This window comes from Konateibacter massiliensis (assembly GCF_900184995.1).
GTDB lineage: Bacteria > Bacillota > Clostridia > Lachnospirales > Lachnospiraceae > Lachnotalea > Lachnotalea massiliensis.
Map to the genome: position 1 here is coordinate 747,515 of NZ_LT860099.1, position 57,671 is coordinate 805,185.

Below are 57,671 nucleotides of genomic sequence, written 5' to 3' on the forward strand. Positions count from 1 at the left end.
TTACGCGAAGCAACAGCAGAAAAGCTGCCAGCCCGATTCCGATTGCACTGATTAAAAATCCTGTAATCTTTGTTTTTGTCAGATTGATGCCCGTCTGTCTTGCGGCATCAAAGCTTCCACCCAACATCTTGGTTCTCACCCCAACGCCCGTGTAGTTAAAAAGAACAAGGCAAAGGATAAAATAGCCTGCCAGTACTCCTACGTTAATTGCTGTCATCTGACTAAAACTAAACGTCGGTATCTCTGTCACCGCATCCTTTAGGTATATGGTTGTTTCATTTCCAAGAATTACAAGTACAACCGCCGACATAACAAAGGAAAGCACAATTGTAAAGATAAAAAACGGAACCTCGACATAAGATGCAAAAATACCCTTTAGCAGTCCCATTAAAAGAGGCGCCGCCATACAAACCAAAAAAGTTAAAAACATATTTCCGGTGGCGATTGCGACCATGCCCCCAAGCACAGAACCCATCAACACACCGCTTCCCAATGACATATCAAAACAATTCATACCAAATACAAAGACAGCTCCGATTGTCACAAGTGCGACAATAATTACCTGATTGCTAAGACTTTGCAGATTGCTCACGGTCAAAAGCTTTCCACCCGTCAGTATCTGAAATATGATAACAACCAATACAAGACCGATGTAAGCTGCCATATCGCTTAAGATTGCGGCATAATTTTTTGTGGACGGCGTTTTCTTTTTTTCCATTTTCATTTCCACTGTGTTTGACATTTTTCCTTCCTCCTAAATCATTACCTCAATCAGCATCGTTTCATTCAAATCCTGAATGCGTGAAAATTCTCCCGAGGCTTTTCCGTCTTTTAAAATCAAAAGTCTGTCACTCATGCCGATTAATTCCGGAAGTTCCTCTGAAATCATAATAATGGTCTTTCCCTGCTTTTTCATTTTGTATATGAGCTGATACATAGCAGCCTTTACGCCGATATCCACACCTCTTGTCGGACAGTCCAAAATCAAAATATCGCAGTCTCTTCCAATCCATTTTCCAAATACAACCTTCTGCTTATTTCCACCCGACAAATATTGTACATTCTGTTTTACCGAGGCACATTTGATGCTCAAATCTTTCACCTGACGGTTTACATATTCTTTTCTTGCCTTCTGTGTGATAATGCCGAAGCGATTACAAATTCGATCTATTCCCGCCGATAAGATATTGTCTCTTATACTCGCAGTCAGCACGAGTGCTTCCTTATCTCTGTCCTTTGATACATAGCCAAAGCCAAGCATCAACGCCTCTCTGGCATTATGAACTGTCTTTCCTGTCGGTACATGCAAAACCTGTCCTCTTAAAATCTTCTCTTCTCCAAATATTGCCTTTCCAAGCTCATGCATACCGCAGTGGGAAAGTCCGCCGATCCCAAGAATTTCTCCCTTGTGAACATCCATTGAAAAGTTCATCAGCATACCGCTTCCGGTTGTCACGTTGTCAACCTTGAGCACAACCTCCTTTCTCACCTCTTGACCATAGTCACTTCGGTAGTAATCACCCTTCATCTCCCTGCCTACCATTTGACGCTTGATGGTCTCTTCTTCCATCTCGTCCTTATCAAGCGTTGTGATAAGCTTTCCGTCACGAAGCACGGTCAGTGTATCACACGTCTCCATCAGCTCCGCCAGGTCGTGGGAAATAAATACAACTGCTTTATTTTCCTCTTTCATCTTACGCATAATCGTATAGATGATTTCCCGTCCCTTCTGGGAAAGTGCTGTCGTCGTCTCATCCACAACAAGCATCTGCGGCTGATTATAAACAACCTTCGCTATTTCTACGAGCTTTCTGTCCTGCATATCAAGCCGGTCAATCGGCATGGACGGCTCCATGTTATGTAATCCTATCTCCTCCAATACCCTCTTTGCCGCACGATTCATCTTAGACTTGCTCACCACACCCAACGTCGAAAAATCCTTTTCCTCCCCAAGAAAAATATTTTCCGCCACAGTACGCCCCGATACGGTTCCTTGCTCCTGCACAATCATACCGATGCCTACCTTCGCTCCTTCAATCATGGAAGAAGGCTTGTGTGGCTTTCCCAAGAAAAACATTTCACCGCTTGTCGCCGCCTGCATTCCCGCTGCAATTGAAGTGATGGTTGATTTACCTGACCCATTTTCTCCAATCAAACCGGTAATCTCTCCGCGATATACTTTAAAATCCACCTCATCCAATGCTACCGTCGGACCGAAGTGCTTTGTCAGCTTTCTGGCTTCAAATAGTAACTCTTTTTCCTTTTCCATATTTCTCACCTCTTTCTCTGAACCCTATTATAGCCCTTTTATACGCTGTTTTCTTCCCCTATCGTATGGTGTTTCCTTTGTTTTCAAGATACATTTTAACATTTTTAAACTTTTCATTTTTTTAATCTTATTATTTTTCCCTAATTTCAAATATTTTTCTTATTATTTAAGACTTTTTGTCTTTTCATTCAATAGAATTCATAGTATGATAGGACTAAGGTGCCCTATCTTGTGTCAAAATTCCAGACAACGCACCTCCTGATACATGAATCAGCACCGTAAACAGGGAGGACTTAGTATGAACCAGACTATCGATACACAAAATCTAACAGATATCCCGTTTGAGCAGCTCTTAATCAAAAGCTTTTCCTATGAAGTACAGCTGCGCCCGGAATTTGTTATTTTCTTTTTACTTGAGGGCAGCATGACGATTCATATTTATGAAAAGAAATATGAGCTTCACACACATGATATTGTATTTATCAAGCCCTATGAAATCCATTCTGTCATGGAGACTTCCCCGGATATCAGTGTTCTGGCACTGTTTATCCATACCGATTATCTAAAGACCTTTTGTCCTGACCTGTCACATATCCAATTTACGAAACATTATTTGCGATACTCGGAGACAGATGTTCTCTATATCGATCTGTGCACAGCGATTGCCGATATTATCACCTATACCATAAAGGCTACCTCCACCTCACGTTTAAAGCAGCTCTCTGCCATCTCCTTTATTTTGATTCGTATCTTGGAGACCTATGGGATTAAAAACATTGATTCAAAGGGACATTCTGAATATGTACAGCAGCGGATTGCCATGCTGTTAGACTACTTGGCTGAGAATTATTCAGAGAAAATCACTCTTGCCTCTGCCGCAGAGGTACTTGGCTTTCATCCGCAGTATTTTTCCGCCTTCTTTAAAAAGTATTTTCGCCTTACCTTCATCGAGTATCTGACTGCCTTGCGCGTTAATAAAACACTTGTGGTACTTGCAAATACTAATTTAAGCATCACCGAAATTGCCCTAAGCCACGGCTTTTCAAACCATAAAACATATAGCGCCGCCTTCCATAAGCTTCATGGCATTACGCCAAGCACTTACCGAAAAGAGCGTACCCTCTTAAACCAGAATTCTCTTCTAAAGGATCAGAGACTTGATTATTTCTCCTTTTTTCAGAAATACTGGAAGTCCGACCAGTTTTCAAAGGAGGATACGAAAAACATTGAAAACCATATGACACTCTCCTTTAAAATAAAGGACAAGAAAAACAGTTATGCCAATACCCAAAAGCACTGTTTTTCTGTCGGCCGTGCCTCTGCGCTTCTTAGAAGTGATATTCAAAATCAGATACGGGAAATGAAGAACGATATGGACGTTTATGCCCTCAGACTCAGGGATATTTTTTCAGATGATTTGTTTGTTTATTATGAAGATGAAGATAAAAAACCGATTATCAACTGGAAATATATTGATATTATTTTTGATTTTCTCCTCTCCCTAAATATCAGACCGTTTCCTGAAATCGGCTTTATGCCGCGTATGCTTGCCTCCAAAAAGCAGTATGCCGGTTGGCTGTACAGTCCCAACGTCAGTCTGCCAAAGTCCTTTAAAAAGTGGTCTGTTCTTGTTGAAAGCTTTATCGAGCATCTGCTTGCCCGCTACGGAAAGGAAGAGGTGAAACATTGGAATTTTGACTTTTGGACGGCTCCGAATTTAAAGATTAAGGATGGCTACTGGAACGAAAACCAGCAGGACTTCTTTATGTTTTACCGTGTTACTTATCTCTCTGTTAAAAACGTGGATAACGACATCCGGTTAGGTTCGCCTAACTTTTCGGTTCCTTCCGGGCTTTCCTGGTATGAAGACTTTTTTGCGTATTGCAGAGAATATGAGCTGAATCCGGCTTATGTATCCTGCCATTTGTATAATTCAAATGATGAAACCTATCCGGATGGGGAAAAGCTGTCAAGATATTCCAACCTATGGGATGACTACGGCATCGCCGCCTCTTCCAAAAATATTCTTCTTGATAATTTAAGCGGACTTGAGAGAATTTTAAAGGAGTATCATCTGGAGCATTTGGACTTGATAGCTTCTAACTGGAATCTTTCTTATCTTCCAAGAGATTTGGTGCGGGATACCTGTTTTATGGCTCCCTATATATTATACACCTGTATAAAGACGTTAGGCAGAGTAAACACGCTCTGTTTTCGCTCGGTCAGCGATATCCACGAGGATTTCTATATGGATCAGAAACCCTTCCACGGCGGTCCAGGCTTAATGGATATGAACGGATTAAAAAAGGCATCCTATTACTCCTTTTATCTGCTTTCCAAAATAGGCTCCGATATAATTGAGCAGGGGGAAAGCTATTTACTGACACAAAACGAAAAGGGCTACCAGCTTTTGCTCTTCCATTATGTCTACTATGACACTCTCTATGCCTTGGACGACCATTCCAGCCTTTCCTACACACAGCGCTACACCATTTATGAGACATCGGAAAAGCTTATGGTGCACTCCATCCTCTCTCTCCCGGAGGGCACTTACCGCGTGAAAGAGACTGTTATCAACCGCTCTTGCGGCTCTGCCTATGACCTGTGGCTGGATACCGGTGCGGCGGAGGATATGTCAGAGGATATGATTGCTTATATTAAAAATAAGAGCGTACCGGATATTCGTTATTATGAAAGGGAGTCAAACGGCAATCTCTTGCTTGATACACTTTTGCTTCCGCATGGCGTGGCGTTGTTGGAGATTACGCCTTCTGTTTAGAAAATAGCAAAGGAGTGTGAGAATAGAATTCTATTTCTCACACTCCTTTGCTCACTTCTTAGATTAATCATTCCGCCCCATACAAGATAAGTTCCATGAGCTCTAAGCTCTCTGCTTCCAAAAACCGCAATGTCAATTCATATTCCCCGCCTGGCATATGAATTTCATCTCTTGTTTGAACTCCATCTTTTATTTTAACAATTCCGACAGCTTGACCGTTCATCAGTACCTCGATTGTACCGCTTCCGGACGCTGTAATCTTTATTTTTCCAAATGGTTTCGCACTTCTTACATAACGAAACACCGCTTCATCTCCATCACTTATATTCGTCAGCTTCTCTTCGTATTCCTCGTCCGCATCAATATAAACCGTTCCTGCCAATTCACATGCCTGATAGCCCATAATCTTTTCACCGGGTTCAAACGGCTCTCCGATTCCCTGCGATGTCATTTTGACCTCGCCAATACTGCCGTCCGCATTAATCGTGATTGGCTCAATGCAGAGTCTCCGATATTGCTGCACGCCTCTGCTGCACCGGTGATAAAAGACATACCACTGTCCATTCACACATTCAATTGAGCCATGATTGTTCCAGCTTGCCGGGTCACATGCCGCATTGTCAATTATGATTCCTCTGTACTCAAACGGACCAAGCGGCGATTTGCTCGTGGAATAACCGAGAGCAGTCGGTTTTCCTCTCTCCATATCCGCATAGACATAGTAATAAGTATTCCCGATTTTTCGCATCGAAGAACCTTCATGAAAAAAATGCTCCTCCTCCGTCACAAGATTATGCACAACAGCCTTCTCATCAAAGGAAATCATGTCATCATTCAGCTTCACACCATGCGAAAATAGCTGCCCCCAGTAAAAATAAGACTGTCCATCCTCATCCGTAAAAATCGCCGGATCAATTCCGCCGCACGGAAGCTGAATCGGATTTTCAAACGGACCTTCGGGAGACGCTGAAACAGCTACCCCCTCGCTGTCGTCCGACATGCAAAAATAGAGATAATATGTTCCGTTTTTATATATGGCATCCGGCGCAAACAAAAGTGCTGGTTTTTCTCCCTCCGGCTGCTTCTCAAACTTTTCCTTTTCCCCTGAATGTTCAGCGTTTTCAAACATTTTTCGGATAAATGGGGTCGGATTGCTCCAGTCGATTCCCGGGTATTTCGGTGCCGTCTCATCCCCAAACCACGGAATATCCTGCCCTCTCAGCGCTACCTCATGAATGGTCCAATTCTCCATATCCGCCGTTGACACCACATGATATTTTTCACTGCAAAACATATCACTTCTGTCGTCATAGCTGCCATACACGTACAGTCTGTTATCCGGCATCACATGTGCCTCGCTGTCCGGAATATGAATGTCCAGCGGTAAAACAGGGTTTCTTTTATTTTTAAACTCTCTCATTGCATTGCCTCCTATCAGCCTTCCTAAAAAGGTGTTCTTAATATAGACTATAAAATATTTTAGGCGGTATGTCTTTTGCCGGACAGGACCTATTTCTTTTGTATTTTATGACATGTTCGAATTTATATGTTATAATGTCGCTAAACATTTCAAAAGGGAGGCGATAAAATGGAGCACTTTAATAAACCCAAAACACAACCTGCGTATTTGGATTCCGATGAAGGCATTGCTATTTTTAAGCATGTCTGTTGTCTGCCGCCCCTTTGTCATGATTGTGATTTTTTTGAGCTGTTCTATGTGATGGAGGGAAGCTGCGAAAATTTTGCCTTGCCGCTTACACAAAGCACTGCTTCCAATATCATTTCGCCGCAGGGCTTACAAAAAGGAGATTTCTGCATCCTATCTCCCCAAACCGCTCTTGACATTGATTCTTTTTCAAACGATTTCGTTCTTTATCGCTTCTTAATCCGAACAAGCCTTTTTGATATTACTTTTCTTGGAATTTTATCTGAAAATGCTGTTTTATCTAATTTTTTTACCCATGCCCTGTATTCTGAGAGGCAAAACCCCTATTTGTTATTCCATACGGGCGAAAACAGCTCTTTAAGAGATTTTATTGACTATATCTATGGAGAATTTACGGAGCCAAAGAAGTATAGGCGCCTTATGATGAATAATCTGCTGCATGCAATTTTTGTTATCTTGCTCAGAGACCATGAAAACGATGTGGTGCTGCCGCCAAATCCGGCAGTAAGGGAAGATAATTTAATCCATATCCTGAATCACATTCAGGAAAATTATGCCCGTTTGACTCTCTCTGGGCTGGCGAAGTTTTTTAATTATAGTGAACGGCACATGTCACGCCTTATCAAGGAAAATACCGGTCTTAGCTTCAGCGAACTGATACGAAACTTAAAGCTTCAAAGGTCCGCTGATTTGCTCAAAACTACCAAGCTCACACCCGCGGAGATTGCGGAGTGTGTCGGCTATTTCGATTTAAGCAGCTTCTACCGCACATTTAAGGCGCACTATCACATGACACCGATAGAATATAGAAAATCATAGCCTTTCAGTATCTTTACAATTAAATCTATGATTTTCTCTTGCCTTTTTCATACTCAAATAACAGAGGCTTTTGCAACGATGCCCTGCTTAGGATTTCATCATTTTCAAATATCACAGCGGGTATATCGTCTGCGATAATCTCTCCCTCCGCAAATACGATAACTCTCTCTGCCCATTCCCACACAAAGTTCATATCATGGGTGGAAACAAGCAAGGTTACGCCCTTCTCATGCAGCCTGTCTATCTGTTCACGAAAAAGAGCTATATTTTTGCAGTCCAAACTAGCCGTCGGCTCATCAAACAAAATAATTTCCGGCTCCATCACCAAAACATCAGCTATCGTGATACGCTTTTTCTCCCCGCCGCTTAAGAAATGGGGCGGTCTCTTTGCGTACTCCGTCAGATTCATCTCCTGCATCACACTGTCTACTTTCGTGCGCACCTCCTCCTGCTTCATTCCGATATTAAAAAGTCCGAAGGATATCTCGCCCTCAACCGTCGAAGCAATAATCTGGTCATCAGGGTTTTGAAATACCATCCCGACGCTTTTACGAAGCTTCAGCAGGTTCTTTCTTGTATAGTCCAGCTTCTCTCCGTGAAAATATAAATCCCCCTCGGAAAGCTTCACAACACCGTTTAATGCGAGAAAAAAGGTGGATTTTCCGGCACCGTTACTTCCAATTACTGCTATTTTCTCCCCTTCATTTATGTCAACATTGATATTATGGAGTGCGTAGCGTCCTTCCTCGTAAGAATAGTGCGCATGCTCCACCTTCAAAACATTTTTTGTCATACTCATATGAATATCCTTTCCGCGGTAAGCAGGCTGATTATCACCACAAAATATACCCCGCATATTCCCAGCTGTTTTTTTGTGACAGGCTTTTCGCTCTCCAAAAACCTGAGATTTCCGTCATATCCTCTCGCCTCCATCGCATCAAAATTTTTGGATGCTTTTTGAAAGGCAATGACAAATAAATTTGTACAAATACCGAAGAATGACTGATAAGACCTTCGCCAGTTGATGTACCCAAGCCTCGTATCCGCGGCAGTTTTCATGTTGCTGTAAGCCTCAAGCAGTACGAAAATAAAACGGTAAATTAAAAACATCAATTCAATCATAATTTCCGGCAACTTGCATTTTCGAAGCACCTTGATAATCTCATACATCGGAGTAGACAAACTAATCATATAGAGACAGGTGACGCTGCACATCGCCTTTACACTGATTCGAACTGCCGTAAAAAGTGACTCCCACGTAATAACAAGATATCTATGTAAAATTGGGATGGAGACAATGCCCATTTCCACCTTAGACAAATCAACTAAAAGCACGATTCCGCTCAGCAAAATAAAGGTAAACGGAATCAGCAACAAATGCCAATATTCCTCTGCATTTACCTTGCCAAAGTATAAAATAACGCCTATCATAGCTACAGCAATGACGATCGAAGTGAAGCCACGGGAAAACAGGCAGAGAATTAGTGAAATTACTCCCGCCCACAATTTTAAATCAGGATTAACATAAGCTAATCCTGATCTAACTGCATAATTATCCATATCAAGCGTCCTGTTGCCGTGGCTGTGGTGCTTTTTGTTGTGATGATGGTGATGATTATGCATCTCTATCTTATCCTTCTTTCGAATATTTTTTTCTGGCTACCAGATATCCAAAACCATAAAATAATATACCTGATCCGATTGCTGCCTGAAGGCAGAACAATAAGCTCTCTGTCTCACCCGGAAGCTCTCCGCCTAATATTGTCTCCAGAACCGGAGCCGCCCAAGGCTCATATCCCGGTGAAAGCTCTTCCACAACGGAACCTGCCGCATCGTCCGCTCCGCCAAACTCTGAGCCTGATGAAATAACAAACGGTATCACCGTCAGCACAATACATAACGCAATTAAAGCGACAATTATTTTCGTATTTTTACTCATCTTACTTTGCCTCCTTTAAGAATCCGATTTCAGAAAGCTCCGGTTTTGCATAAGTTTCAAGTCCCATAAATACCGCAACCGTCAACAGACCTTCTATGATTGCAAGCGGAACCTGAGTCAAAGCAAAAATTCCTAAAAATTCAACAATGGCACCGCCGGCTCCTCCTGTCGCACTTGGGTGAGCAATACCAAGCTGTACACTTGTGACACAGTAGGTAAATAAATCACCGAGGGCAGCAGCCAAAAATACAGTTACCTTTCTGTTCCACTTCAGCTTTGTACCTAACTTATAAATACCGTAGCTCACAAACGGACCTGCAATCGCCATACTGAATGTATTCGCCCCAAGTGTTGTGAGCCCGCCATGTGCCAGCAGAATTGCCTGAAATAAAAGTACGATAATTCCGATTACCGCCATCACATTCGGTCCGAATATCATCGCACCAAGTCCGGTTCCCGTCGGGTGGCTGGAAGATCCGGTCACACTAGGGAATTTCAATGATGACAGCACAAAGGTGTAAGCACCTACCATGGCAAGTATCAATAAAGCCTTTCTATGTTCCCCTACCACTTTTTTAATCTTGATGATTCCCAATGCCAAAAACGGAATGCATAATGCCCCCCAAGCCACACAGTAACCCGGCTGTAAATAGCCTTCCATAATATGCATGGCATTTGCCGTAGGAACAATACAAAACGCAAGAGCAAGGCCCAAAAGAGCCATAAATAATTTGTTTTCTTTTTTTCTCATTTCTTCCTCCTTAAACATATGTAATAATCCCTGTAAAACATGAAATAGACAAAGAATGTGCAAAGCACATTCTCCGCGCCCGAGCAGGTTGCGTAGCAACTACTTCCACTCTGCGAGGTGCGCATAATTTTTTATATGATAGGAATTTCCTATCATATAAAAAAAAATCTATTTACCATCCAGACACATTACGCGACAGTAAATAGATTCCTAGCCAAAACAGGGGCACCTTACGGTGCTATCTATTATAAAATGCTGTGCTCCGCAGCTTTTATAATCACGTATCAAAAGGCAGGTCTTCTGACTCAGCTATCATCACCACATTTTGCCTTCCCACGTTATACGCAGTGGCTTATATCAAAATGCAGCTCCTTCTTTACAGCGGCGGGACCGTATGGGATTTTCACCCATTTCCCTATTATCCTAATCCTATAAACTAAGCTTATAGATTAGGCACCTTTTTCATCCAACAAGATGAAGCGCAAGCAGCTTCACTTGTCATAAATTATTCAATTCTATTGTTGAATATAACATGAAAGTATGTAAAAGTCAAACAATTTACGCTGTTTGCAGGACTTTCGAGACATCCTTCATTACCTCACTGATCATGATATGCTGCGGACATTCACTTTCACAATGTCTACATGACAAGCACTCGCTTGCTTTTACTTCCAATTCCTCATACAATTCCTTTGCCTTTTGCTCGCCAAGAACCGCACTCTTATTATATACCTCAAAAATCTCCGGAATATTTAAGCTTGCGGGACAGGGCATACAATACGCACATTTGGTACAGCGCACTAGCGCCTGTGTGTCAAATACGCGCTTCGCCTCATCATACATACGAAGCTCACTTTCGCTAAGCATCCCGACACCGCTTCTTGACGCATAAGTTAAGTTGTCCTCCAACTGCTCCATCGTACTCATTCCGCTGAGCAGCAAAGCTACCTCTGGATAATTCCAGATATAATCAAGTGCCGCTTCCACCGGCTGTTTCTCAGCAGGCAATACCTTTGCCACGTTTTCATACGGATTGGCCAGTCTGCCGCCAAGAAGCGGCTCCATAATGACAACGCCTATGCCCTTTCCTGCTGCATATTTCAAACCTTCTAATCCAGCCTGATAGTCAGTGTTAATATAATTAAACTGTATCTGGCAAAAATCCCATTTATCATAGCAGTCCACAATTTCTTTAAAAACCGGAAGCTCGTCGTGAAATGAAAATCCAATATAAGATATCTTTCCCGCTTTTTTCGCCTCCTCCATGTGCCAAATCAGGTTAAATTTCTTGATTTTATTTTCCAGCCTGTCTTTATCCAGTGCATGAAGCAGATAAAAATCTATTTTCTCCGTCTGAAGCTTTGACAGCTGCTCATCCAAAATACGCTCAAAGTCCTCTTCCTTTTGGATTTCCCATACCGGACATTTGGTTGCAAGATAGGTTTTCTCTCTGTATCCGTCCTGCAATGCTTTTCCCACAACAATCTCACTCTCTCCTGCGTGATACGGATATGCCGTATCAACATAGTTTACTCCAGAATCGATCGCATGGCGTATCATCTTGATTGCTTCCGCCTCATCGATATGCTTGTCCTCCCCTTCTACTGGAAGTCTCATTGCTCCAAATCCCAATGCAGATATTTTATCTGTAATTGTTCCGAATTTTCTATAGTTCATATACGCTCCCTTCTACTGCCCCATCGCAATTAAAGCAGAAATGAATGTAAAGTTTGTATGTTCAGGTCCTTGAATAAAATGGTCTTCCGGTATGACCCGAATCCAATCCTCAATGACCTTTGATTCCTGTGACAAGTCTCTTTTGATGTTGATATCCGTCCTCGGCTCTTCAAAGTAGGAGAACAAAATATTTTCATGCAGGGCGATAGACTGATATTTGTCCCCGTGAAGTAAACCTTCCTCGGTGATTGCCACATGATGATAGACATAACTAAATAGCTTCTCCGGCTTTAAAAAGGCAATACGCCCTCTTTGAAGCTCCGGCTTCCTCGCCCTTTTCCAGTCCTCCTTCCCCTCCGGTATAGCATGGTAGAATACATGATACATTTTCACCCATGTACGTTCGTTTTTCTCTTCCGGCCATTTTGCAAGGCAAGGAGAAAGCGGTGAAAACAGCACCCCCGGCTCCAGCTCTTCACCTATGGTCTCATAGTAAGCAAAAAGCATGTTTTCATACCGGTAAACACAGGCTGTCATAACCCTTTCTTCTCTCATAAGGGAGGCAATATTTTGCCTTGTGGCTTCTATTGCCTCCTCTAAGTTATCGGGATTGTTTGAATTGAGATGCCCTCTATAGTGATAGCGAAAAATTGTGTCACTCATAATGTCCTCCTTTTAGATGTCGCGTTTCTATTGCTCTACCATAGATTCTAAAATATAATCTCAGGAATGTAAAGCCATTTTCCCTATAATATTTTATGTATTATAATATCAGCTTTTCAAATACCTTCCCTAAACACCACCGAAAATCAATTTTTTTCACACCATCCGTGAGTACCACCTGCTCCACCTTTAAAATTTCACCATTCAGTGTATATTGAATCGTTCCCACCTCTTCTCCAACGCTTACCGGAGCCACCAGCTCCTGCTGGATATCATAAGAGACTTTTATCTCCTCATCCTCCCGCAAAAGAAGTCCGTCCTTTCCATCCTCTTTCCCGCTCGTATCCTGGACGCGAAGCCCGCTGTACGCCTTCTGTCCCAAATACTTTGTCTGCCCGTCTTTCACCAGCAGCGGTTCAAACTTTGTTTCGTCTACGACATATTCGTCAAAGCTACGAAAAAAATAATGTTCAATTCCATAATTCATAAGCTTTTTCGTGTCACTCCACTTATAGCTCTTATTGTTTGGCCAGCCACATGCAAGCAACGCAACAACAAAGGTCCTGCCGTCTCGCACAAGTGCCCCCACATAGCAGTACCCCGCATTGTTTGTAAATCCTGTTTTTCCCGACAATGCGCCATCCATCATATTTAAAAAAGAATTATGGTTATTACAGGAAAAAGAACGGGTTCCGCCCTCCAGCGTGCCGTCCTCCTTTGTCACCATATTGTGGAAGCTATAGCTCGCTGTCCTTGTGATTTCCAAAAACTTCTCCTTCTGTGGAGACTCACCGATACAATATGCCATAATTCTCGCCAAATCCTTAGCTGTTGTAGAATGTACCTTGACGCTTCCGTCCTCCATCGTCACCTGCGCATCAAGCCCGTTTGGAGTTATAAAATATGTATTAAAACAACCGATATCCCTTGCCTTCTGATTCATAAGCTTTGCAAAGGCTTTGATGTATTCCTTGCTTTCCTCCGTAGTCCGATCCCTTGGTTCCGCATTTTGAGGGAACGCTCCTCCCCCCACATACTCCGCTATCGCTGCGGCACTGTCGTTATGCGATTCGAGCATAAGCGAATACAACAAATCACCCAGATAAAACTGCTCCCCGGTCACGGCATTTAGCTGTACATCGGGCATGGAAGCTGCATATTTGGAAAAAGTTACAATATCACTTATATTTGAATTTTCCAAGGTCACAATCAATGTCATGATTTTGGTCGTACTCGCCATCGGAAGCTGCTCATCACCGTTTTTCTCGTAAAGAACCCTGCCGGAATCCGCATCCATCAGGACTGCTCCCTTTGCGTAGAGACTGCCGATTTCCTCCTCTGCTGTTGTGTTGCCCTCACTTGCCGTACATATGGTGGTAAGATTGGACACTGCCAAAAATAATGCAAAAATGCATATAAATATTTTCTTCAAGGAGACCTCTGCCATAATACTCATTTCTAATTATTTATGATAAAGGTTGGGAATTTATACTTCAAACTCTTTGAATGCCCCTCTTTAATTCAAGCACCTTTTCCTCAATTCGCTTTATAATCTTGATAAATTCCTCGTCACTCTTACCTGTAGGGTCCTCAAGTCCCCAATCCTCACGGTACTTGCAAGGCAAGGATGGGCAGCTTACATTACATCCCATCGTGACAACAACATCAACAGCCGGAATATCCGACAACAACTTTGAATACTGCGTCTGTTCCATGTCGATATCGTAAAGCTGTTTTACAAGCCTTACAGCGTCGGCATTGATATGTGGTTTGGTCTCTGTTCCTGCCGAATAGCACTCCAGCACATCGCCCGCAAGATGGCGGCAGAGCGCCTCTGCGATTTGGGAACGGCAGGAATTGTGAACACAGATAAATGCAATTTTAATCATATGATTCCTTCTCTCCTGTCAAAATATTTTGTTTTAAATCTAAACGAAAGATTGACAAGTGCAATCATCACAGGCACTTCAATCAATGGTCCAATCACAGCCGCAAATGCCTGATCCGAGGAAATTCCAAAAACAGCTACCGCTACCGCGATGGCAAGCTCAAAATTATTGCTTGCTGCCGTAAAAGAAACCGCAACCGTCTGCTCATAGTTGTTTCCCTGCTTATAGGACATAAAGAAGCTGATAAGAAACATAATTGTAAAATAAATAAGAAGCGGTATTGCAATTCTGACAACATCAAGAGGCAGTTTTACAATAAATTGACCTTTCAGCGTAAACATTACAATAATCGTGTATAGCAGTGCAATCAATGCGACGGGTGAAATTTTCGGTATGAATTTTTGATCATACCATTCTCTTGATTTTGCTCTTATCAGAATAAATCTTGTCAAAAATCCCGCCACAAACGGAACTCCGAGATAAATCAGCACACTTTTCGCCACGCTCCAGATGGATACATTGACAGCCTGACCTCCCCACGAAAGACCAAGCCACCTTGGAAATATCGTAACAAACAGATAGATATAAATTGAATAAAATAAAATCTGAAATACAGAATTAAGCGCAACCAATGCAGCACAATACTCATTATCTCCCTTCGCCAATGTATTCCAAACAATTACCATCGCAATGCAGCGTGCCAATCCGATAATAATAAGACCGATTGCATAGTTTGGCTTATCCTGTAAAAATAGTACTGCAAGAAAGAACATAAGAAGCGGTCCGATAATCCAGTTTTGTATCAACGATAGACCAAGTACTTTCTTATTCCTTGCAACCTTAACGATTTCCTCATACTTGATTTTGCAAAGCGGCGGATACATCATGATAATCAAACCGATTGCTATCGGCCACGAAATTGTGCCCGCACTCATACCTTCCAGCATTTCTGACAAACTCGGTACCAGATAACCTATCAAAACACCAATCCCCATTGCAACAAAAATCCAGACAGTAAGAAACCTGTCTAGAAATGATAACCTTGATTTACTCATCCTTTCCCTCCTTATCCGCTTCCACGTAATTAGAGTCCCTGCAAATGCAATCCTCTGTACCTGTCGTGACAGAACATAAAAAGTTTTTGAAATCCTGTACTTTATCAGCATTTAAGGAGTAGTACATCCATTTTCCTTCCTTGCGCCCATCCACCAAACCACAATCACAAAGAATTTTCATATGATGCGATAAGGTCGGCTGTGTTATGTTGAATTTCTCTAAAATCTCACAGGCACAAAGCTCACCGCAAGACAGCATATCCACAATCATAAGCCTGTTTGCATCCGCAAGCGCTTTGAATAACCCCACATTTGTAGTATATTTTTCATTTATCATCGTTTCACCTCACATAGATATTTATCTATATGTATTATAGATAATAACATAGATGATTGTCAATGTGTTTTTAATATTTAATTAATTTAGGTGTAACTGTTATAGATGCTAACTTATTTCGTATCTAATTCACTTAATACAATCAAATTAGCTTCTTCATATTCATTAAAAACAGATGTATCAAATTCCTCCGCCGAAAAGAGCGGATTATACCAGATACAGCCCATAAAATAATTATTCAAATCCTCACTCTTAAATATATACCCGTGTCTTGCATATATTTCATTTTTGGCAAGATTGATTATAATCTTAGGTACATCCTTAAAATTTTCTTCGGAATAGTATTTCATATCCGTGTAAAAAAGCGGTTCCACTACATTGGCAATATCGGTTACCCCTCTGATATTTTCCATGTAGTACATAACCTCTTTATAATAGCCGCTCTGCTGATAGTAGCTGCTTCGCTCACTGATTGCAGCAAGCATTTCATCTTCATCCCATACTCTATAATATCTTTCATAATAAGCATTTTGTATTTCATCCTCTGATACTTTCGTTTCTGAGACCGTTTCTGGAACATTTATATTATTTGTACTTTCTTCCGAAACCTCCTGAAACTGCTCTTTTTCATCAACAGCATTCTCCTTGGCAGACGCGTCGCTGTAATCCCCACTTTCTATATCTTCCGGTTCGGCTTCTTCTTCATAAGTGTTTTCAACTGCTTGTGTCTGATTTAAGCTGCTTTTCTCTGTTTCGCATGCCGTCAGTGCCAAACAAATACCGATTATCGGCATGATATATTTTTTCTTCCAATTTATTTTTACCAATTTATCCCCGCCTTCTTTGCCTGACTGCACAAATCCCTCGTGTTTAATTTATACGTCTTTCCATCTTTTATAAAATAAGTGCCGCATTGCCTAAATTCAAAATGGACATTATTTTCAATACACTGCTCTCTTATATCCAAAACCCATTCATAATCAAGCGGTCTTGCCTTATAATCCGACTCTCCGCCGACCACAACCAGTTCGATATCCTCTAGATAAGCGGATAAATCGATTTTTTCAATAAGAGGCTGGCAAACAATATTTTTATGTTTAATCGGTAATTTATCAAATATGGAAAGCCGAAAATCTGCTCTGTCCTGATTTTCAACCGTACAGCCTATGACCACATTGTCATAGCCATCCTCCCAGTCCTTCGGAATACAGTCCCAAAATCGTTCTATCCTTTTGGTTAGAAATAAAAAATTCAAATCGGAGCGCTCTCTTATCATCTCCCAGCATTCCTCGCGCCATTGGTCTGCATCCTCAATAAAAAAATCCGTAGAAAAACACAAATATACCATCTGCCCGGATTTTATTTTATATTCACCCTTTTTATTTTTCAAAATAGGCTCATAAAATTTCTCTGTTTTTACAATCTGGTTTGTGTCTGCTCCTCGCTTGTAATCACCCTTGTGAATATAACAAAATTTACAGCCTTCGCTGTATCTATGACATCCTCTCCACGGGTTCCACATTGCCATTTTATCACCGCCCTTTTAATTTAAAATATTCCACCTTTTCTTGAGTATATAGCATTATTCTCTTCTCGTCAAAATTTATGTGTTTTTTGGTGTCTTACTCATAAAAAAACGCCCTCGCGGATAGGAAGTTATTACTTCACAAACCGCGAGGGCATACCCTTATAATTTTCTAACCAAGCGCCACATCAAGCGTCATCATAATCAAAAATCCCACTGCAAAACCAATCGTTCCAATGTTAGAGTGATCTCCTTCGGAAGCCTCCGGTATCAGCTCCTCAACCACAACATATACCATCGCTCCTGCCGCAAAGGACAAAAGATAAGGTAAAAAAGGAAGGATGTAGCTTGTGAGCAATATTGTGATAATCGCTCCGACCGGCTCCACAACACCGGAAAGCGTGCCGTATAAAAACGCCTTTTTCTTTCCTCTTCCCTCCGATTCTAACGGCAGGGAAATAATTGCTCCCTCCGGAAAATTCTGTATCGCAATACCGATTGCCAGTGCAAACGCACCTGCCATCGTTATGTTACTGCTTTCGGTCAAAACACCCGCAAATACTACACCGACTGCCATTCCCTCTGGAATGTTGTGAAGTGTTACTGCAAGTACCAACATTGTCGTCTTTTGCAGACTGCTTTTCATACCCTCCGGCTTATCACTGCTCAAGTGCAGATGGGGTATTATTTTATCCATTATAAGCAAAAATACAATACCCAAAGCAAAGCCAACAACCGCCGGGATAAATGAAAGTTTTCCCATATCCTCCGACATATCAATAGCCGGAATAAGCAGCGACCATACTGAGGCTGCTATCATAACTCCCGACGCAAAACCAAGCAATGCCTTTTGAACCAAAGGGGATATCTGATCCCTTAAAAAAAATACACAACCTGCTCCTAAAGTAGTTCCAACAAATGGTATTAAAATTCCAAGTGCTATATTCATGTTATCATCTCCATTATGCCTTTGAATTAAATATCAATTCAAATAATCTGTATGTCTCAAGTCTACCAACCGCTGTATTGAATGACAGCCCCGCCATTTAATACACATGAAATCCCGCCTAATTTCTACCATTCTATGTAAGAAGAGGCTGACCCATAACCGACAGTAAGAAACAATTCGCAAATGGAGTAAAGCATCTATGGCTACAATATTCTCCTATCAGGAATGACAGGAGTCTCCCGATGAGGAAGTGGAATGACAACAGCCATTACAGCCCTCCCCGCCGCTGCAGCAACTCTTTCCCTGCTTCTTATCTCTTACAATCTTGCGTATAATCATACTTACCATTGCAAGCAGCAATAAGCTCACGATGATAGTCGGTAAATTTGATATAATAAATTGTATCATAAAACATCCTCCTTTTCAAATAATCCTTGATACATTCTAAAACAACTTTGTTAATGAAAGTGATTATCATTTTCTTTATCTTGAGTATATTCCTATTACTTTTGATTGTCAATGCTTTTGCCAAGGTTTATCTGATAACAGTTGTACTTTATGTTACCTGCTCACACCTGCAATGTTCACCGGATTGGAGGCAATTATCGTCATCTTTCCTGCCAACGTATATTCTCCGTACCCGTGAGGAAGGATAAAATGTTCTCCCTTTTTAATTGCGCGATTGTCAATTGTTCCTTCGCCCTCCACCACACTCATAATAAAAAATGGCTTATTCTGTACAAAGGTTTCCTGCTCGGCAATTTCGAACTTAAATACTTCATAATATTGACAAGACACGAGCTTTTGGCACTGTGAACTTTGTTTTTCTTCTATGCTCTGTACCTCTTCCTGAAACGGAACCGTAATCACATCAATACTCTTGTCAATATGCAGTTCTCTTGGCTTGTTGTCAGTCAGGCGGTCATAGTCATATACCCGGTAGGTGACGTCACTGTTTTGCTGTGTCTCTAAAAGAAGGGTGCCGCCCTTAATTGCATGAACTGTCCCCGGATTAATTTGAAGAAAATCACCTTTTTTCACCGGACGGCTGCGAATTAATTTGTCCCACTCGCGGTTTTCTATCATGGATATAAGCTCTTGCTTGGTCGCCGCATTATGTCCGATTACAATGTCTTGATCCTCCTTACAATCCAGAATATACCAGCACTCTGTTTTACCGAGGGCACCTTCCTCGTGTGTCCCTGCATAGTTGTCATCCGGATGAACCTGAATGCTTAAATCATCTCTCGCATCTATAATTTTAATGAGGAGCGGAAATTTTTCCCCGCCCATATTTCCGAATAATTCCTGATGATTCTTCCATAATTCGGACAGGCTCTCTCCTTTAAATTCACCTTCTGCAACAACACAGTCTCCACTCTCATGTGCGCTGACTGCCCAGCATTCTCCGGTTGTTTTGCTAGGTATGGAATAGCCGTATTCCTCCGCCATTCTGGTGCCTCCCCATATATTTTCCTTAAAAACCGGATTTATAAATAATATTTTATTTGATGTCATTACTGCTCTCCTTATGTGTTTGCTGTATCTCTTCGGGGTTATGTTATCTGCGATATAACCCGCCTACGATATTATAACACATTCTCTGGTTTACTCAAATTCATATTTTTAACACGCTTAAGTGAAAATTTTATATTATGCCAATCTAATCATTTTTTACAATTCAGTCATACGGCTTTATTACAACAATAATTTTGTCTTTTCGCGAACATTTGTTTGCAATCACCAAAGAGATATGTTATGATATTGATATCAATAAAATTTAGGAGGTAGTTTTGAATGGCTCAGGGCAAAATTACAGCAAAGCAATTAGAGATATTAGAATACATAAAGAAAGAAATTTTGGGAAAGGGTTACCCGCCTGCTGTTCGTGAAATTTGCGAGGCAGTCAATTTAAAATCCACATCATCCGTTCACTCCCATCTTGAAACCTTGGAGAAAAACGGCTATATCCGTCGTGACCCGACTAAGCCTAGAGCGATTGAAATTATTGATGATTCTTTTAATTTAAACAGACGTGAAATGGTTAATGTTCCTGTTATTGGAACAGTTGCCGCCGGAAGTCCTATACTGGCAGTAGAGAATATACAGAATTACTTTCCGATTCCTACTGAGCTTATGCCAAATCAGGACAGCTTTATCCTCACCGTAAAGGGTGACAGTATGATAAATGCAGGTATTTTAAGCGGAGACCAGATTTTGGTTGCACAGCAGTCCACCGCAAAAAACGGCGAGATGGTTGTCGCTTTGGTAGAAGATTCCGCTACTGTTAAGACTTTTTACAAGGAAAAAGACCACTATCGTCTTCAGCCGGAAAATGATACAATGGAGCCGATTATCGTAGATGAAGTTACCATTTTGGGTAAAGTATTTGGAGTTTTTCGAATTTTCCAATAGATATCCAAAACCGTTAGCCCAGTGCTCCGTATAAAAAAAGCAGTCGGAAACCGACTGCCTTTTTTTATATCATAGGAAACAAGCTTACAGCTTAGACGCATCTACCTCTTTACCGTCTCTCCAGATTCTCTCCAAATCATAGAACAATCTGTCTTCCTTTGAGAAAATGTGTACGATAATATCGCCGTAATCCAGAAGTATCCAGCTTCCGCTGCGATAACCTTCCACCTGCTTGCTCTCATAGCCCGCCTTATATAATTCTTCCTGTACGTTATCAACCAACGCTTTTACCTGATTTTCATTTGTACCGTTTGCTATAATAAAATAGTCTGCCATAACAGATACACCTGATATATCAATGATACGGATATCCTCCGCCTTTTTATCGTCAAGCGCCTGAAACGCTATCTTCGTCATTTCCTTTGAATTGTTCATTCTGCTCTTTCTCCTCTCTCGCTTCAATCAACTGTTTATAATATTCATATGCTTTTTCTGTCATCGGGTCACTGCTTCCCGGTTTACTTTTTAAATGCTGCAATGTATCGCCCAAAATCTGATACATGGCAAGATCAATATCCACAAATGCAGTCTGTCTGCGCTCGTCCAAAAAAGGCGCGCGGTCTCTTCTCGGCTCGATATAGTCTGCCACAAAGATAATCTTATCCAGCAAATCCATGTTCGGCTTTCCGGTCGTATGGTTTAGAATGGCACTGATAATTTCCTTGTCTCTCACCCGATACTTATGCATAGCCTGAAAAGCTCCAAGCTTTGCATGCAGCAAAAAAGGATTTTCCCGCTCACACTCTGTAATATTGATATTGTGTTTTTCACACAATGCTATCTTTTTATCATTTGGGATACATTTGGCACAGTCATGCAGCAATCCTGCAAGCATTGCTGATTTAATGTCATAACCGTAGCGCATGGCAAGTGAGCCTGCCGTATACATCACTCCGATTGTATGCTCATAACGTTCTTTATCTAATCTGGTTTTTAGCTTCCGCTGATATTTGTCTAAATTAATCTCTTTCATTTACAACACACCCGCTTTAAAAATGCTTATACAACTTGTTTTTATAGATATAACGCTCTACATCGCCGGTAACATAATATTTTATTGATTTTCCCGTACTCACTAAGGTGCGTATCTGGGTTGAGGATAAATCAATGTTAGGCGTATCTAATAAGTATATATTACCCCCATACAGTTTGGCAATCTCTTTTATTTTTTTCTTCAAATCCTCTGACTCCAGATTGTACCTCGTTGCTACTAAAATGGTTGCACACTGAAATATTCTTTCCGGCTCCTTCCACTTCTGAATCTCCAACAGTGAATCGGCTCCTATAATAAAATAATATTCCGTATCGGGATTTTCCTGGGTAAGTTTTTCAAGTGTCTCAAAGGTGTAGGTGTAACCACTTCTCTCCACCTCTACCAAGGACAACTCAAAGTGCTTGTTGCCCTCTATCGCAAGCCTCGTCATCTGTACCCTGTGCTTTGTAAGTGCCGAAACCTCGTTATCCTTATGAGGTGGTTTTCCGGCGGGCATAATCAGAACCTTATCAAGCTCAAATCTGTCATACGCCTGCTCTGCAAGCATAAGATGTCCAACATGTATCGGGTCAAACGTACCGCCCATAATTCCAACTTTTTTTTTGCACTCACGTTCCATTTCTCCATCTCCCTAATTATTTATTTGGCAAAATGATTTTTTGTTTCTCTTTCTCCTTTGCAGGCTTGTATAACACAATTTTCTTACCGATTACCTGTACTACCTGTGATCTTGTTCTCTCGGAAATCGTCTGGGCAATCTCCTTTGGATCATCGGCACAGTTGTTTAACACACTTATTTTAATGAGCTCTCTTGCCTCCAGCGCTTCGGCAACCGCCTCTGTCACCTCCGGCGTAACACTCGCCTTTCCTACATGAAAAATCGGATCTAATGTGCTTGCCAGCCCTCTTAAATATGCTCTTTGCTTGCTTGTCATAAAATACAAATTCCTCCTAATTGTTTAAACATTTTCTATTATTTATAGTAATCAAACTCCAGACCATACATACGAACCGTATCGCCTTCCTCTATTCCCGCTTTCTCAAGCTCCTCTAAAATTCCGTTCTCTTTTAAGAAGCGCTGGAAAAATGCAAAACCTTTTTCTGATTCCAAATTGGTGTAGCCGAGCATTTTGTCGATTCTTGGTCCTTCCACAACAAAAACGCCTTCTTCCTCCACCTCAATTGTATATGGCTCTTGCGATATCGGTATTTGCTCTTGGAAAAATTCCTTCTCAAATACGATTGGTTCCGGATCCAAGGTCTCAAGCAGTTCATCCACATAAAATAGCAACTCCTTCAAACCCTTACCACTTACCGCTGAAATTGCAAACACTTTAACGCCCTGCGGTTCAAACTCGTCACGGATTTTTTGTACCGGATCCTCGTCTCCTTCGTAAATGGCATCTATTTTATTTGCAGCGATAACCTGCGGTCTTTTCGCTATCTGCTCGTTATAGTTTGACAGCTCTTTATTGATGGCGTAAATATCTTCCACCGGATCTCTTCCCTCTGTCGAAGCGGCATCCACCATATGAATCATAACCTTAGTTCTCTCAATATGTCGCAAAAATTCATAGCCTAGTCCGACTCCCTCGGAAGCTCCCTCAATCAATCCCGGAATATCTGCAATGACAAATCCTTTTCCGTCAGCCAAATCAACCACACCCAAGTTCGGGTTTAACGTGGTAAAATGATAATTTGCAATCTTCGGTTTTGCATTCGTCACTCTTGATAAAAATGTGGATTTTCCAACATTCGGAAAGCCTACCAGACCCACATCTGCGATAACCTTCAATTCCAAAGTAATCTCAAGCTCCTTAAACGCCTGTCCCGGCTGCGCATATTTTGGTGCCTGCATCGTAGCTGTGGCAAAATTCATATTGCCTAGTCCGCCTTTTCCGCCCTTTAAAATTGTTTCCCGTACATTGTCATTGGACATATCCGTAATAACTTTTCCGGTCTCGGCCTCTTTTATTACGGTTCCCGCAGGTACTTTAATAATAATATCAGCTCCGTTCGCCCCGTGACATCTCTTCTTGCCGCCCGGCTCTCCGTCTCCTGCCGCATACTTTCTCTTATGTCTGAAATCTGTCAGCGTATTTAATCCCTCGTCGACCACAAAGATTACATCGCCGCCTTTTCCGCCGTCGCCGCCATCCGGTCCGCCGTTTGGCACATATATTTCTCTTCTGAAACTCACATGTCCGTCACCGCCTTTTCCGGAACGGATATATATTTTTGCTCTATCTGCAAACATTTTATCACCTTCTAAAATTTATCTTTCCTGTTAACTGTTTCTCTTATTTGAGATTTCGTATTTCTTTCAATTATAATAATATCATATCTAATTCATTTATTTTCATTCTGTAAAATAGTGTGAGTTTTTCTCACACTTCGCACCTTTGCGGATTAAGAAGCAACTACTTCGTTTCTTGGAAAAAATACGAAACCTCAAATTATACACATCGTATATTTTGTATCATAGAAAATTTCAGAAATTTCCTATGATACAAAAAACCGTTTTTATTTTCACGATAAAAGCTAACCCTTAATCTGTGAAAATAAAAACGGCTTATGGTTCATACACAAACTTTTACTCGTTAATAGCTACCGGATGGATAGAAACTTGTTTCTTATCTCTTCCTTTTCTTTCGAATCTTACAACGCCATCAACTAAAGCGAATAAAGTATCATCTCCGCCACGACCTACGTTTGTACCTGGGTGAATCTTAGTACCACGCTGTCTGTAAAGAATATTTCCAGCTTTTACGAACTGACCGTCAGCTCTTTTAGCACCTAATCTCTTGGATTCTGAATCTCTACCGTTCTTAGTAGAACCAACACCTTTTTTATGGGCGAAAAATTGAAGGTTCATCTTCATCATAACCTACACCTCCTTGATTTGAATTCTAATATAACCGTCATTGTAGTCCTGTTCAATTCCCTGTAATCCAAGCTCTAAGGAATTCATAAGAAGCGTCGCCCTCTCACTGATGTGTTCGGTAAAACGAAACTCGATAAGTCCTTTTTTTTCATCTGTTTTTATCTCAATCTTGTCCTCGGTAAACTCCTCGATGGAATTAACGGTATTGATAACCAAAACCGATACAGCCGCGCACACAATATCATGTCCGCTGTCTGCGTATCCCGCATGACCTAATGATTTAAAACCGATATAATTGTCACTTGAATTTTTATAAATGGTAATCTGAATCATAATCGACCTTATGTTTTTGCCTGTTAAGCATTAATTTTTTCGATCTTAACCTGTGTAAATGACTGTCTGTGACCGTTTTTCTTGTGATATCCTGATTTTCTCTTATACTTATAAACAATAACTTTCTTCGCTTTGCCTTCTTTTACTACTGATGCAGTAACAGTTGCGTTCGCTACTGTAGGCTCGCCTACTTTTAAGCTTCCGTTGTTTACAGCAAGAACCTGATCAAATGTAACAGTCTCACCAGCTTCTACTCCAAGCTTTTCTACTCTAATGATATCGCCTTCGGCTACTTTGTACTGTTTACCACCTGTTGCTATAATTGCGTACATATGGCACCTCCTATTATCATTACTCGCCAACTGCGGTGAGCTTGCGCTGCTTATAACCTCGTTGTGCGGCATACTTGTATATAATAGCATAATAATAATTCTGCGTCAATATTTTTTCTTTTTATAACATATTTTTATTCATGACAAGTGAAGCTGTCTACAGCTTTACTTGTTTCATTTGGCGCAGACGCTCTTTTGCCGGCTCATAATCCCCACATTTTACGTAATAAACATATGCATTTTCGAAATTTCCCATACATTCGTAAATGACTCCAATATTGTAAAATGCCATATAGCTGTTTACACCTTCCATCTTACAAGATGTTTTTTCAGCTGCCTTTAGAAATTCTTCAATTGCCTCTTGAAACCGTCCGTTATTCATGAGCGCAAGTGCAATCATAAAGACAAAATCAGCTGAACCTTTAAATTCATCATACACGCTGATTAACTGTAATGCTCTCTCATGCTCTTTGCAGTTCATCAGAGCATATCCATAGCTTTCCACCATATTCTGCACATATTCAAGTCTGGTGTCTAAATCGAAATATAGCGCTTTATCAAAATAGCTGCATGCCTGCACATAATCCTCCGCCATATAATAACTTTTTCCCAACTGATAAATAATATAAGGGTCCTGCGGATTTTCTTTTTGAGCCTCTTTTAAAAGTTCAATGTTTCGCTCTGTTTTTTTCTTTCTGGTCTCCAAATCCCCCTCATAACCGGAATGTATAATTTTAAGCGGCAAAAGATAGGTATCATATTTCTTCTCCGAACCTTCCTTGGAGATTACCTGTTCATGAATGATACCGTCATAACAATACAATTTTTTAGAAAATAAACGGTTTACCCTTTCCATCTGCCGATACGGCATCCCGTTTCTTTCGTATTCGTTTACTCTCAACAGGCGTCCTACCTTCTCAGGATTCGCTGATATCAGACTTTTTATCTGTTCCATGTCAAACTCATCAACCACCTCATCCGCATCCAGAACCAATATGTACTCATTGCTTGCCTTGCTGATAGAATAATTTCTTGCATCGCTGAAACTGTTATTCCAAGCATAGTCATATATCTTATCTGTATACTGTTTGGATATCTCTTTTGTTTTGTCCTTGGAACCGGTGTCAATGATAATGATTTCATCGATATAATCACAGACACTTTGTAATGTTTTTTTCAAATTCGCTTCTTCATCTTTTACAATCATACACAGACTTATTGCACTCATCATTCACTCTCCCAATTTTATCCGTCTATTCCGCCATTCCACCAAAGCAAACTCCGCTTCCGCCGCATACCTTGCAAGGCTTCGTTACCTGTTCCCTAAGTGACCTTCTCACTTTTTTCCGCGTCAGCTCAACAAGATTTAACCTGCTCATTCCGACGAGATTTGCGGTGACAGGATCTTTTTTCAGAACTTTATCAAATTCCTCCATCAAGGTCTTTTTTGCTTCCGGTTGTTCCATATCGATAAAGTCTATCACAACAATCCCGGAAATATTTCGAAGTCTTAGCTGCCTTCCTATCTCCCTCGCTGCTTCCACATTAATTTTCAAAAAAGTTTCCTGTAAATTTTTCTTCCCGGTAAATTTTCCGGTATTAATATCAATTACCGTAAATGCCTCCGTTGGCTGTATGACGAGATAGGCACCCGATTTAAGCCATACCCGCTCCTGCAGGGCATGCTTTAACTCAGTTTCCAGACTTTTCAGCTTATAAAGCGGAAGCAGCGCATCTTCATAAAAGGACAAATACTTCTCTGGCTCCATATTGTTATCTGCCAGATAGTCCTTAATTCTGTCATAGATATCCCTGTCGTCCGTGATAATCTGCTCCATACCTGCTTCATTGATGCCTTTTAAAATGCTAAGATAGTTATCTTCCGCCTCGTAAAGCACGCTGTAGCACGTGCGATGAACCGCATTTTCCATCAGAGTCTTTAGCTTGTCTTTTAACTTGTCCGCTTCCTCAAGAATTTGTTCATCTGTCGCATTTTTTGCGTTTGTTCTTACAATAATGCCAAATTTACCGTCTAAATGACCGTCAAACAGCTCCTTGATGCGAAGCTTCTCCTTCACCTTCAATTTATTCGAAATGCCAAGCTTTTTATCTCCGGCAGAAACGACCACATATTTTCCAGTCAATGCAATATTTGAGGTAAGCACCGGCTGCTTTGTTTTTATATTCTCCTTTGACACCTGGACAACCAGCTCATCTCCGATATTTAACTTATTATTCTTCTTTGCATTCACAAAAAAAGGATTTCGATTGTCCTCCAAAGAGTAATAGCACTCAAAGCCTTTTTCAATCTCAATGAAGGCAGCCTGAATGTTCGGCACCAGGTTTTTTACTTTTCCGATATAAATATTATTTAAGATGGAACGCTCCCGCCGATTGTCGCAGTCGAGAAGCATAAGCTTTTCCTCCTCATACTGCGCTGTCACAATATAATCCTTTAGCTTTGGCAGACTTGTTATCACAACTTTACTCATTGATATCCTCACCCATATCTTCTAACGCTATAAATTCTCTCTTCTCTTCGTCTCCAACATTTGCATACAGCTCTTTGCGGTGAATCAAAAGTGCAAATTCCTGAAGTGAAAAACCGATATATTCACAAAACGCCTCCATAACCAGCTCCGGCTTTAAATTGTTGACGCTTCCCGCTGCAATCTGCATGGAAATTTTGCCGTTTTGGGCTGCAATTGAATAAATCAGCGGCTTAATATCCACTTCCTTCTCGCTCTTCTTCGTCTTTTTCAGCACGATAATCTCATCCTGCAAAAAGAAAGGCGTAATGCGCTCCTCCCAGCCTGCTTCCGGCTCATATCCCGATCGAAATGTCACCTCGTAGTCTGCTCTCTCTACAATAGACATTGCAATTTTACTGTCATCCGGAAGTTTTCGAAAGGATAATACTTCAATCCCCTCCGCCATCGTATCATTTAACCTCTTCAATGCCTCCTTGGAGGTAATCGGCGAATTGATTTCTATATCAATGTATTCGCCGTCGCTTGTAATACCAACTCCCAGCGGAGACGCAAATGACATAACCTGATGAGGACTGTAGCCTCCCGAATAGGCAATATCGATGTCGGAGCGTCTCACTGCCTTTTGAAAATATCTCATAATGTCCAAATGTCCGATAAATTTCATAACACCTGACTTGTTGAATTTAATTCTAATTTTCAAAACAGACACCTCCTTCAAACACTGTCGCACCGCAGCCTGAACAACCAATACGGCAATTTTTTGTTACCTTTGCCAAAACCGCATTGTTCCATTCTCTCTTTAAAAATTCCTTTGTCACACCTGTATCAATAAAATCCCAAGGGAATACCTCATCCATAGCTCTTTCCCTCACTGTGTAAAAATCCATATCGACGCCGGTTTCCTCAAACGCCTCAATCCATCTGTCATAGTGGAAGCTCTCTGTCCACGAGTCATACATACAGCCCTTCTCATAGGCTCTTAAAAGCCCCTTTGCCACCTTTCTGTCTCCCCTTGCAAGCACACCTTCTAAGATTGTCAAATCCGCCTCATGCCAATTGTACTTAATACTCTTTTGGTTTAGCTGTGCCTTGACCGCCTGCTTTACAATTTTTGCTTTCTCAATAAACTCGTCCTTTGTGCTCATCGGTGACCACTGAAACGGCGTAAATGGCTTCGGAACAAAAAAGGAGGTACTTGCAACAATCTGAACCTTACCGTTTCTTTGGTCCTTCGGAATCTCATAATAGCGTCTTGCAATCTTGTCCGACAATTCCGCAATTCCAACCATATCTTCCTCTGTCTCCGTCGGAAGTCCAAGCATAAAATAGAGCTTCACACGGTTCCAGCCCGCATCAAACGCTTTTCCGGCTCCTTCCAAAATAGCTTCTTCGGTAAGCCCTTTGTTAATTACATCACGAAGTCTCTGAGAGCCCGCCTCCGGCGCAAAGGTAAGGCTGCTCTTTTTCACGTCCTGAACCTTGCTCATAACGTCAAGGGAAAATTCGTCAATACGAAGGGAAGGCAGCGAAATATTTACGCCTTTTTCCTTAAATTCCTCTATCAAGAAGTTTACCAGCCCTTGCAGCTGGGAATAGTCGCTGGAACTCAGGGAGCTTAACGAAATCTCTTCATGACCCGTGTTATGAAGCATTTCATAGGCATATTCCTTGAGCATCTCAAGGTCTCGTTCCCTCACCGGTCTGTAAATCATACCCGCCTGGCAAAAACGACAGCCTCGGATACAGCCTCTTTGTATTTCAAGCACAACTCTATCCTGTGTCGCTTTGATAAACGGTACAATAGGCTTTTTCGGATAATAGGTATTTGTCACGTCCATCACGATTTCTTTTCGGATTGTCCGCGGTGCCTCCTCTATAAGCGGTTTAAAATCAAGTATTGTTCCGTCCTCGTTATATTCAGGCTCATAAAAGGCAGGCACATAGATGCCCGGTATTTGTGCTGCTTTTTTCAGGAAATCTTGTCTGCTTCCTCCCTTTTTCTTATTCTCCCGATATGCCTCAAGCAACGGGAAATAGGCAGTCTCTCCCTCCCCGATATAAAACAGGTCGAAAAAGTCCGCCAAAGGCTCCGGATTATAGGTACAAGGTCCTCCGCCTATCACGATAGGACATTCCTCTTCTCTATCCTTAGCGAGAAGCGGAATCTGGCTGAGGTCTAATACCTGTAAAATATTGGTATAGCACATCTCATACTGGATTGTGATTCCGAGGAAATCAAAATCCTTAATATTATCCTGCGTTTCCAACGCAAAAAGAGGGATGTTTCGCTCCCTCATTATTTTGTCCAAATCCGTCCATGGAGAATATACCCTCTCACAGTAGACATCCTCTATGCTGTTAAGCATATCATATAAAATCTGTATTCCCAGATGCGACATTCCGATTTCATATACATCGGGAAAACACATTGCAAAACGAATCTGAATATCCTTTAAATCTTTTTTTACACTGTTTATTTCATTACCTATATATCTCGCAGGCTTATCTATTTTTAACAGTATCTCGTCGGGTAATGCTTGTTTTCTCATAAACTTCCTTTCCAATCTCTTCCTTTGTAATATACTTGTTCTCGTACATATTTCTATCCGCCTTGTCTATAAGCTCTTTGAGCGAAGTAAATTTGCCGGCTTCATACACTTCATAGCCAAACGCCAAGGAAAATTCCAAATCAAGGGCTTCATTTTTTCTTTCCATGAGTTTTTTGAGCTCACGAACAGCCTTGTGATATTCTTCCACCGGCTTGTCCTTTATCAAAACGGCAAACTCATCTCCACCTATTCTATAACATTTTCCCACTTTTTCAAAGGCTTTTTTGATTATTTGTCCTGTTATGGCAATATAACGGTCTCCCATACCATGTCCGTGATAGTCATTCATCTTTTTTAAATCATTCAAATCAAAGATGGCATAAATAAGAGACAGGTCCTCCGGGCTCTGCAAAAGCTGCTTTTCTAACTCTGCAATATCCTTTGCGTACGCCGTACGGTTATATAAGCCTGTCATAATATCCTGATATGCCATTCTTTTTGCTTTTGCATAATCCCTTGCTTTATCGTGATAAGCCTTTATGTAGCCGATAAGCACGTAAATCATAAATATCCAGATTCCAATTCTCGTAAGCCTCAAAAGGCCGTCTCCTGCTTTCCCCTTATTATCCAATCCCATCACCACACCATTCTTCGTACCTTTTATCCCTTGCATATTTTGCTGACTACTCTTGTTGTGTTATGCCCGTCAAGGGGAGATTCATTTGATGAAATACTTCCTCATAATCCAAGCTCTGACTTATCATCCTGTCAATCTCTCCGGTTCCGACCCCCATGTATTCCATTTTGTTCACACTTGCCAGTGCGTAGATGCCAAATAGAAAAATAGCAATCAGCATCCGGTATTTAAATCTGCTTTTTGTACTCCTTGCCTCACTGTCAAAGGCTGTCTGCCTACCCACAACACCATGTATCCGGTTAATCGTTTTTTCGTTATTTGATGATATTTCTCTTATATTTTGAATCATTGCAACTCTGTGCTCCAAAGACGACTGTTTCATCTGATTCCCTCCACGAAAATGGCAGCATACAATATATTACTATATTATATGCTGCCATTTTTTGTATTATGACATGCTATATGGAAATTATTTATTGTGCAAACATATTTCTACACAGTCTTTTTCCTGTCTCTGTCCGAAATATCTTATTGTAGGCACTTTCTACTCCGGCTTTGCCTATTTCATCCTCATACAGATTCACAAGAAAATCCGCCTCAACCAATATTTGATAATCCATTCCGTCTATATCCGTGTAGGTATGATGCCTGCTAATCAGATAGCAGACACGCTCCGTCAACTTTTCCTCAAAGCCAAGCCGATTTAGCATCTCCTTTGCAATTGGGGGACCGTACTGTTCTTGAAGCTTTCCGTTGCATGCTCCAAATTCTCTTTCACAATAGCGGATTCCGATATCATGCACAATCGCTGCTATCTTTAAAATTTCAAGCGTCTCCGCGTCAAGCTCTTCCATTTCACCTATCACCGAGGCAAACCCATATACTTTCATAAAATGCTGAATTCTCTTTGGATCTCCTTCATAGTAGGCAATCATTTCATCAATTAATCGGTTTCTTTTTTCCATGCCGTCACCTCTACCGCTTCGCCAGTTCCCTTGTAATATCCTCCCACGTCACACCCTTTTCTACCATAAGCACCATTGCATGGTATAAAAAGTCCGACATTTCATACTTGATCTCCTCCGCATCCGGATTCTTTGCCGCAATGACAATCTCCGTCGCTTCCTCACCTACTTTTTTCAAAATCTTATCAATTCCCTTGTCAAATAAGTAATTTGTGTAAGAGCCTTCCTTCGGATTTTTCTTTCTGTCCGCGATTACGTCATATACTTCCTCAAACACCTTCAGCGGGTTTGTCTCACTGTATTCTTTTTCCACTACCTTGTTAAAGAAACAGGTGCGGCTTCCCGTATGACATGCCGCTCCTATCTGAGATACCTTGGCGAGCATTGTATCGTTGTCGCAATCCATTGTTAAGGATTTCACATACTGAAAATGACCGGAAGTCAAGCCTTTCACCCATAGCTCATTTCGGCTTCGGCTAAAGTATGTCATCTTGCCCGTCTCAATCGTCTTTTCAAATGCCTCCTCATTCATATACGCCAGCATCAGCACTTCTTCTGTCTTATAATCCTGCACGATAACCGGTATCATACCGTCAGAATTTAATTTAAACTCTGACCATTTCATCTCACTCACAAACAAATCCACCAGGATATCCGCCGCCTTACAGGCAGATTTTATGCTGATCAAATCAGTCTCCGTACTGTTTAGAAGTTCTCCGCCAATCCCCTCTATCCCTTCGAGATAAAGAGTTTTGATGATTCGCCCCAAATCAATTGTGTCAATAATTGGAATAATCGGATTATTTTCTACTATTCCAAGCTTATCCAGTGCAAGCTCCTCCACGGTTACGATATTGGAAGCAAACTCCTCCACCAATGCTTTATTCTCCTGAAGTTGTTCCTTCGCACTGATCGAGACCGCTATTTTTTCTTTGCCAAAACGCTTTGATACTTCCTCGGTGAGCGCTATATTTCCCGCTTTGGAATAATTAAGCAACGCTTTCGCTGCTCCCGCGTAAAGCAGTTTTTTTACATCCTCCACGCGTTTTACATTTCCTCCGGCTATCATCGGAACTTCAATAACTCTTCCGATTTCCTTGATCAAGCCGATAGACAGCTCGTGCTCTTCATCCGTATTCGACAAATCAAAGACCATGATTTCATCGGCTCCGTTGTCGCTGTAATATTTTGCAAGGGAAACCGGCTCCTGGCTGATCACTTCACTGCTATTTCTATTTTTCACTGCCTTGCCATCTTTTAAATACAGGCAGGCTATTATTTTTTTCAACATGCTTTTGTCTCCTTATGAGTACTGAACAATTCCTCTTATAAGCTGCCCTTTGTCGATAATACGTCTTTGATTCTCGCATCCATCAGGGTTGCTTCATCAAGTGCCTTTGCAAATGCCTTAAACATCGCCTCAATGATATGATGGTTGTTCGTTCCGGACAATACCTTGATGTGTAAATTCATTCCGGCACTGTAGGATATGGCATAGAAAAACTCTTTTACCATTTCGGTGTCCATATAGCCGACTCTGTCCGTGGTAAATTCCCCGTCAAATACAAGGTAAGGTCTTCCCGACAAATCAATGGCACAGAGCACTAAGGTTTCATCCATAGGCAGGATACAGCTTCCATAACGCTTTATCCCTTTTTTATCGCCCACAGCCTCCTTAATCGCCGTTCCAAGCACAATTCCGGTATCCTCTATCGTATGGTGGCAATCCACCGCCAAATCTCCTGTGACAGATACCGAAAGGTCAAACAACCCGTGTCTTGCAAAGCCGTCCAGCATATGGTCAAAAAAGCCGATACCAGTCTCCACACTTGAGACACCCACACCGTCCAAATTCAATTCCAAATCAATATCTGTTTCCTTAGTCTTTCTCTTCACTAGCCCTTTGCGGTCCATTCTTTGTTCCTCCTACTCAAATCTCACCTTGATGGAATTGGCATGAGCCGTCAGCTGCTCTGCCTCGGCAAACTGAATGATATCCTTGTGGATAGGTTCAAGTGCCTCCTTGGAATACGAAATAATACTGGATTTCTTAATAAAGTCATCCACGCTTAGTGGCGAAAAGAATTTAGCCGTTCCGTTTGTCGGCAATACGTGATTAGGCCCTGCAAAATAGTCCCCAAGCGGCTCTGAGCTGTATTCTCCGATAAAGATAGCTCCAGCGTTTTGAATTTTGGTCATAACGGTAAACGGATCTTTCGTCATAATTTCCAAGTGCTCCGACGCAATCTCATTCGCCACATCAATTCCTTCTTCCAAATCCTTCACCAAAAGAATATATCCATAATTTTCAAGCGATTTTTCCAATATGTCTTTTCTGGATAAAACGGCTACAAAATCATCCACTTCCTTTGATACGTTACGAGCCAATTCCTCACTTGTCGTAACCAACACGGCGGAGGCAAGCTCATCATGCTCTGCCTGCGACAATAAATCTGCCGCCACAAATCTAGGATTTGCCGTCTCATCTGCAAGCACTAATATTTCACTCGGTCCGGCAACAGAATCGATGCTCACATAGCCAAATACTGCTTTTTTTGCCAATGCAACATAGATATTGCCCGGGCCTACGATTTTATCTACCTTCGGTACACTCTCGGTACCAAAAGCAAGCGCCGCAACTGCCTGCGCACCTCCAACCTTATATATCTCATCTACCCCGGCTTCCTTTGCCGCAACTAAGGTGGACGGATTTACCTTGCCGTCCTTACCCGGAGGTGTCGTCATAATAATCTTGGGTACACCTGCCACCTTTGCAGGCATAACATTCATCAGTACAGAGGACGGGTAAACCGCCTTTCCTCCGGGCACATAAACGCCGACCTTTTCAAGCGCAGTCACCTTCTGTCCGAGAATAACGCCGTTTGGCGTGCTATCAAACCAGCTTGTCTGCCGCTGCTTTGCGTGATAGCTTTCAATGTTTACCAATGCTTTTCGGATTACATCAAGCAAACCGCTGTCAACTGCCTCATAAGCTTCCTTGATTTCCTCCTCGGTAACACGGATATTTCCCGCATTTATTTCCACTCCGTCAAAACGCTTCGTATATTCAAATACCGCCGCATCCCGTTTGGTCTTTACGTTCTGGATTACCTCGTTTACTGCCTCTGTATATTCATCATAGTTGTTCGGACTTCTTTTCAGTAAATCCTCCAACAAGCTTTTTTTTGTATTCTCATCTATCCTTATCGTTTTCATAGCAATCCTCCTGTCCTTTTATAAGAGTCCACGCAAATCTGTAATCAGCTTTGTAATTCTCTCGTTTTCCATCTTCATGCTTACCTGATTGACTACCATTCTGGCAGAGAGCGGGCAGATTTCCTCCAGCACATCCAAGCCGTTTTCCCGAAGTGTTGAGCCTGTCTCCACAATATCCACGATAACCTCGGCTAAGCCTACAATCGGTGCCAGTTCAATAGAGCCGTTTAACTTTATAATTTCCACCGTTTGGTGCTTTTTATTATAAAAATAGTCCTTTGCAATATTCGGATACTTTGTTGCTACTCGAATCAGGTCATGATGCTGTAATAAATCATTTGCAGATTTTGGTCCTGCCACACACATTTTACATTTTCCAAAGCCTAAATCAAGGACCTCAAAGAGACGTCTTCCTTCTTCCAAAATGGTATCCTTGCCGACAACACCGATATCGGCTGCGCCGTACTCCACATAGGTCGGAACGTCAGGAGCCTTCGCTAAGAAAAATTTAAGCTTCAGCTCTTCATTTACAAAAATCAGCTTTCTGGAATCCTTATCCTTCATCTCCTCACAGGTAATGCCGATTTGTTCAAACATGGCTAAAGTAGTTTTTGCTAAACGCCCTTTTGCAAGAGCAATCGTTATATATCTCATTCTTTAAATCTCCTTTGCCTCCAAATCAATAATACTGACTTCCTCGTCGCTCTCCATTACCATTATGACCGCATTCTGATTTCGTCTTCCGTATTCCACATAGTCTTTCTTTGTCTTATCGTCCGCCATACATATAAGCTCTACGTTTTCATTGTTTGCCCTCAAGTGAAGAGCAAGCTCAATCGCAGGCTTTTGCTGTGCCTCTTTGTATAAAAGCACCGTGTTCACATGCTTGACAGGGATATCAATATTTTGCCGCATCAACGCAGACATTAGGGTATCCAGCATGATAACAAAGCCAATCGAAGGTGCTTCCTTTCCAAACCAGGTGAGCAATTCGTTATAGCGTCCGCCCTTTGCGATTTCCTCGCCGGTTCCGTATGTATAAGCTTTGAAAATAATTCCGGTGTAATAATTATATTTGCTTAGCATTCCCAAATCAAAGGAGATATACTGTTCCAAGCCGTAGATAGAAAGTACCTCATATAATTTCTCAAGTCTCTCAACCGCCTGTATAGACTCAACATTTTCTGCAAGTCCCTTTGCTTCCTTTAGGATATCAATGGAGCCAAACAAAGTCGGAAGCTTTAAGAGCACAGCTTTTACTTCCTCTTTCACAGACAATCCTGACACTAATTCCTCAACTCCGAAATAGTTTTTAATAGAAATCAGCTCTCTGAGTGTCTGCTCTGTTTCCTCCTCAATGCCTGCTCCTGCAAGAATACCTTTGAAAAAGTCCACCTGTCCAACCTCAACCTGAAAATCCTTAAGACCTGCTTCCAAAAGTGATTGAATGACCAACGCTATCATTTCCGCATCGGCATCCACCGTATTGTCTCCAATCAATTCGGCTCCCATCTGGGTTGATTCCTTTAGCTTTCCCTGATATTCAGAATTGTTGATAAACGTATTTCCCGCATAACAGAAACGAAGCGGCATATCCTCATTCATATAGTATTTTGCCGCACATCTTGCAATCGAAGGTGTAAAATCCGGCCGTAATACAAGGGTATTTCCCTCTCTGTCAAAAAATTTATACAAGTCCTTGGAAGGAATTGTCCCGATTTCCCTGCTGAAAATATCAAAGAATTCAAAGGTTGGGGTCTGAATATCCTTATAGCCATACCGATGAAACTGTCGATGCAGGTTTTCCTGCAAAAATAGCTTTTTTTCACACTCTGAATTATAAATATCCCTTACACCCTCCGGCGTATGTAATAGCTTTTTCATCATAGACATATCCTTCCTATCTCAAATCTGTTTTTCCAACAAGATGAAGCTGTAAACAGCATCATTTGTTATGAATTATATAGTATAAAGCTTTCACTTTATCGCATTAACGTGATATCATGCTACCATATTAGCAATTTGAAATATTATAATTCATTGTACCATTATTGTCAATCCCTGAGATCCAAATCTTTTTGCATCGTTTCTAAAAAAGGAACTAAAACACCGTTACCTCCGAAAAATATGAATTGTGGGTCCAGTTCTTCATATCGAAAGCTTTTCCTGCCTCCATTTTCACTCCGCTCCCAAAATTCCTTTAGCTTTTCATAGGTTAAGTAATAAAACTCCTCTCTCGCCGAAAAATAAATGAGAATGAAAGAAAGTCCCCCCTGCCTTTCAAACTCCTCCATAAAGTTCACCTGATGTTCATGGATATTTTGCAGAGCAAAGGTGTCCTTTACACATTCCTTCGCATCAAAGCAGACCGGTATCCCCTGCACCGCTCCGATATAGTCAACGGTACTTTTCTGCTCAAAATAGGCAAGTGTAATATGGCGATTCTCCTTGTCAATTTTGATTGGCGTAATCGGCGTCGGTATTTTTTGTATCAGACAAAGTCCCGACTCTCTGTATTTTTCTATTGTTCTGTTTATGAGTTCTTCAAAAGTTGAACCCCTTAATCCTCTTGAGTTCCAAGACGGCATATTATCACCATTTCTTTATATTGTAGGTACTGAACAGCTGCTATTTTTTCTTTCTTTTTGACTCCACTGCTTCTTTTACGTTTTCAAGTGCCTCATAAAATCTCTTTGAGGTAGCACCCGGATTACGTCTCAGCAGCCGACCGGATGAAAAACTTACTTTTTCAACTAAGGACTGGTATCTGCCCAGCTCCTCCTCGAGCTTTCCTTTCAATTTATCCATCTCCGGCAAGCTTATATTTCCTTTTATAGACTGCATCACATATTCCTTTGTTGCATGGATATCCTCTGCAAGCTCCCCCTTCTTGTCTGCGAGCTGCTCTGCTATATGCACCTTTGTGTCACTTAGCTGCCCAGCTATGTGCTCTTTTGTATCACTAAGCTGCTCTGCTATGTACTCCTTTGTATCACTGAGCTGTTCTGCAATTGCATCCTTCTTCTCCTTAATCTGGTGCTGCAAGGAGGCAATTTCCTCTTTCGCCTTTGTGAGTGCGATAAGCACAATACGCAAATCCCATGCATCCTTTGCAGAAGTTGCAGCATCAATCATGAATATTACGGTAATTACAAAAACAGCAACAAATAATACTGTCTCATTCATCGAAAGCACCGCACGTTCAATCGGCAGATGAATGACCTCCGCCATGAGTACTGACAGGAAGCCCCAGCAAATCGTACTGCTCAGACAAATATATCCTTTGATATGAAACCGCTGGTTACTGTAATCCCAATACTTTACCTTAAATACCGTTTCCATCAAGGCACCCACCACATATTCAAGCAAGGTGGCACCCACCATACCCATTACAAATTCAAGCACAATATGTCCGCGGACAGGATAGGTTGCAATGAGCATCATAATAGCGCCCTCGCCATAGATTGGTATCATTGGCCCTTTTAGAAAGCCCCGGTTTACAGGTTTCTTTGATTTTAATGAAACATAGGTAGATTCAAATACCCAGCCAAACACACAATATATGTAAAAAAATAAGATCCATTCCAATATCCGATATGAAAACATGATACCCCTCCTGCCTCATTTATAATAAGCTGTTATCCGAGAAAATTTCCCTCAGCCGTTCCTTCTGTATCACACTGTAAATTTCCGGCGGCTTGGCAACAATGACCATCTCGGACAGTTCCAGAAATGGCTCCTTCATAACAGGAAGCTCTAGCCTGTAAGAGTGAAGAAGCTGTGACGCTACCTTATATTTCTTTTTATATGCATCGTTTACAAAACGCTCTCCGTATTTATAATCGCCGATGATACTATGTCCCACAGAAGCAAGATGGGCGCGTATCTGATGGGAACGTCCGGTCAGAAGCTTGACCTCCAAAAGGGTAACATCCTCGCCGCAGGCAATCGGCGTATATTCCGTTTTGATGTAGGAAGAACCTTCTCTCTCCTTTTTTTCTATCGTAACCTTGTTTGTCTTTTCATTTTTATACAGCCAGCCTTCAATCAGCTGCTTTTCCCGAATCACTCCGTTTACGATACAGCGGTAATACTTGTGAAGCTCCCTGCTCTGCAAAAGCCTTGACATTTCCTGTAAGCCTGCAAGCGTTTTTCCAGCTATGACAATGCCGCTTGTATTTCGGTCCAGACGGTTGCAGACTGCCGGGCGAAAAGTCTTTAGCTCCTCCTGCGTGATTTTCTTTGTATCAAGCAGATAGGAAAGAATAAATTCATTCAAGGATACATCGGAAGGCTTCGCTTTTTGCGACAGCATTCCGACAGGCTTGTTAATCATCAGTACGTGCTCATTCTCATAAATAATATCCAGCCTTATATCAGGTCTTTGCACCTTGACTGTCCTCTGCTCCGAGAATTTTTCAATTGTCTCGTCCGCCAGAAACAGCTTAACTTCGTCGCCTTCTTGCAGCTTTTCACTGCCGTCTGCCTTTTTTCCGTTCAATGTAATATTCTTTTTTCGAAGCATTTTGTAGAAAAAGCTCTTTGGCGCCTTGTTCATGTACTTCGCCAACAGCTTATCCAACCTCTGTCCCGCTTCATTTTGCTTCACAACTATATTTTGCATGGTTACCTCACTTGATTAGGAAATTCAAATTCCTGTTTATAAAAAACGTGCCATCAGCCTTAAAAGCCTGATAGAAATACCATATATCGAAATACTCCTTTTACGAGCCGAGTCCTTTAATGCCTTTTTCACAACCTGATCCGATTTTGCAAGAAAAAGTGTTTTATATGCCGGCATTTTCCCTCCTGCATCCGATATCGCAAAAAACTCGGTATCCACCGGTCCGGGACAAACTGCCGTCACTGTAATTTTCCGTTCTTTTAGTTCTCGGTTTAAAGCCCTTGAAAAGCTTAACACATAAGCCTTACTCGCTGAGTAAACCGCAAAGCCCGCTTGCGGAAGAAATGCCGCTGCGGAGGCAATCTGCAATATCCTGCTGCCTTCACGCATATAAGGGATGCACAGGTAGGTGAGCTTTGTCAAACTTTTGCAGTTTATCTCAACCATTCCTACCTCTTCCTCATACGCCGCCTCAGCAAAATCTTTGCGTATGCCATATCCGGCACTGTTGACAAGCACTCTGATATCGGGATTTTCTGCCTTCAGCAGCCCTCTTAATTCCTCAATCTGCTCCTCTGCCGACAAATCCATCGCAATGATTTTTACCGGCTTTTTCGTCTTTTCTTTCAGGCTCTTTAGTCTTTTTTCTCGTCTGGCAATGACCCATATCTCTTCAATATCATCTTTCTTATCAAGCTGTTTCACAAACTCTCTTCCAAGTCCTGACGAGGCTCCGGTCACAACTGCGATTTTCATTTCTGCCATCTGTTATCTTCCCTTTTTCTTGTGGACATTTCGAATGGTTTTCTTTTTCACAGGCTTTTTCTCTTCCTGCTTTCTGGCTGCTCCTTGATAGGATTTTTCACTCTTTTTCGGTCTGATCAGGCACTTTTTATCAAAACCGATTAAATCGGTTCGTTTTGCAAGCGTCAGCGCCTCCACGACCAAATCATAGTTTTTCGGATTACGGTATTGAATGAGTGCCCTCTGCATTGCCTTTTCATGGGGATTGGTCGGCACATACACCTTTTCCATTGTCCTTGGATCCAAACCTGTGTAATACATACAAGTCGATATCGTGGACGGAGTGGGATAAAAGTCCTGCACCTGCTCCGGCATATAGCCCAAGTCTCTCAAATATTCTGCGAGACGTACTGCCTCCTTCATCGTTGAACCCGGATGAGAGGACATTAAGTACGGCACGACAAACTGTTTTTTTCCAAGCTTTTCATTTGTCTGCTTAAATTTCTTTAAAAACTTTTCATAGACGCTGTTTTCCGGTTTTCCCATCTTGCTCAGCACCGCATCAGCAACATGCTCCGGTGCCACCTTTAGCTGTCCGCTTACATGATGTTCGCAAAGTTCCTCAAAAAACTCATTATTCTCATCGTTGATTAAATAATCAAAGCGGATTCCCGAACGGATAAACACCTTTTTCACATTCGGAAGCTCGCGCAGCTCACGAAGTAAGGATAGATAATCTTTATGGTCAACCTTCAAATTATTGCAAGGCTTCGGAAACAGGCACTGCTTGTTTGAACAAACACCTTTCGTCATCTGCTTCTCACATGACGTATGTCTGAAATTCGCCGTCGGTCCGCCTACATCGTGGATATAGCCCTTGAAATCCTTATCCCAGACGATTTGATTTCCCTCTGAAAGAATGGACTCATGACTTCGCACCTGAATGATTCTTCCCTGATGGAAGGTCAGCGCACAAAAATTACAGCCGCCAAAGCAGCCTCGGTTGCTTATAATACTGAATTTCACTTCCTCAATCGCCGGAACACCGCCAAGCTTCTCATAGCTTGGGTGATAAGTTCGCATATAAGGAAGGGAATAGGTTCTGTCCATCTCCTGCTCAGTGAGAGGCTTGGAAGCGGGATTTTGCACAACATACAAGCTGTCGCTGTACTTTTCAATCAGCCGCTTTCCCGTAAAGGGATCTGTGTTTGTATACTGTATATAAAAGCTCTTCGCATAATTTTCTTTATTTTTTAATAAATCGGCATACTCCGGAAGCTCAATCGCATCATAGACGCTCTCCTTGCTCTTCGTCTTATAGACGCTTCCGTCCAAAAATGTGACATCCTTGATATCAAGTCCGCTGTTTAACGCATCCGCCATTTCTACGATGGAGCGCTCTCCCATTCCGTATAAAATCAAATCCGCCCCGGAATCCAAAAGCAGAGATCGTTTCATACTGTTTGCCCAGTAGTCATAGTGTGCGAGTCGGCGTAAGCTTCCCTCAATACCGCCCACGATAATCGGCTTGCTTTTATAGCTCTGTCTGATTAAATTACAATAAACAATCGTTGCATTATCCGGTCTTTTCCCCATGATACCGCCGGGCGTGAAAGCGTCGGTCACACGTCTTTTCTTGGAAACAGAATAATGATTTACCATCGAATCCATATTTCCTGCGCTCACAAGAAAGCCAAGCCTTGGCTCCCCCAAAATATTGATGCTGTTTTTATCCTTCCAGTCAGGCTGTGAGATAATACCCACCGTGTAACCGTTTGCCTCCAGCACACGGCTTACAATGGCATGCCCAAAGGATGGGTGATCGACATAGGCATCTCCTATCACATAGACAAAATCCAACTGCTCTATTTCTCTGCTTTCCATATCAGCTCTGCTGATTGGCAAAAACCCTTTACTCATCTGCTAATACCTCATAGGTTCCTTCTAATACTTCTTGAAATGTATTTATGTAATAATCCGCTAACTTTCGTTTTTTTACTTCCTGATCCTTTGAAAAATCATCATATATCGTACAAACTCTCATATTAGCATTTTTTCCTGCCAAAATCCCCATCGGGATGTCCTCAAATACAAGACAGTCCTCCGGTCTTACATGGAGGCGCTTTGCCGTCGCCAGATAAATATCCGGGGAAGGCTTTCCTGCATTTACTTCACACGCAGTCGTCACGGTATCGAACAGATGCTCAATGTGCTTCGCCTTTAGAACTCCTTGCACAAGCTCGTTGGAATTGCTTGTGGAGATACCGGTCTTGATTTTATTTTCTTTTAGGTATTGAAGAAAGCCAAGCGCTCCTTCCTTCAGCTGCACACAGGTCGTGTAGTGTTCATATGCCATCTGATTCCAGATGCCTTTAATCTCCTCAACCGATTCTTTAAACTGAAAACGGTTTTTAAAATACTGTGCCGTCTCCGTAAAGCTCATTCCTTCAATGCTGTTTTGCAAATCACCCGGAAGCTCAATTCCGTAGCCTCCCAAAAACTGTATATCAATCTCTTTCCACACGGACATGGAGTCAATCAAGGTACCGTCCAAATCAAACAGTACCGCTTTTACATTATCTAACATTATGTTCTCCTTAACAACTCAATCTCTTCTTTTGTCAGTTCTCTATATTCTCCCGGCTTTAGCTTTTCATCGAGCCGTAAGCCGCCTATCTGTATCCTTTTTAAAAATATTACTTTTTTATCTACCGCCTCAAACATTCTCTTGACCTGATGAAAGCGTCCCTCCTGTATCGTAAGCTCAATCTCTGAAATCTCACCCGCCTGGATTATGACAAGCTGCGCCGGCATCGTTGGCTTTTCATCCTGAATGTCAAGCCCCTCGGAAAACCGTTTAACGTCCTCGTCTGTCACAAGCCCCTCCACCTTTGCATAATACATCTTATCAACGTGCTTTCTAGGGGAAAGCATGTCATGGGAGAGCACTCCGTCATTTGTGATGATAAGAAGCCCTTCCGTATCCTTGTCAAGCCTTCCGACGGGAAACAAATCCGCCCGCTTTTTATCTTTAATCAGCTCGATTACCGTCTTTGATACATTGTCCTTCGTTGCCGATACCACCCCTTGGGGCTTATTCAGCATAAAATATTCAAAAGCAGTATATTGAACAGGAGTTTTTTTATATTCCACAATATCTGTTTCCAAGTCAAGCTTTTGCTCAGGCTTGTCTGCCTTCTCACCGTTAATCGTGATAAGTCCCTTTTTCACATACTGCTTTACCTGACTTCTGCTTCCGACTCCTGCCTCTGCCAAAAATTTATCTAATCTCATATTTACTCCAATATCATTAGCTTATATCTCTTGTTATCGCCTGCGCCCGATATCCCTCGGCTATGATGTCTAATTGCTTGTTAAAACGTCTTAGCTGGTCTACATCCTCAGTCTTATATATCTTATAAAATTCATCCTGAATTTTGCTGACTTCCCTCTTATTTGCTACCTTGTATAAATTTTGGATGTTGTTTAAAATATCCGCCACCACATTCGCTTTAATCTGGAAAGAATTCTGGGCGTCCATAATCTCACTGCGCACAGACGACATCTCACTGTCCAGCACGCGCACAGCATCTGCTGCACTGCTCAGTCTCTCCTTGATATGCTCGGGCATATTTTTCTTATACTTGTATTGAAGAGAATGCTCCACTGTCGCCCAAAAATCCATTGCAAGGGTGCGAATTTGAATTTCTACCTGCAGCCTTTTTGTACCGTTTATCGTATACACATCATAGAAAATAATCAGATGATAGCTGCGATAGCCGCTCTCCTTCACATTGTCCAGATAATCCTTTACAAGCTTTATTTCCATGTCCTTGCGGTTTTCAATCAATTCCACAACACGGTAAATATCCTCCTCAAACTGGCATATAATTCGTAATCCCGCAATATCCTCAACCTTTTCCTCAAGGTCCTCAAACGGTATTTTTTTCTTCTGCATTTTTTCCAATATACTCGAAATAGTTTTTACCCTTCCCGTTACCTGCTCAATCGGGGAATAAAGTCCATTTTCTTTATGTTCCTTAATCAAGTGGCGGAACTTGAGTATCAGTTCATTCACCGCCAATTCATATGGATTTAGCAATTCTCTCCACAATTGTATTTCCATAAATCCCTCTCCTTTACTTCCCTAATGCCTTTCATTCAATCAATTAATTATAAATTGCTTCGCAATTTAGAGCATCCCATCCGGGTTATAATGTCTATCGACATTATAACATACCCACAATTTCATGTCACTCTTAATCATTTCAATAGGAATAGCTTAATTTTTTATCCTCCAGATATCGCAAAATCCAGTATGGATTGATGCTTTCCTCCCCCGTATTCTCCGTATCAATATAAATTCCTACATGCAGGTGAACATCGAAATTCCCTGTCGTCCCTTCCTCTCCATAGCCTGAATTACCCATATAGCCAAGAAACTCGCCCGCTGTGACAGACTCACCTTCCTTTATATTTTCTGCATAGGAATCCAGATGAGCATAATATAGATAAGCGCCCTTCGGCGTCCTGACACCGATACGCCAGCCGCCCTTCTCCAGCCAGCCAAGCTTCTCCACGACACCGTCACTCATACTGACAACCGGATAAAGTCCTGCTTCATTGATGCCTGCCATAATATCCGTTCCTTCATGAAAACGCTTACCGCCGTAGGTTCTCTCTGCCAGCCACGAATTCTCAAAACTGACTGTCGCCTTTTCGTTTTTGCTGGACATGGGTACCGGAAAATATACCACATCGGACCATATCATATCATAGAAGCCGACAAGTCTCTCAAGATCTGCCTGCCTTTTCCCTGCCTTATAGGAATAGCTTGCCTCATATTCTGCAATATCATAGGTTTTAAAGTCGCTGTTGGTCAAATCAAAGTTGTTGTCTAGCATGAAGATAGTGAGAAGCTTTGGAAGCTCTATCTTCTCCTCGCCTTCCCACCCCTTTATTTTTTCCAATACTCCCTCTGATAAATTCATGCTTCGAAACTCCATCGTCTCCTCCACATGCTCCGTCAGATTTTTAATACCGGTCATCCGGTAAAGCATATTTTCAAGCGATACGATATAGATACAGCAAAGAAGCAAAAAGAGCACTAATATATAAATATATTTGGCTTTTAATTTTCGATTTGAAATCCCAGAAATCACTTCACAATCCAACCTAAAAGTGCCATTATTTATATATATGCTCTTTTTATAAAAATTAGTCGTAAACTGTTTCGTGCCTTAACAGTCACAACCGGTATACTTACATTTGTCCAAACTCTGTTACAACCTTTCGAAGGAATGTCCAATAGCGTTCCACAGACTGCACATTCATTCTCTCTTTCGGCGTATGGATGTCAAACACCTCCGGTCCAAGGGAAATCGCATCTAAGCCTTCTATTTTTTCACAGAACAGCCCGCATTCAAGCCCTGCATGAATGGCTTCAATCTGCGGTTTTACACCAAACTGTTCCTCATATTTGCCTGCCATATAGTCTCTCAGTTTGGAGTCCTTCTTGTAAGGCCATGCCGGATACTCACCATTTACACTGTATTCGCCGCCCAAAAACTCTGTGATATATTGAAGCTGGCTGCTAAGAGCCTGCTTTTCTGAATTGACAGAGCTTCTGACAGAGAAGGTCATCTTGCATTTCTCCTTGTCAAGCGTTAAAATCCCCATATTCAGGGAGGTCTGTACCAATCCCTTAATGTCGCTGCTCATATTCTGCACCCCGTTTGGCAGATTCATAAGCATAAACTGAACAAACTCCTTGCTCTTTGGTGTGAGCATATCTGCTGTTGCAACTCCATCCTTTTTCGCCGCCATCGCAGCACCCGGATCGTTTGTCGCAAATTCATTTTTCAGTATCTTGTCAAACTCTGCAACCGTCTCCTCTAAAAGAGTGCAGTCTTTCTCTTCGATAAACAGCTCCGCAACCGTCTCTCTTGGAATTGCATTGTCCTTTGAGCCACCGTTTAATGAGATAACACCATAATGTAACACATTCCCTAAATAATATAAAAAGCGTCCCATCAGCTTGTTTGAATTTCCTCTGTATTTGTCAATCTCCGCACCGGAATGTCCGCCCTGAAGCCCTGTCACCTTCACCGTATACTTTGTCATCGTCTCCTCATGATATTCCACAGGAAGCTCACATTCTGAAGTCATACCGCCTGCACAGGATGTAAGGAACATTCCTTCCACATCAGAATCAATGTTGATTAAGTACTTTCCTTTCAGCGAGGACAGATCAATCGCTGACGCACCCAAAAGTCCAATTTCCTCATCCGTCGTCAAAACAATTTCAAGTCTTGGATGAGCCAGTTTTTCATCCGCAAGCAATGCAAGCGAATATGCCACCGCCACACCGTCATCAGCTCCAAGCGTCGTGCCCTTCGCACTCAAAAAATTGTCATGAAGCTCAAGCGTCAGACCCTCTTTTTCAAAATCAATTTCATAGTCCAGCTCTTTTTCGCACACCATATCTAAATGTCCCTGGATGATGACAGCAGGGACATTCTCATAACCTGCGCTTGCCTCTTTGATGATAATTACATTGTTTGAAGCATCCTGCATGTATTCCAGATTATGTGCCTTTGCAAAGCTCACACAGTAATCGCTGATTCCTTTTGTGTTTCGTGAGCCACGCGGAATCGCCGAAATCTCCTTGAAATATTTATAAAATTCCTTTGGTTCTAGTTCTTCTATCGTCTTGATCGTGCTCATACAAACCTGCCTCCGTATTCATATTCTTTTTGTTTTTTTAATATATTGTAAAAAACTAAGAGAGCATTCCTTTGAAAAAAACAATCTATACTCTCATAATTCTCAGTATATTCCTCTTTATTTTTTTATATCCGTCTGAGTCTGTCAGTGCCTCAAAGGGCGGCCTGCTTCTCTGGTTTAATGTCATTATCCCAAATCTTCTGCCTTTTATGATATTATCCAATCTTATTATTGCCTTCAATGCAGCTTCCTATATTACATTTTTCTTTGCCCCTGTCTTAAAGCTTTTGTTCGGCATCAGCAGGGAAGGCAGCTATGCCGTTATCACCGGCTTTTTATGCGGCTATCCGATGGGTGCTAAGGTAACAGCCGACCTCGTGACCAACCAAAAAATTTCCAAATCAGAAGGAACCTTTCTCTTAGGGTTTTGCAACAACGTTAGTCCTGTTTTCATCATCAACTATGTTGTGTACGAGACCTTTCAAAGCTCCGCACTGTTAAAGCCTGTCTTTCTTATTTTGTATGCTTCACCGCTTTTATGTGCTGTTTTGTTACGTGTTTTATTTTACCGTCACTCTTTTTCAGACGAAAAACGCTTTTCTCTTTCCAGCTGCTATGTCAATGCAGACTTTAAAATGATTGATAACGCCATTATGAACGGTTTTGAGACAATCACAAAGCTTGGCGGGTATATTATATTATTTGCCATTCTGTCTCAGATGCTCGTTCATTTACCGCCCGCTCATTCTTTTCTGAAATATTGGCTGATTTCCTTGACTGAGATTACAAATGGAATCTCGGTTGTTGCTTCCTCAGCCCTATCCTTTGAGAAAAAGTTTCTCATCGTACTCTCCTGCGTATCCTTTGGCGGAATTTCCTGCGTTGCGCAGACGCAGAGTATGATAAAAGGCTCCGGTCTCTCCATCAAAAGCTATCTGTTTGCCAAGGTACTTAACATGGGCATCACCGCAGTTCTCTGTACCGTCTACCTGTTTACCAGATAGGAAATTCCCATCTGGCAAAGCAGACTTATCCGCTTAAAAAGTGCCAAAATCTTACAGTAAGATTCCGACACTTATTATGTATACGTTATTCCTGCTCCAGCAGCTCTTCCGCTATCTCCTCTGCTTCCTCTTCCTGCGGAGGGGCAAGCTCTACCCGGTTCGCATTTACAATATCATAGCAATCCTGTAAGGATTTCATAAGATTCTCATATTTTGCAGTGCTTGTATTGATAGTATGACTGATAATTCCCTGCAAATTTGCAAGCATATCATCGGTATACTGTATCGCACCAAGTCTTATATTGTTTGCATCAATTGTTGCATTATCCAGAATTTCCTGCGCCTGGTTGGTTGCAATCATTACAATCTCATTTGCCTGCGCATACGCCTGCTGCATAATTTCATGCTCGTTAATCAATTCGTTTGTATGTACGGTAGCCTGCGCGATAATCGAATCAGCTCTTGCCTGCGCATCTGCCAAAATGGCTTCTTTGTTGTTAATAATCTTCTGATATCTCTTTATCTCATCAGGTGTCTTTAATCTCAGTTCCGTGAGGAGTTCATCAATTTCTTCCTTATTTACTATTATTTTTGTATTGGATAACGGCTGATATTTACAGCCATTGATATATTCCTCTATCTCTTCAATAATCTGCTCAATTTTACTGCTCACAATACTTCACTCCTTATTATTTTTTATCAATTCCATATTTTTCATACATTTTTTCCGCAACTTTTTTCGGCACAAACTTGGTAATATCCCCTCCAAAGCTTGCAACTTCCCTCACTGTTGTCGAACTTAGGTAAGAATATTCTAACCTTGCCGTCAAAAACATGGTATCCGCTTCCGGATATAGTACATGATTTGTCTGTGCTAACTGCAATTCATATTCAAAGTCTGTGATGGCACGCAACCCCCTTACCACAACAGATGCTTCTACTTCCTTCACAAAATCCACTAAAAGCCCACTGTACGATACCACCTTAATGTTGGAAATATCCGCAGTTGCCTCCTTTAACATATTAACACGTTCCTCCACGGAAAACAACGGGCTTTTTGACGTGTTATTCAAAACTCCTACATATAACTCACCGAACAAATCTGCCGATCTTTTAATAATATCCAAATGTCCATAGGTAACCGGATCAAAGCTACCCGGATAAATTGCTCTGTTCATCTTTACCTCTTTTCCCAATTTCACTGCATTTCAAGAAAGATATGCATGCTGGTCTTATATTCTTTTCTCTGCACAATTCGAAATCCTAAATCTTCCGCGTAGTCAAACCGGGTTTCCAAAGATGCTTCTACAATTATAACACTTGTCTTGTCGATAAGGGAAGAACTTTTCAAATATTCTAATACCTGTTTTTCCAATAACTGATTATAAGGGGGGTCCATAAAAATATAGTCAAACACATATTTTCCCTCTAACCTTCTCAGTGCCGTGAGTACATCGGAAGGTATCAGCTGCGCATTGCTCTTTAATTTTGTGTGTTCCAGATTATATTCGATAACCGAAACGGCTTCCCTGCCGTTCTCTACAAAAACCGCTTCCTTCGCTCCTCTGCTGAGCGCTTCAATTCCGATTTGACCGCTCCCTGCAAATAAATCCAGAAACGTCGCTCCTTCCAGATAAGGATTCAGCATATTAAATAGTGTTTCCTTGATTCTGTCGCTTGTCGGTCTCGTCGCGTCTCCCGAAACGGTTTGTAAATTATGTCTTCTCGCTGTTCCTGCTATTACTCTCATAGTCTCCTCATTCTTCTTTTCCATCTTCTGGTTTTGCTTCAAATTCAATTTTAAATATATTTTCTGTCTTTAACGGAATGTAAGCCTTAAGCGTTCCTTCCTGATAAGGGATAACCATGTTTGGATTATAGAAAAAATTAATATTTTTATCATCCATATAAACTTCAGTATATTGAGTATTCTCAAGTATCTCCTCCTGATAATAGCTCTTTATTCTGTCTTCTATCTGCTCCGAAGCCATAAATGCCTGTCCGATCAACTGGGCAATCTCCTCATCTGTTCCTGCAAGAATATCTCCAATCGCCAGACGCTGCCCCGTACTTAACAGAAAAACATATCCGGTGGAATAAGAATTTTCCGCGCCTGTTTCATAATACCGCTCATTGAAGCTTTGAAGGATGGAAAGAATTCCGTTTTTATTATAGGTTACCTCAAAGCTAACCTTGTATTCACTGTACACTAAATCGGCAGTGCTATTCTCCGAAGCCGTTTCTTCGTCCAGCTCCTGTGCATTGTCTGCCGCATATGTGTCATTCTCCTCATATAATGCCTGTGCTGCCTCTCTGAAAAATTCATTGATTTTATCAATTCCTTCCTCCTTGGAAGTATTCTGAATTACCGGATAATCAATTCTTACCTGCGATACGGCTTCACCATTTTTGTCCAGATAGCTGTTTTCCATCGTTTCTGTCGTGAATTCTATCGGATCTCTCTCAATCGGCTCTTCTTTTATGATATCAGCAATGATGTCCTCAAGTACCGGAGCATCACTGCTGTCTGTTTCATTTCCTTCTTCTGTGACAATTTCTGTGTCTTCCTCTTGGGTAACCGGCAAATCATCTATGGTTTCAACTGTATTCTGCTTCGTCTCAAAAGAGCAGCCGGTTATCATCAAGCAAACAGCAATGAACATAACAGTCTTTTTCATATATTTTTCCTCCGTTTACTCTCTTTTCTATTATATTAGTAGCTGTGACACCGCATAAATAAGCAATAAATGCACAGGATAGAAAAGGTAAAAGAAATATTTCAGATTGATTCCTCTTTTTCCGTTATAAAGTGTAATCGGAATAAAGGCAATCGGGGCGGTAATCTCCCATAAGATTGCAAAGGAACAGATAATATTTCTCCATTTGATTTTATCATGCAGGACATATAACAGTAAAATAAATACCACTCCAAAGCCTGCATAGTCAGTTCTTAAAATAATTGCCACCGCAATTCCGGCAAACATGGATAAAATTCTAAGTACTTTATTATTTTCAAAATATTTCACCGCCATTAAGGTGAGTAAGCCGATAAATAGAGTAAAGAATACATTTTGGTACGTTATCTCCAAAATCTGGCGCTTGAATGCCAAGTCAAACGGTATCTCTGAGATAAGAGCAAATAAAAATAGTCTCATCGCATATTTCTTGACATTACTTGTATGTAAAAAGCCTTCCACCAGTAAAAAACAAAAGATAGGAAATGCGATTCTTCCAATCAATCTCAATATAGTATCTATATCGGAAATAGGTGAATTCGTATCATAATAAGCTGGCAGCTGTTCTAATATTCCAGCTCCGATATGGTCAATAAACATCGTTACAATCGCTATCAGTTTTAATGTACTGCCGCTCAAACCTTCCCTGTCCGGCACCGCTTTCGCCTGACCTGTTTTGCTAACTCCTTGATTTACCATGTCATACCCTCCATAAAAGTATTTGCTTTTATATCCTACCATTATACGCAAAAACATACAACTATCTTTTGGGTTTTTTTTAATTTTCACTTCCGGCATTTTTTGTCAAAACATGCAACAACTTCTAGATTATTCCCGTTATAATCGCACATAATATCACTGTAACCACTTAACAAATTAAATCCAAAAAAGTTTGTTAGGTAAAAACAAATCAAAGAACTTTCGTCGGCAATATTAGTACTGTATCTCACAGTGTTGATATTACCAAATAAGACGAAAGCGAAACGGAGGTTTTATTATGACAAGTTCAAGTAATTCTGCATCAGTACCTGAAGCAAAAGGCGCTTTAAACAAATTCAAGTATGAAGTAGCTAACGAATTGGGTGTTCCATTAACAGATGGTTATAATGGTAACCTTACTTCAAAACAGAACGGCTCAGTAGGTGGTTACATGGTTAAGAAGATGATTGAGGAACAGGAAAGACAGATGGCTGGTAAGTCTCTTTAATCCTAATTACCAATCAGTAACCGGAGCGTAAGCTTGACAAAGATGATGAATTAACAGAAATCCCACAGGAAAGTTTTCCTGTGGGATTTTTGTTGTTACGATTATTCCGTTATCTTACACTCTTGCCTTTGTTCCTTTTGTATCTCTGCCCGCAATCTTTAGCCGATTCAGCGAGATTTCTTTGTCTTTATAAGTTATCTGAATTGATGTGTTTTCATCAAATTTATATATTTCTTCTACAAAATCGTCCTTGGCAAGCTTAATGCCCCTGACACCAATCGCACCACGCTTCTTCTGCGGAATTTCGCTGGACAAGAAACGCAGGAATATACCCTTATTGGTCTGGAGTACAATGTTTTGCACGCCGTCTATCATATCAATGGATACTAATTCATCACCGTCTGAAAGTTTTGTCGCCGCAATCGTTCTCTTTGCCACATCAAATTCTTCACCGCTAACCTGTTTCATCATACCGGCTTTCGTAGTAAAGAGGAACATTTTATCCTTTATCTCACTAAGCGGCAATACATAAATCAAATTTTCTTCACTGCTGTTGTAATTGCAAATATTATCAATCGGAATTCCCTTGTCCCTGAACTTTCCAAACGGCAAATCAAGAACCTTCAGGCTGTGCAGCATCCCCTTGTCCGTGAAAATACATATTTTATCCGTATTCATGCAGGAAAATACAAACCGGTTTTCGTTCAGTACCGTTTCCTTGTTTCGTTCAAACGCCGCTGTATCAATCGTCTTTGCATAACCGAAGCGGTCCATCAAAAATACTACCTCCTGCTCCTCTATCTTCTTCTCCTCATAGACAGCCTCCGCAGCATTTTCAATCACGGTTTTTCTCGGTGTTCCGTATTCCTTCTTAATCGCATCTAATCCCTTTTTAATCGTGGATAGCATCGTGGAGCGGTTGCTTAAAATATCCTCATATTTTGCAATATTTTTAAGCGTTGTATCATGCTCCTTCATCAAAGCTTCTATTTCCAGACCGATTAACTTATAAAGTCTCATTTCCAGAATGGCACTTGCCTGTCTCTCCGTAAATCTCAACTGGCTCGCATTTTTTTCTGAGGCTTTTGTCTTAAAGGTAATATTTTTTGTATTACCGGTTATGAGACAGTCTTTTGCATCTTTGATATTTTTGCTTCCGCGCAGTATTTCAATAATTAAATCAATTACATCGCACGCTTGAATCAAGCCTTCCTGTATCTCTTTTTTATCCAGCTCCTTTGCAAGCAATGTCTTATATTTTCTTGTTGTCAGCTCAATCTGGAAGTTTACGTTTCTTTTAATAATCTCCTTCAAGCCCATCGTCTCCGGCTTGCCGTCTGCAACCGCGAGCATATTGACTCCGAAGGTATCCTCAAGCTTTGTCTTTTTGTAGAGCATATTTAGGAGATTGTCAACATCCGCCGCCTTTTTCAAATCAAGAACAATGCGAATTCCGTCCTTGGAAGACTGGTTGGATATATCGATGATGTCTCCTGTCTTTTTTGTCTCCACGAGGGTACAGATATCATTTAAAAACTTTCCGATATTTGCACCTATCATCGGATAAGGTATCTCTGTTATAACCAGCTTATTCTTTCCGCCTTTGTCCGTCTCTGTCTTGACGCTTCCTCGTATTTTAATCTTTCCCTGACCGCACTCATAGATGGAAAGCAGCTCGTCCTTATTGACAACGCGTCCTCCTGTCGGAAAGTCAGGTCCCTTGATGTATTTCATCAGACCTTCCGTTGTAATATTCGGATTTTCTATGTAGGCTTTTACACCGTCGATTACCTCAGCCAGATTATGAGGAGGAATGTTTGTCGCCATACCGACTGCGATTCCATCTGCACCGTTTATCAAAAGGTTCGGTATCTTAACCGGAAGTACAGCAGGCTCTTTCTCAGTCTCGTCAAAGTTTGGCACAAAATCTACAATATCCTTGTCCAAGTCGGCAAGGTACGCTTCCTGCGTAATTTTTTCAAGACGTGCTTCTGTATAACGCATCGCCGCCGCACCATCTCCCTCGATAGAGCCAAAGTTACCGTGTCCGTCCACAAGAGGCAGCCCCTTTTTAAAGCCCTGCGACATGACAACAAGTGCATCGTAGATGGAAGAATCACCGTGCGGGTGATATTTACCCATCGTATCACCCACAATACGGGCACATTTACGGTATGGCTTGTCATATTTAATCCCCAGTTCATACATATCATACAGGGTACGTCTCTGAACAGGCTTTAAGCCGTCTCTTACATCCGGCAAGGCTCTTGCCACGATTACACTCATCGCATAATCAATATATGATTTCTGCATCACATCAGAATATTCTGTTTTTATAATCTGTTCATCCATAATAAATTATTTCCTCCGCTCTCTATATATCCAGCTCAGCCGTTTCAGCATATTCATAAATAAATGCCTTTCTAGGCGGAACTTCACTTCCCATAAGCATTTCCGTTACCTCAGAAGCCATTCTGGCGTCCTCAATCTCTACGAGCTTTAGCTTTCTCGTCTCCGGATTCAAGGTTGTTTCCCACAATTGATCTGCATCCATCTCTCCAAGTCCCTTATATCGCTGTAAGGTAAAGGAGCCTTTGTGACTCTTCCTGTATTTTTCAAGTGCCTTGTCATCATACAGATATTCTTCTTCACCTCTTGCAGGCATCGCCTTATACAGCGGCGGCATCGCAATGTAAACATGTCCCTCATAGATAAGCTCCGGCATAAAGCGGTAAAATAAAGTAAGCAGCAACGTACAGATATGAGCACCATCGACGTCCGCATCTGCCATGATGACAATCTTGTCATATCTTAGCTTCGTGATATCAAAATCATTTCCGTAGCCCTCGGAAAAACCACATCCAAAGGCATTGATCATCGTCTTAATCTCTGCATTTGCCAGCACCTTGTCGATGCTCGCCTTCTCTACATTTAAGATTTTTCCGCGGATCGGAAGAATCGCCTGAAAATTTCTGTTACGCGCTGTTTTTGCAGAGCCGCCCGCAGAATCTCCCTCCACGATAAAAATTTCACATTTGCTTGGGTCCCTGTTTTCACAGTTTGCAAGTTTACCGTTTGAGTCAAAGGAATATTTTTGTTTTGTCAGCAGATTCGTCTTTGCCTTCTCTTCCGCTTTACGAATTTTCGCTGCTTTTTCCGCGCATGACAAAACAGATTTCAGTGTCTCTAAGTTTTTGTCAAAGTAGCGCTGCAACTCATCTCCTGCCACCTTGCTTGTTGCCTTCATGGCATCCTGATTGTCAAGCTTTGTCTTTGTCTGTCCTTCAAAGCGAGGGGCAGGGTGCTTAATGGAGATAACAGCAGTCATACCGTTTCGGATATCCACACCTGTAAAATTCGCATCCTTTTCCTTCAATATACCAAGCTCTCTCGCATAGGAATTCATAACGGTCGTAAATACCGTCTTAAAGCCAGTCAAATGAGTGCCGCCTTCCGCATTGTATATGTTGTTGCAAAAGCCGAGAACGTTTTCATGGAATTCGTTGATGTATTGCAGCGCACCTTCTACTGTGATGCCGTCAACCTCGCCCTTAAAATAAATCGGCTCGTGCACTTGTTCTTTATTTTTATTTAAATCTAAGATATAGCCTAAGATTCCATCGGGCTCATGGTATTCGACATGCTCGATTTCCTCCCCACGTCTATCCTCAAAAATAATAGTCAGTTCCGGGTTTAGATAAGCAGTCTCGTGAAGTCTGCTCTTTACCTCGCTTCCCTTAAAGCGTGTTTTCTCAAAAATAGTATCATCCGGCAGGAAGTTGATTGTCGTTCCTGTCTCCTTTGTCTTTCCAAGCGTCGGCAGAAGCCCTTTCTCCAATTCCAGCGCAGGAATTCCTCTTTCATAGCGATCATGGTGGATATAGCCCTCTCTGCTGATTTTAATATCCAAATAGGTAGACAGAGCATTTACAACAGAGGAACCAACCCCGTGAAGCCCGCCGCTTGTCTTATAGACGGAATCATCAAATTTTCCTCCCGCATGCAATGTCGTGAAAACAACACGCTCAGCGGAGACTCCTTTTTCATGCATTCCAACCGGTATCCCTCGCCCGTTGTCTGCTATTGTCGCGGAGCCATCTGCCTCCAAAACAACCGTGATGCGGTTACAAAAGCCTGCTAAATGCTCGTCAACCGAATTGTCTACAATTTCATATATTAAATGATTTAATCCTTTTCTTGACACACTTCCAATGTACATACCGGGTCTTTTTCTGACTGCCTCTAACCCCTCTAGCACCGATATACTGGAAGCATCATATGTTGTCTGTTTCATTTCACTTCATCCCTCTCCTATTTTTCAATCCGCTTTATAATACACGAAAATTTAAAAAAAGTCTAGCTCCTAGTTGTTCACACAATTTTCACATGTTATAATAATCTTACTTTTACTATGAGGAGGAGAGTTATGAGAAATCACAAAAAGAAAATTTTTAAACGTTTTATTTCCTTTGCTACCTGTTTTTTGATCACCGCAGAATCTCTTGCCGGATATGGCAGTATCACAGCAAATGCTGTTTCTGTGACTGACAGCAGCGTTGTATCAACAGAAATCGGTGCTGCTTCGGACAATAATTTGGAGGCAGATACCACTTCTATTTCAGACACTAATTCTGATACACATACCGATACCTCTTCTTTGGGCAGTGAAAATACAGCGGCAGCTACTCAGACAGACAACGAAGTGGCTACCGGTGACACAACTGCTTCCATTGACGAGGAGGTTACTGAACGTGTATCTCTTAACACCAGCAATTTCCCTGATGAATATTTCCTATCCTATATTTGTGAGAACTTTGATCAAAACGATGATAACACTTTGTCTAAGAAGGAAATTGATTCTGTTACCAAAATTGACGTCAGTAATATGGGGATTGTTTCCTTAGAAGGTCTTTCCTATTTTATTGCTCTGGAAGAATTAGATTGCAGCAATAACCAACTGACAACACTTGAGCTTGGAACTCTCACAAAGCTTGTCTCTTTGGACTGCTCCTTCAATAGACTTATCGGTCTGGACCTGACCAAAAACTCTGCTCTGACTGCTCTTTCCTGCCTCCAAAACGCAAGAGACATTCAAATTGATGAAAATAGCAGCTTTTATTTGACTGATTTAAAAGGCTTTTCTATCAGCGATACAACGGACTGGACCTGTGAATACACTGTTGAGGATACATTATTTACTTTTTCCGATGACTTGTCCTCCAACATCGTTTCCTATTCGGTTAATACAGTAAGCCGTGAGCTGACAGAGGAACCTGTTATATTTACACTTGTTCTCTATACAGAGGATTTTACTGAGGTTGCCGTTGACGAAGCAACATTCCCCGATTCCGCTTTTCGCGATATGCTTCTTTCTTCCTATGATATAGACAAAGACAAAAAGCTTTCGTCTGAGGAAGGCAATGCCATTACGAATAT

Annotated in this window: 61 protein-coding genes and 1 riboswitch (2 of these 62 running past the window's edge); of the genes, 6 read left to right on the top strand and 55 right to left on the bottom strand. The window is 41.5% G+C overall.

Features of this window, described 5'->3' with window-relative positions; translation table 11 throughout:
* Positions 1–742 carry the 5' portion of an ABC transporter permease gene (locus tag CTY48_RS09245; protein WP_099468214.1) on the bottom strand. The gene continues 263 nt to the left of window position 1, outside the view, so 742 of the gene's 1,005 nt are visible here — the first part of the coding sequence; the start codon lies at positions 740–742; its stop codon lies off the left edge, out of view.
* Positions 743–754: 12 nt separating this feature from the next.
* Positions 755–2,269 carry a sugar ABC transporter ATP-binding protein gene (locus CTY48_RS09250; RefSeq protein WP_099468215.1) on the bottom strand — a complete coding sequence of 505 codons (1,515 nt, stop codon included), beginning with the start codon at positions 2,267–2,269 and terminating at the stop codon, positions 755–757.
* Between the two features lie 298 nt (positions 2,270–2,567).
* Here CTY48_RS09250 and CTY48_RS09255 point away from each other — a divergent pair, with 298 nt between their 5' ends.
* Positions 2,568–5,048: a GH39 family glycosyl hydrolase gene (locus tag CTY48_RS09255; protein WP_180272690.1), complete on the top strand. Its 2,481-nt coding sequence runs from the start codon at positions 2,568–2,570 to the stop codon at positions 5,046–5,048.
* A 67-nt stretch (positions 5,049–5,115) separates the two neighbouring features.
* On the opposite strand, the gene CTY48_RS09260 is transcribed toward CTY48_RS09255, so the two are convergent.
* Positions 5,116–6,468, bottom strand: a complete 1,353-nt coding sequence (locus CTY48_RS09260; protein WP_099468217.1) for a family 43 glycosylhydrolase — start codon at positions 6,466–6,468, stop codon at positions 5,116–5,118.
* A 168-nt stretch (positions 6,469–6,636) separates the two neighbouring features.
* Here CTY48_RS09260 and CTY48_RS09265 point away from each other — a divergent pair, with 168 nt between their 5' ends.
* The gene (locus CTY48_RS09265; RefSeq protein ID WP_099468218.1) at positions 6,637–7,533 is read left to right on the top strand and encodes a helix-turn-helix transcriptional regulator; all 897 of its coding nucleotides are present in this window, start codon (positions 6,637–6,639) and stop codon (positions 7,531–7,533) included.
* Positions 7,534–7,558: 25 nt separating this feature from the next.
* Here CTY48_RS09265 and CTY48_RS09270 read toward each other — a convergent pair whose 3' ends face one another.
* The 15 genes from CTY48_RS09270 to manA form a co-directional block, all read right to left on the bottom strand.
* Positions 7,559–8,332 (bottom strand): energy-coupling factor ABC transporter ATP-binding protein, encoded by a 774-nt coding sequence (locus CTY48_RS09270; protein WP_180272691.1) that lies wholly within the window; start codon positions 8,330–8,332, stop codon positions 7,559–7,561.
* A complete protein-coding gene (gene cbiQ / locus CTY48_RS09275) occupies positions 8,329–9,156 on the bottom strand; it encodes a cobalt ECF transporter T component CbiQ (RefSeq protein WP_099468220.1) in 828 nt (275 codons plus the stop codon). Before cbiQ ends, CTY48_RS09270 begins: the two co-directional genes overlap by 4 nt.
* 7 nt (positions 9,157–9,163) lie before the next feature.
* Positions 9,164–9,472, bottom strand: a complete 309-nt coding sequence (locus CTY48_RS09280; protein WP_099468221.1) for an energy-coupling factor ABC transporter substrate-binding protein — start codon at positions 9,470–9,472, stop codon at positions 9,164–9,166.
* Position 9,473: 1 nt separating this feature from the next.
* Positions 9,474–10,223 (bottom strand): energy-coupling factor ABC transporter permease, encoded by a 750-nt coding sequence (locus CTY48_RS09285; protein ID WP_099468222.1) that lies wholly within the window; start codon positions 10,221–10,223, stop codon positions 9,474–9,476.
* Between the two features lie 273 nt (positions 10,224–10,496).
* Positions 10,497–10,699: riboswitch (cobalamin riboswitch) on the bottom strand.
* A gap of 82 nt (positions 10,700–10,781) precedes the next feature.
* Positions 10,782–11,900 carry an aldo/keto reductase gene (locus CTY48_RS09290; RefSeq protein ID WP_099468223.1) on the bottom strand — a complete coding sequence of 373 codons (1,119 nt, stop codon included), beginning with the start codon at positions 11,898–11,900 and terminating at the stop codon, positions 10,782–10,784.
* A gap of 12 nt (positions 11,901–11,912) precedes the next feature.
* Complete coding sequence (locus tag CTY48_RS09295) at positions 11,913–12,563, bottom strand: hypothetical protein (protein WP_099468224.1); 651 nt, start codon at positions 12,561–12,563, stop codon at positions 11,913–11,915.
* 100 nt (positions 12,564–12,663) lie between these two features.
* Positions 12,664–13,995 (bottom strand): D-alanyl-D-alanine carboxypeptidase family protein, encoded by a 1,332-nt coding sequence (locus tag CTY48_RS09300; RefSeq protein WP_236354857.1) that lies wholly within the window; start codon positions 13,993–13,995, stop codon positions 12,664–12,666.
* Between the two features lie 61 nt (positions 13,996–14,056).
* Entirely contained in the window at positions 14,057–14,452 is a 396-nt protein-coding gene (locus tag CTY48_RS09305) for an arsenate reductase ArsC (RefSeq protein WP_099468226.1), read from the bottom strand.
* On the bottom strand, positions 14,449–15,507 hold the full coding sequence (gene arsB / locus CTY48_RS09310) for an ACR3 family arsenite efflux transporter (RefSeq protein WP_099468227.1): 1,059 nt from the start codon (positions 15,505–15,507) through the stop codon (positions 14,449–14,451). Before arsB ends, CTY48_RS09305 begins: the two co-directional genes overlap by 4 nt.
* Positions 15,500–15,844 carry an ArsR/SmtB family transcription factor gene (locus CTY48_RS09315; RefSeq protein WP_099468228.1) on the bottom strand — a complete coding sequence of 115 codons (345 nt, stop codon included), beginning with the start codon at positions 15,842–15,844 and terminating at the stop codon, positions 15,500–15,502. The genes arsB and CTY48_RS09315 overlap by 8 nt, the downstream gene beginning before the upstream one ends.
* Before the next feature lie 113 nt (positions 15,845–15,957).
* Positions 15,958–16,671: a YARHG domain-containing protein gene (locus CTY48_RS09320; RefSeq protein ID WP_099468229.1), complete on the bottom strand. Its 714-nt coding sequence runs from the start codon at positions 16,669–16,671 to the stop codon at positions 15,958–15,960.
* A complete protein-coding gene (locus CTY48_RS09325; RefSeq protein ID WP_099468230.1) occupies positions 16,665–17,372 on the bottom strand; it encodes a DUF5131 family protein in 708 nt (235 codons plus the stop codon). The genes CTY48_RS09320 and CTY48_RS09325 overlap by 7 nt, the downstream gene beginning before the upstream one ends.
* A 169-nt stretch (positions 17,373–17,541) precedes the next feature.
* Positions 17,542–18,318, bottom strand: coding sequence for a ZIP family metal transporter (locus CTY48_RS09330; RefSeq protein WP_099468231.1), 777 nt, complete (start codon positions 18,316–18,318; stop codon positions 17,542–17,544).
* Positions 18,319–18,537: 219 nt separating this feature from the next.
* Positions 18,538–18,726, bottom strand: coding sequence for a FeoB-associated Cys-rich membrane protein (locus CTY48_RS09335; protein ID WP_099468232.1), 189 nt, complete (start codon positions 18,724–18,726; stop codon positions 18,538–18,540).
* Between the two features lie 153 nt (positions 18,727–18,879).
* Complete coding sequence (gene manA / locus CTY48_RS09340; RefSeq protein WP_099468233.1) at positions 18,880–19,836, bottom strand: mannose-6-phosphate isomerase, class I; 957 nt, start codon at positions 19,834–19,836, stop codon at positions 18,880–18,882.
* A 279-nt stretch (positions 19,837–20,115) separates the two neighbouring features.
* On the opposite strand from manA, the gene lexA reads away from it, so the two are divergent.
* The gene (gene lexA / locus CTY48_RS09345; protein WP_099468234.1) at positions 20,116–20,733 is read left to right on the top strand and encodes a transcriptional repressor LexA; all 618 of its coding nucleotides are present in this window, start codon (positions 20,116–20,118) and stop codon (positions 20,731–20,733) included.
* 84 nt (positions 20,734–20,817) lie between these two features.
* Here the strand turns inward: lexA and rsfS are convergent, their stop codons facing one another.
* The 30 genes from rsfS to CTY48_RS09495 all read right to left on the bottom strand — a co-directional run bounded on the left by rsfS (position 20,818) and on the right by CTY48_RS09495 (position 47,289).
* A complete protein-coding gene (gene rsfS / locus CTY48_RS09350) occupies positions 20,818–21,168 on the bottom strand; it encodes a ribosome silencing factor (RefSeq protein ID WP_099468235.1) in 351 nt (116 codons plus the stop codon).
* Positions 21,122–21,766 (bottom strand): bis(5'-nucleosyl)-tetraphosphatase (symmetrical) YqeK, encoded by a 645-nt coding sequence (yqeK, locus tag CTY48_RS09355; RefSeq protein WP_099468236.1) that lies wholly within the window; start codon positions 21,764–21,766, stop codon positions 21,122–21,124. The genes rsfS and yqeK overlap by 47 nt, the downstream gene beginning before the upstream one ends.
* A gap of 16 nt (positions 21,767–21,782) precedes the next feature.
* A complete protein-coding gene (gene nadD / locus CTY48_RS09360; RefSeq protein ID WP_099468237.1) occupies positions 21,783–22,406 on the bottom strand; it encodes a nicotinate-nucleotide adenylyltransferase in 624 nt (207 codons plus the stop codon).
* A gap of 16 nt (positions 22,407–22,422) precedes the next feature.
* Positions 22,423–22,722 (bottom strand): ribosome assembly RNA-binding protein YhbY, encoded by a 300-nt coding sequence (gene yhbY, locus CTY48_RS09365; protein ID WP_099468238.1) that lies wholly within the window; start codon positions 22,720–22,722, stop codon positions 22,423–22,425.
* 38 nt (positions 22,723–22,760) lie between these two features.
* Positions 22,761–24,044 carry a GTPase ObgE gene (gene obgE / locus CTY48_RS09370; RefSeq protein WP_099468239.1) on the bottom strand — a complete coding sequence of 428 codons (1,284 nt, stop codon included), beginning with the start codon at positions 24,042–24,044 and terminating at the stop codon, positions 22,761–22,763.
* Positions 24,045–24,380: 336 nt separating this feature from the next.
* Positions 24,381–24,671 carry a 50S ribosomal protein L27 gene (gene rpmA / locus CTY48_RS09375; RefSeq protein WP_099468240.1) on the bottom strand — a complete coding sequence of 97 codons (291 nt, stop codon included), beginning with the start codon at positions 24,669–24,671 and terminating at the stop codon, positions 24,381–24,383.
* Positions 24,672–24,674: 3 nt separating this feature from the next.
* Entirely contained in the window at positions 24,675–25,004 is a 330-nt protein-coding gene (locus tag CTY48_RS09380; RefSeq protein ID WP_099468241.1) for a ribosomal-processing cysteine protease Prp, read from the bottom strand.
* 23 nt (positions 25,005–25,027) lie between these two features.
* A complete protein-coding gene (gene rplU, locus CTY48_RS09385; protein WP_099468242.1) occupies positions 25,028–25,336 on the bottom strand; it encodes a 50S ribosomal protein L21 in 309 nt (102 codons plus the stop codon).
* Positions 25,337–25,493: 157 nt separating this feature from the next.
* On the bottom strand, positions 25,494–26,567 hold the full coding sequence (locus tag CTY48_RS09390) for a glycosyltransferase (protein ID WP_236354859.1): 1,074 nt from the start codon (positions 26,565–26,567) through the stop codon (positions 25,494–25,496).
* A 22-nt stretch (positions 26,568–26,589) separates the two neighbouring features.
* Positions 26,590–27,828 carry a ribonuclease E/G gene (locus CTY48_RS09395; RefSeq protein ID WP_099468244.1) on the bottom strand — a complete coding sequence of 413 codons (1,239 nt, stop codon included), beginning with the start codon at positions 27,826–27,828 and terminating at the stop codon, positions 26,590–26,592.
* A complete protein-coding gene (locus CTY48_RS09400) occupies positions 27,821–28,537 on the bottom strand; it encodes a TIGR03936 family radical SAM-associated protein (protein WP_328587819.1) in 717 nt (238 codons plus the stop codon). The genes CTY48_RS09395 and CTY48_RS09400 overlap by 8 nt, the downstream gene beginning before the upstream one ends.
* A complete protein-coding gene (locus tag CTY48_RS09405; RefSeq protein ID WP_099468246.1) occupies positions 28,518–30,377 on the bottom strand; it encodes a TIGR03960 family B12-binding radical SAM protein in 1,860 nt (619 codons plus the stop codon). The genes CTY48_RS09400 and CTY48_RS09405 overlap by 20 nt, the downstream gene beginning before the upstream one ends.
* Positions 30,331–31,050, bottom strand: a complete 720-nt coding sequence (locus CTY48_RS09410; protein WP_099468247.1) for a GGDEF domain-containing protein — start codon at positions 31,048–31,050, stop codon at positions 30,331–30,333. The genes CTY48_RS09405 and CTY48_RS09410 overlap by 47 nt, the downstream gene beginning before the upstream one ends.
* 10 nt (positions 31,051–31,060) lie before the next feature.
* Complete coding sequence (locus CTY48_RS09415; RefSeq protein WP_099468248.1) at positions 31,061–31,396, bottom strand: hypothetical protein; 336 nt, start codon at positions 31,394–31,396, stop codon at positions 31,061–31,063.
* A 91-nt stretch (positions 31,397–31,487) separates the two neighbouring features.
* Entirely contained in the window at positions 31,488–31,979 is a 492-nt protein-coding gene (locus tag CTY48_RS09420) for an HD domain-containing protein (protein WP_099468249.1), read from the bottom strand.
* Between the two features lie 10 nt (positions 31,980–31,989).
* Positions 31,990–33,270: a bifunctional phosphoribosyl-AMP cyclohydrolase/phosphoribosyl-ATP diphosphatase HisIE gene (gene hisIE, locus CTY48_RS09425; protein WP_099468250.1), complete on the bottom strand. Its 1,281-nt coding sequence runs from the start codon at positions 33,268–33,270 to the stop codon at positions 31,990–31,992.
* Positions 33,271–33,305: 35 nt separating this feature from the next.
* Positions 33,306–33,893 carry an imidazoleglycerol-phosphate dehydratase HisB gene (gene hisB / locus CTY48_RS09430; RefSeq protein ID WP_099468251.1) on the bottom strand — a complete coding sequence of 196 codons (588 nt, stop codon included), beginning with the start codon at positions 33,891–33,893 and terminating at the stop codon, positions 33,306–33,308.
* A 12-nt stretch (positions 33,894–33,905) separates the two neighbouring features.
* A complete protein-coding gene (gene hisD, locus CTY48_RS09435; RefSeq protein ID WP_099468252.1) occupies positions 33,906–35,195 on the bottom strand; it encodes a histidinol dehydrogenase in 1,290 nt (429 codons plus the stop codon).
* A gap of 18 nt (positions 35,196–35,213) precedes the next feature.
* Positions 35,214–35,849: an ATP phosphoribosyltransferase gene (gene hisG / locus CTY48_RS09440; protein ID WP_099468253.1), complete on the bottom strand. Its 636-nt coding sequence runs from the start codon at positions 35,847–35,849 to the stop codon at positions 35,214–35,216.
* A 3-nt stretch (positions 35,850–35,852) separates the two neighbouring features.
* Positions 35,853–37,082 (bottom strand): ATP phosphoribosyltransferase regulatory subunit, encoded by a 1,230-nt coding sequence (hisZ, locus tag CTY48_RS09445; protein WP_099468254.1) that lies wholly within the window; start codon positions 37,080–37,082, stop codon positions 35,853–35,855.
* A gap of 167 nt (positions 37,083–37,249) precedes the next feature.
* Complete coding sequence (locus CTY48_RS09450; protein ID WP_099468255.1) at positions 37,250–37,783, bottom strand: Holliday junction resolvase RecU; 534 nt, start codon at positions 37,781–37,783, stop codon at positions 37,250–37,252.
* 40 nt (positions 37,784–37,823) lie between these two features.
* Positions 37,824–38,801, bottom strand: coding sequence for a putative ABC transporter permease (locus CTY48_RS09455; RefSeq protein ID WP_099468256.1), 978 nt, complete (start codon positions 38,799–38,801; stop codon positions 37,824–37,826).
* 19 nt (positions 38,802–38,820) lie between these two features.
* Positions 38,821–39,819, bottom strand: a complete 999-nt coding sequence (locus CTY48_RS09460; protein WP_099468257.1) for an RluA family pseudouridine synthase — start codon at positions 39,817–39,819, stop codon at positions 38,821–38,823.
* Between the two features lie 36 nt (positions 39,820–39,855).
* Complete coding sequence (locus tag CTY48_RS09465) at positions 39,856–40,584, bottom strand: SDR family NAD(P)-dependent oxidoreductase (RefSeq protein ID WP_236354864.1); 729 nt, start codon at positions 40,582–40,584, stop codon at positions 39,856–39,858.
* A 3-nt stretch (positions 40,585–40,587) separates the two neighbouring features.
* A complete protein-coding gene (locus CTY48_RS09470; protein ID WP_099468258.1) occupies positions 40,588–42,483 on the bottom strand; it encodes a YgiQ family radical SAM protein in 1,896 nt (631 codons plus the stop codon).
* Positions 42,476–43,150 carry an HAD family hydrolase gene (locus CTY48_RS09475; RefSeq protein ID WP_099468259.1) on the bottom strand — a complete coding sequence of 225 codons (675 nt, stop codon included), beginning with the start codon at positions 43,148–43,150 and terminating at the stop codon, positions 42,476–42,478. The genes CTY48_RS09470 and CTY48_RS09475 overlap by 8 nt, the downstream gene beginning before the upstream one ends.
* Positions 43,150–43,857, bottom strand: a complete 708-nt coding sequence (locus CTY48_RS09480) for a pseudouridine synthase (RefSeq protein WP_099468260.1) — start codon at positions 43,855–43,857, stop codon at positions 43,150–43,152. The genes CTY48_RS09475 and CTY48_RS09480 overlap by 1 nt, the downstream gene beginning before the upstream one ends.
* 16 nt (positions 43,858–43,873) lie before the next feature.
* The gene (locus CTY48_RS09485; RefSeq protein WP_099468261.1) at positions 43,874–44,689 is read right to left on the bottom strand and encodes a GTP pyrophosphokinase; all 816 of its coding nucleotides are present in this window, start codon (positions 44,687–44,689) and stop codon (positions 43,874–43,876) included.
* Positions 44,690–44,831: 142 nt separating this feature from the next.
* Positions 44,832–45,725, bottom strand: coding sequence for a M23 family metallopeptidase (locus CTY48_RS09490; RefSeq protein ID WP_236354867.1), 894 nt, complete (start codon positions 45,723–45,725; stop codon positions 44,832–44,834).
* Positions 45,726–45,825: 100 nt separating this feature from the next.
* Positions 45,826–47,289 (bottom strand): aminoacyl-histidine dipeptidase, encoded by a 1,464-nt coding sequence (locus tag CTY48_RS09495; protein WP_099468262.1) that lies wholly within the window; start codon positions 47,287–47,289, stop codon positions 45,826–45,828.
* A gap of 71 nt (positions 47,290–47,360) precedes the next feature.
* Between CTY48_RS09495 and CTY48_RS09500 the strand changes: the two genes are divergently transcribed.
* Positions 47,361–48,293, top strand: coding sequence for a transporter (locus CTY48_RS09500; protein ID WP_099468263.1), 933 nt, complete (start codon positions 47,361–47,363; stop codon positions 48,291–48,293).
* Positions 48,294–48,378: 85 nt separating this feature from the next.
* On the opposite strand, the gene CTY48_RS09505 is transcribed toward CTY48_RS09500, so the two are convergent.
* The 5 genes from CTY48_RS09505 to CTY48_RS09525 are packed head-to-tail and all read right to left on the bottom strand — an operon-like array spanning position 48,379 to position 51,727.
* On the bottom strand, positions 48,379–48,966 hold the full coding sequence (locus CTY48_RS09505; protein ID WP_099468264.1) for an ATPase: 588 nt from the start codon (positions 48,964–48,966) through the stop codon (positions 48,379–48,381).
* Between the two features lie 16 nt (positions 48,967–48,982).
* Positions 48,983–49,471 (bottom strand): pantetheine-phosphate adenylyltransferase, encoded by a 489-nt coding sequence (gene coaD, locus CTY48_RS09510; RefSeq protein ID WP_099468265.1) that lies wholly within the window; start codon positions 49,469–49,471, stop codon positions 48,983–48,985.
* A 20-nt stretch (positions 49,472–49,491) separates the two neighbouring features.
* Positions 49,492–50,043, bottom strand: a complete 552-nt coding sequence (rsmD, locus tag CTY48_RS09515) for a 16S rRNA (guanine(966)-N(2))-methyltransferase RsmD (protein WP_236354868.1) — start codon at positions 50,041–50,043, stop codon at positions 49,492–49,494.
* 7 nt (positions 50,044–50,050) lie between these two features.
* Positions 50,051–50,971 (bottom strand): PdaC/SigV domain-containing protein, encoded by a 921-nt coding sequence (locus CTY48_RS09520; protein WP_099468267.1) that lies wholly within the window; start codon positions 50,969–50,971, stop codon positions 50,051–50,053.
* Positions 50,972–51,001: 30 nt separating this feature from the next.
* Complete coding sequence (locus CTY48_RS09525) at positions 51,002–51,727, bottom strand: TraX family protein (RefSeq protein WP_099468268.1); 726 nt, start codon at positions 51,725–51,727, stop codon at positions 51,002–51,004.
* A gap of 295 nt (positions 51,728–52,022) precedes the next feature.
* Between CTY48_RS09525 and CTY48_RS09530 the strand changes: the two genes are divergently transcribed.
* The gene (locus CTY48_RS09530; protein ID WP_099468269.1) at positions 52,023–52,235 is read left to right on the top strand and encodes a small, acid-soluble spore protein, alpha/beta type; all 213 of its coding nucleotides are present in this window, start codon (positions 52,023–52,025) and stop codon (positions 52,233–52,235) included.
* Between the two features lie 114 nt (positions 52,236–52,349).
* Here CTY48_RS09530 and CTY48_RS09535 read toward each other — a convergent pair whose 3' ends face one another.
* Positions 52,350–54,587, bottom strand: a complete 2,238-nt coding sequence (locus tag CTY48_RS09535; RefSeq protein ID WP_099468270.1) for a DNA gyrase/topoisomerase IV subunit A — start codon at positions 54,585–54,587, stop codon at positions 52,350–52,352.
* Between the two features lie 22 nt (positions 54,588–54,609).
* Positions 54,610–56,529, bottom strand: coding sequence for a DNA gyrase/topoisomerase IV subunit B (locus tag CTY48_RS09540; protein WP_099468271.1), 1,920 nt, complete (start codon positions 56,527–56,529; stop codon positions 54,610–54,612).
* Between the two features lie 132 nt (positions 56,530–56,661).
* Here CTY48_RS09540 and CTY48_RS09545 point away from each other — a divergent pair, with 132 nt between their 5' ends.
* On the top strand, positions 56,662–57,671 hold the start of the coding sequence (locus CTY48_RS09545) for a DUF5722 domain-containing protein (protein WP_180272692.1). It continues 2,338 nt past the right edge of the window; 1,010 of the gene's 3,348 nt are visible here — the first part of the coding sequence; its start codon is at positions 56,662–56,664; the stop codon falls past the right edge of the window.

Bases quoted from the DNA above. Each gene is read 5' to 3' on its own strand.
- CTY48_RS09450 (WP_099468255.1), bottom strand. From the start codon at position 37,783: ATGCCGTCTTGGAACTCAAGAGGATTAAGGGGTTCAACTTTTGAAGAA.
- CTY48_RS09315 (WP_099468228.1), bottom strand. From the start codon at position 15,844: ATGATAAATGAAAAATATACTACAAATGTGGGGTTATTCAAAGCGCTT.
- CTY48_RS09495 (WP_099468262.1), bottom strand. From the start codon at position 47,289: ATGAGCACGATCAAGACGATAGAAGAACTAGAACCAAAGGAATTTTAT.
- CTY48_RS09280 (WP_099468221.1), bottom strand. From the start codon at position 9,472: ATGAGTAAAAATACGAAAATAATTGTCGCTTTAATTGCGTTATGTATT.
- manA (WP_099468233.1), bottom strand. From the start codon at position 19,836: ATGACATCAAATAAAATATTATTTATAAATCCGGTTTTTAAGGAAAAT.
- CTY48_RS09415 (WP_099468248.1), bottom strand. From the start codon at position 31,396: ATGAAACAGTCGTCTTTGGAGCACAGAGTTGCAATGATTCAAAATATA.
- rpmA (WP_099468240.1), bottom strand. From the start codon at position 24,671: ATGATGAAGATGAACCTTCAATTTTTCGCCCATAAAAAAGGTGTTGGT.
- yhbY (WP_099468238.1), bottom strand. From the start codon at position 22,722: ATGACAAGCAAGCAAAGAGCATATTTAAGAGGGCTGGCAAGCACATTA.
- CTY48_RS09330 (WP_099468231.1), bottom strand. From the start codon at position 18,318: ATGAATATAGCACTTGGAATTTTAATACCATTTGTTGGAACTACTTTA.
- CTY48_RS09250 (WP_099468215.1), bottom strand. From the start codon at position 2,269: ATGGAAAAGGAAAAAGAGTTACTATTTGAAGCCAGAAAGCTGACAAAG.
- CTY48_RS09470 (WP_099468258.1), bottom strand. From the start codon at position 42,483: ATGAGTAAAGGGTTTTTGCCAATCAGCAGAGCTGATATGGAAAGCAGA.
- CTY48_RS09460 (WP_099468257.1), bottom strand. From the start codon at position 39,819: ATGCAAAATATAGTTGTGAAGCAAAATGAAGCGGGACAGAGGTTGGAT.
- CTY48_RS09295 (WP_099468224.1), bottom strand. From the start codon at position 12,563: ATGAGTGACACAATTTTTCGCTATCACTATAGAGGGCATCTCAATTCA.
- CTY48_RS09380 (WP_099468241.1), bottom strand. From the start codon at position 25,004: ATGATTCAGATTACCATTTATAAAAATTCAAGTGACAATTATATCGGT.
- CTY48_RS09485 (WP_099468261.1), bottom strand. From the start codon at position 44,689: ATGGAAATACAATTGTGGAGAGAATTGCTAAATCCATATGAATTGGCG.
- nadD (WP_099468237.1), bottom strand. From the start codon at position 22,406: ATGGAACGTGAGTGCAAAAAAAAAGTTGGAATTATGGGCGGTACGTTT.
- CTY48_RS09335 (WP_099468232.1), bottom strand. From the start codon at position 18,726: ATGATACAATTTATTATATCAAATTTACCGACTATCATCGTGAGCTTA.
- CTY48_RS09265 (WP_099468218.1), top strand. From the start codon at position 6,637: ATGGAGCACTTTAATAAACCCAAAACACAACCTGCGTATTTGGATTCC.
- rsmD (WP_236354868.1), bottom strand. From the start codon at position 50,043: ATGAGAGTAATAGCAGGAACAGCGAGAAGACATAATTTACAAACCGTT.
- hisD (WP_099468252.1), bottom strand. From the start codon at position 35,195: ATGAAAACGATAAGGATAGATGAGAATACAAAAAAAAGCTTGTTGGAG.
- CTY48_RS09475 (WP_099468259.1), bottom strand. From the start codon at position 43,150: ATGTTAGATAATGTAAAAGCGGTACTGTTTGATTTGGACGGTACCTTG.
- hisG (WP_099468253.1), bottom strand. From the start codon at position 35,849: ATGAGATATATAACGATTGCTCTTGCAAAAGGGCGTTTAGCAAAAACT.
- CTY48_RS09305 (WP_099468226.1), bottom strand. From the start codon at position 14,452: ATGATTAAAATTGCATTTATCTGTGTTCACAATTCCTGCCGTTCCCAA.
- hisIE (WP_099468250.1), bottom strand. From the start codon at position 33,270: ATGTTGAAAAAAATAATAGCCTGCCTGTATTTAAAAGATGGCAAGGCA.
- CTY48_RS09525 (WP_099468268.1), bottom strand. From the start codon at position 51,727: ATGGTAAATCAAGGAGTTAGCAAAACAGGTCAGGCGAAAGCGGTGCCG.
- CTY48_RS09455 (WP_099468256.1), bottom strand. From the start codon at position 38,801: ATGTTTTCATATCGGATATTGGAATGGATCTTATTTTTTTACATATAT.
- CTY48_RS09285 (WP_099468222.1), bottom strand. From the start codon at position 10,223: ATGAGAAAAAAAGAAAACAAATTATTTATGGCTCTTTTGGGCCTTGCT.
- yqeK (WP_099468236.1), bottom strand. From the start codon at position 21,766: ATGAAAGAGATTAATTTAGACAAATATCAGCGGAAGCTAAAAACCAGA.
- CTY48_RS09480 (WP_099468260.1), bottom strand. From the start codon at position 43,857: ATGAGATTAGATAAATTTTTGGCAGAGGCAGGAGTCGGAAGCAGAAGT.
- cbiQ (WP_099468220.1), bottom strand. From the start codon at position 9,156: ATGCATAATCATCACCATCATCACAACAAAAAGCACCACAGCCACGGC.
- CTY48_RS09465 (WP_236354864.1), bottom strand. From the start codon at position 40,584: ATGGCAGAAATGAAAATCGCAGTTGTGACCGGAGCCTCGTCAGGACTT.
- CTY48_RS09420 (WP_099468249.1), bottom strand. From the start codon at position 31,979: ATGGAAAAAAGAAACCGATTAATTGATGAAATGATTGCCTACTATGAA.
- CTY48_RS09540 (WP_099468271.1), bottom strand. From the start codon at position 56,529: ATGAAACAGACAACATATGATGCTTCCAGTATATCGGTGCTAGAGGGG.
- CTY48_RS09410 (WP_099468247.1), bottom strand. From the start codon at position 31,050: ATGCAAGGGATAAAAGGTACGAAGAATGGTGTGGTGATGGGATTGGAT.
- lexA (WP_099468234.1), top strand. From the start codon at position 20,116: ATGGCTCAGGGCAAAATTACAGCAAAGCAATTAGAGATATTAGAATAC.
- CTY48_RS09260 (WP_099468217.1), bottom strand. From the start codon at position 6,468: ATGAGAGAGTTTAAAAATAAAAGAAACCCTGTTTTACCGCTGGACATT.
- hisB (WP_099468251.1), bottom strand. From the start codon at position 33,893: ATGGACCGCAAAGGGCTAGTGAAGAGAAAGACTAAGGAAACAGATATT.
- CTY48_RS09270 (WP_180272691.1), bottom strand. From the start codon at position 8,332: ATGAGTATGACAAAAAATGTTTTGAAGGTGGAGCATGCGCACTATTCT.
- CTY48_RS09255 (WP_180272690.1), top strand. From the start codon at position 2,568: ATGAACCAGACTATCGATACACAAAATCTAACAGATATCCCGTTTGAG.
- CTY48_RS09290 (WP_099468223.1), bottom strand. From the start codon at position 11,900: ATGAACTATAGAAAATTCGGAACAATTACAGATAAAATATCTGCATTG.
- obgE (WP_099468239.1), bottom strand. From the start codon at position 24,044: ATGTTTGCAGATAGAGCAAAAATATATATCCGTTCCGGAAAAGGCGGT.
- rsfS (WP_099468235.1), bottom strand. From the start codon at position 21,168: ATGAACAATTCAAAGGAAATGACGAAGATAGCGTTTCAGGCGCTTGAC.
- CTY48_RS09535 (WP_099468270.1), bottom strand. From the start codon at position 54,587: ATGGATGAACAGATTATAAAAACAGAATATTCTGATGTGATGCAGAAA.
- CTY48_RS09395 (WP_099468244.1), bottom strand. From the start codon at position 27,828: ATGAGTAAAGTTGTGATAACAAGTCTGCCAAAGCTAAAGGATTATATT.
- CTY48_RS09520 (WP_099468267.1), bottom strand. From the start codon at position 50,971: ATGAAAAAGACTGTTATGTTCATTGCTGTTTGCTTGATGATAACCGGC.
- coaD (WP_099468265.1), bottom strand. From the start codon at position 49,471: ATGAACAGAGCAATTTATCCGGGTAGCTTTGATCCGGTTACCTATGGA.
- hisZ (WP_099468254.1), bottom strand. From the start codon at position 37,082: ATGATGAAAAAGCTATTACATACGCCGGAGGGTGTAAGGGATATTTAT.
- CTY48_RS09325 (WP_099468230.1), bottom strand. From the start codon at position 17,372: ATGGCAATGTGGAACCCGTGGAGAGGATGTCATAGATACAGCGAAGGC.
- CTY48_RS09390 (WP_236354859.1), bottom strand. From the start codon at position 26,567: ATGATGAGTGCAATAAGTCTGTGTATGATTGTAAAAGATGAAGAAGCG.
- arsB (WP_099468227.1), bottom strand. From the start codon at position 15,507: ATGAGTAAATCAAGGTTATCATTTCTAGACAGGTTTCTTACTGTCTGG.
- CTY48_RS09405 (WP_099468246.1), bottom strand. From the start codon at position 30,377: ATGAGAAAACAAGCATTACCCGACGAGATACTGTTAAAAATAGATAAG.
- rplU (WP_099468242.1), bottom strand. From the start codon at position 25,336: ATGTACGCAATTATAGCAACAGGTGGTAAACAGTACAAAGTAGCCGAA.